49 protein-coding genes and 2 tRNA genes are annotated in these 57671 nt (G+C 45.1%); 47 read left to right on the top strand and 4 right to left on the bottom strand.

Features of this window, described 5'->3' with window-relative positions:
- Nucleotides 1-137 precede the first annotated feature (137 nt).
- The 13 genes from HUU58_11895 (at nucleotide 138) to HUU58_11835 (ending at nucleotide 15303) form a co-directional block, all read left to right on the top strand.
- Nucleotides 138-698, top strand: coding sequence for a hypothetical protein (locus HUU58_11895; GenBank protein NUN46372.1), 561 nt, complete (start codon nucleotides 138-140; stop codon nucleotides 696-698).
- 101 nt (nucleotides 699-799) lie between these two features.
- Nucleotides 800-1438 carry a PorT family protein gene (locus HUU58_11890; GenBank protein NUN46371.1) on the top strand — a complete coding sequence of 213 codons (639 nt, stop codon included), beginning with the start codon at nucleotides 800-802 and terminating at the stop codon, nucleotides 1436-1438.
- Between the two features lie 8 nt (nucleotides 1439-1446).
- A complete protein-coding gene (locus tag HUU58_11885; protein NUN46370.1) occupies nucleotides 1447-3651 on the top strand; it encodes a patatin-like phospholipase family protein in 2205 nt (734 codons plus the stop codon).
- 84 nt (nucleotides 3652-3735) lie between these two features.
- A complete protein-coding gene (locus HUU58_11880; protein NUN46369.1) occupies nucleotides 3736-5106 on the top strand; it encodes an alkaline phosphatase D family protein in 1371 nt (456 codons plus the stop codon).
- Between the two features lie 45 nt (nucleotides 5107-5151).
- Nucleotides 5152-6432, top strand: coding sequence for an efflux RND transporter periplasmic adaptor subunit (locus HUU58_11875; protein NUN46368.1), 1281 nt, complete (start codon nucleotides 5152-5154; stop codon nucleotides 6430-6432).
- A gap of 39 nt (nucleotides 6433-6471) precedes the next feature.
- The gene (locus HUU58_11870) at nucleotides 6472-7689 is read left to right on the top strand and encodes an ABC transporter permease (GenBank protein NUN46367.1); all 1218 of its coding nucleotides are present in this window, start codon (nucleotides 6472-6474) and stop codon (nucleotides 7687-7689) included.
- 79 nt (nucleotides 7690-7768) lie between these two features.
- Complete coding sequence (locus HUU58_11865) at nucleotides 7769-9037, top strand: thioredoxin family protein (GenBank protein NUN46366.1); 1269 nt, start codon at nucleotides 7769-7771, stop codon at nucleotides 9035-9037.
- A gap of 300 nt (nucleotides 9038-9337) precedes the next feature.
- Nucleotides 9338-10813: an aldehyde dehydrogenase family protein gene (locus tag HUU58_11860; protein ID NUN46365.1), complete on the top strand. Its 1476-nt coding sequence runs from the start codon at nucleotides 9338-9340 to the stop codon at nucleotides 10811-10813.
- Nucleotides 10795-11187 (top strand): hypothetical protein, encoded by a 393-nt coding sequence (locus tag HUU58_11855; protein NUN46364.1) that lies wholly within the window; start codon nucleotides 10795-10797, stop codon nucleotides 11185-11187. Before HUU58_11860 ends, HUU58_11855 begins: the two co-directional genes overlap by 19 nt.
- A gap of 42 nt (nucleotides 11188-11229) precedes the next feature.
- The gene (locus tag HUU58_11850; protein NUN46363.1) at nucleotides 11230-12540 is read left to right on the top strand and encodes a peptidylprolyl isomerase; all 1311 of its coding nucleotides are present in this window, start codon (nucleotides 11230-11232) and stop codon (nucleotides 12538-12540) included.
- Between the two features lie 19 nt (nucleotides 12541-12559).
- Nucleotides 12560-13102 carry a hypothetical protein gene (locus tag HUU58_11845; protein NUN46362.1) on the top strand — a complete coding sequence of 181 codons (543 nt, stop codon included), beginning with the start codon at nucleotides 12560-12562 and terminating at the stop codon, nucleotides 13100-13102.
- Between the two features lie 29 nt (nucleotides 13103-13131).
- Nucleotides 13132-14484: a hypothetical protein gene (locus HUU58_11840; GenBank protein ID NUN46361.1), complete on the top strand. Its 1353-nt coding sequence runs from the start codon at nucleotides 13132-13134 to the stop codon at nucleotides 14482-14484.
- 54 nt (nucleotides 14485-14538) lie between these two features.
- Complete coding sequence (locus HUU58_11835) at nucleotides 14539-15303, top strand: RluA family pseudouridine synthase (GenBank protein NUN46360.1); 765 nt, start codon at nucleotides 14539-14541, stop codon at nucleotides 15301-15303.
- Here HUU58_11835 and HUU58_11830 read toward each other — a convergent pair.
- Nucleotides 15271-16053 (bottom strand): lipoate--protein ligase family protein, encoded by a 783-nt coding sequence (locus HUU58_11830; GenBank protein NUN46359.1) that lies wholly within the window; start codon nucleotides 16051-16053, stop codon nucleotides 15271-15273. The genes HUU58_11835 and HUU58_11830 overlap by 33 nt on opposite strands.
- 72 nt (nucleotides 16054-16125) lie before the next feature.
- On the opposite strand from HUU58_11830, the gene pgsA reads away from it, so the two are divergent.
- The 4 genes from pgsA to HUU58_11810 all read left to right on the top strand — a co-directional run bounded on the left by pgsA (nucleotide 16126) and on the right by HUU58_11810 (nucleotide 18889).
- Entirely contained in the window at nucleotides 16126-16752 is a 627-nt protein-coding gene (pgsA, locus tag HUU58_11825; protein NUN46358.1) for a CDP-diacylglycerol--glycerol-3-phosphate 3-phosphatidyltransferase, read from the top strand.
- Nucleotides 16753-16757: 5 nt separating this feature from the next.
- Nucleotides 16758-17216, top strand: coding sequence for a phosphatidylglycerophosphatase A (locus tag HUU58_11820; GenBank protein NUN46357.1), 459 nt, complete (start codon nucleotides 16758-16760; stop codon nucleotides 17214-17216).
- Nucleotides 17217-17241: 25 nt separating this feature from the next.
- Nucleotides 17242-18285: a succinate--CoA ligase subunit alpha gene (gene sucD, locus HUU58_11815; protein ID NUN46356.1), complete on the top strand. Its 1044-nt coding sequence runs from the start codon at nucleotides 17242-17244 to the stop codon at nucleotides 18283-18285.
- Nucleotides 18286-18424: 139 nt separating this feature from the next.
- Complete coding sequence (locus tag HUU58_11810; protein NUN46355.1) at nucleotides 18425-18889, top strand: OsmC family protein; 465 nt, start codon at nucleotides 18425-18427, stop codon at nucleotides 18887-18889.
- A 28-nt stretch (nucleotides 18890-18917) separates the two neighbouring features.
- Here the strand turns inward: HUU58_11810 and aroQ are convergent, their stop codons facing one another.
- Nucleotides 18918-19346, bottom strand: a complete 429-nt coding sequence (gene aroQ, locus HUU58_11805; GenBank protein ID NUN46354.1) for a type II 3-dehydroquinate dehydratase — start codon at nucleotides 19344-19346, stop codon at nucleotides 18918-18920.
- 102 nt (nucleotides 19347-19448) lie between these two features.
- Between aroQ and HUU58_11800 the strand changes: the two genes are divergently transcribed.
- The 8 genes from HUU58_11800 (at nucleotide 19449) to HUU58_11765 (ending at nucleotide 27553) form a co-directional block, all read left to right on the top strand.
- Nucleotides 19449-20006 (top strand): GrpB family protein, encoded by a 558-nt coding sequence (locus tag HUU58_11800; protein NUN46353.1) that lies wholly within the window; start codon nucleotides 19449-19451, stop codon nucleotides 20004-20006.
- Nucleotides 20003-20761 (top strand): type III pantothenate kinase, encoded by a 759-nt coding sequence (locus HUU58_11795; protein NUN46352.1) that lies wholly within the window; start codon nucleotides 20003-20005, stop codon nucleotides 20759-20761. Before HUU58_11800 ends, HUU58_11795 begins: the two co-directional genes overlap by 4 nt.
- Nucleotides 20758-21084, top strand: coding sequence for a tRNA-binding protein (locus tag HUU58_11790; protein ID NUN46351.1), 327 nt, complete (start codon nucleotides 20758-20760; stop codon nucleotides 21082-21084). The genes HUU58_11795 and HUU58_11790 overlap by 4 nt, the downstream gene beginning before the upstream one ends.
- Entirely contained in the window at nucleotides 21081-22889 is a 1809-nt protein-coding gene (locus tag HUU58_11785; protein ID NUN46350.1) for a hypothetical protein, read from the top strand. The genes HUU58_11790 and HUU58_11785 overlap by 4 nt, the downstream gene beginning before the upstream one ends.
- 98 nt (nucleotides 22890-22987) lie before the next feature.
- On the top strand, nucleotides 22988-24787 hold the full coding sequence (locus HUU58_11780; GenBank protein NUN46349.1) for a peptidase: 1800 nt from the start codon (nucleotides 22988-22990) through the stop codon (nucleotides 24785-24787).
- A 22-nt stretch (nucleotides 24788-24809) separates the two neighbouring features.
- On the top strand, nucleotides 24810-26648 hold the full coding sequence (locus HUU58_11775; GenBank protein NUN46348.1) for a peptidase: 1839 nt from the start codon (nucleotides 24810-24812) through the stop codon (nucleotides 26646-26648).
- 205 nt (nucleotides 26649-26853) lie between these two features.
- Nucleotides 26854-27240, top strand: coding sequence for a hypothetical protein (locus tag HUU58_11770; GenBank protein NUN46347.1), 387 nt, complete (start codon nucleotides 26854-26856; stop codon nucleotides 27238-27240).
- The gene (locus HUU58_11765) at nucleotides 27230-27553 is read left to right on the top strand and encodes a hypothetical protein (protein ID NUN46346.1); all 324 of its coding nucleotides are present in this window, start codon (nucleotides 27230-27232) and stop codon (nucleotides 27551-27553) included. The genes HUU58_11770 and HUU58_11765 overlap by 11 nt, the downstream gene beginning before the upstream one ends.
- Nucleotides 27554-27733: 180 nt before the next feature.
- Here the strand turns inward: HUU58_11765 and HUU58_11760 are convergent, their stop codons facing one another.
- Entirely contained in the window at nucleotides 27734-29170 is a 1437-nt protein-coding gene (locus HUU58_11760; GenBank protein NUN46345.1) for a nitronate monooxygenase, read from the bottom strand.
- 432 nt (nucleotides 29171-29602) lie between these two features.
- Here HUU58_11760 and HUU58_11755 point away from each other — a divergent pair, with 432 nt between their 5' ends.
- The 19 genes from HUU58_11755 (at nucleotide 29603) to HUU58_11665 (ending at nucleotide 50413) form a co-directional block, all read left to right on the top strand.
- On the top strand, nucleotides 29603-30541 hold the full coding sequence (locus HUU58_11755) for a methionyl-tRNA formyltransferase (protein ID NUN46344.1): 939 nt from the start codon (nucleotides 29603-29605) through the stop codon (nucleotides 30539-30541).
- Between the two features lie 7 nt (nucleotides 30542-30548).
- Nucleotides 30549-31667, top strand: a complete 1119-nt coding sequence (locus tag HUU58_11750; protein ID NUN46343.1) for a glycosyltransferase — start codon at nucleotides 30549-30551, stop codon at nucleotides 31665-31667.
- The gene (locus HUU58_11745) at nucleotides 31664-33220 is read left to right on the top strand and encodes a hypothetical protein (GenBank protein ID NUN46342.1); all 1557 of its coding nucleotides are present in this window, start codon (nucleotides 31664-31666) and stop codon (nucleotides 33218-33220) included. Before HUU58_11750 ends, HUU58_11745 begins: the two co-directional genes overlap by 4 nt.
- Complete coding sequence (locus HUU58_11740; protein NUN46341.1) at nucleotides 33217-33936, top strand: glycosyltransferase family 2 protein; 720 nt, start codon at nucleotides 33217-33219, stop codon at nucleotides 33934-33936. The genes HUU58_11745 and HUU58_11740 overlap by 4 nt, the downstream gene beginning before the upstream one ends.
- Before the next feature lie 22 nt (nucleotides 33937-33958).
- On the top strand, nucleotides 33959-34354 hold the full coding sequence (locus HUU58_11735) for a DUF2304 domain-containing protein (GenBank protein NUN46340.1): 396 nt from the start codon (nucleotides 33959-33961) through the stop codon (nucleotides 34352-34354).
- Between the two features lie 9 nt (nucleotides 34355-34363).
- Nucleotides 34364-34975, top strand: a complete 612-nt coding sequence (locus HUU58_11730; protein ID NUN46339.1) for a methyltransferase domain-containing protein — start codon at nucleotides 34364-34366, stop codon at nucleotides 34973-34975.
- Nucleotides 34976-35011: 36 nt separating this feature from the next.
- Nucleotides 35012-36532, top strand: coding sequence for a lysine--tRNA ligase (gene lysS / locus HUU58_11725; GenBank protein NUN46338.1), 1521 nt, complete (start codon nucleotides 35012-35014; stop codon nucleotides 36530-36532).
- Between the two features lie 3 nt (nucleotides 36533-36535).
- A complete protein-coding gene (locus HUU58_11720; GenBank protein ID NUN46337.1) occupies nucleotides 36536-37351 on the top strand; it encodes an ABC transporter permease in 816 nt (271 codons plus the stop codon).
- Nucleotides 37352-37362: 11 nt separating this feature from the next.
- Complete coding sequence (locus tag HUU58_11715) at nucleotides 37363-38124, top strand: ABC transporter ATP-binding protein (GenBank protein NUN46336.1); 762 nt, start codon at nucleotides 37363-37365, stop codon at nucleotides 38122-38124.
- A 22-nt stretch (nucleotides 38125-38146) separates the two neighbouring features.
- Entirely contained in the window at nucleotides 38147-39265 is a 1119-nt protein-coding gene (gene apbC / locus HUU58_11710; GenBank protein NUN46335.1) for an iron-sulfur cluster carrier protein ApbC, read from the top strand.
- An 84-nt stretch (nucleotides 39266-39349) separates the two neighbouring features.
- A tRNA-Ser gene (locus HUU58_11705) sits at nucleotides 39350-39432 on the top strand.
- Between the two features lie 37 nt (nucleotides 39433-39469).
- Nucleotides 39470-39560: transfer RNA gene (locus HUU58_11700), tRNA-Ser, on the top strand.
- A 374-nt stretch (nucleotides 39561-39934) separates the two neighbouring features.
- Nucleotides 39935-42505, top strand: a complete 2571-nt coding sequence (locus HUU58_11695) for an ATP-dependent helicase (GenBank protein NUN46334.1) — start codon at nucleotides 39935-39937, stop codon at nucleotides 42503-42505.
- Nucleotides 42502-43344: a PD-(D/E)XK nuclease family protein gene (locus HUU58_11690; GenBank protein NUN46333.1), complete on the top strand. Its 843-nt coding sequence runs from the start codon at nucleotides 42502-42504 to the stop codon at nucleotides 43342-43344. Before HUU58_11695 ends, HUU58_11690 begins: the two co-directional genes overlap by 4 nt.
- A gap of 33 nt (nucleotides 43345-43377) precedes the next feature.
- Nucleotides 43378-45237, top strand: a complete 1860-nt coding sequence (locus HUU58_11685; protein NUN46332.1) for a site-specific DNA-methyltransferase — start codon at nucleotides 43378-43380, stop codon at nucleotides 45235-45237.
- An 11-nt stretch (nucleotides 45238-45248) separates the two neighbouring features.
- Entirely contained in the window at nucleotides 45249-46271 is a 1023-nt protein-coding gene (locus tag HUU58_11680; protein ID NUN46331.1) for a virulence protein RhuM/Fic/DOC family protein, read from the top strand.
- A 5-nt stretch (nucleotides 46272-46276) separates the two neighbouring features.
- Nucleotides 46277-49255 (top strand): DEAD/DEAH box helicase family protein, encoded by a 2979-nt coding sequence (locus HUU58_11675; protein NUN46330.1) that lies wholly within the window; start codon nucleotides 46277-46279, stop codon nucleotides 49253-49255.
- Between the two features lie 167 nt (nucleotides 49256-49422).
- A complete protein-coding gene (locus HUU58_11670) occupies nucleotides 49423-49935 on the top strand; it encodes a rhodanese-like domain-containing protein (protein ID NUN46329.1) in 513 nt (170 codons plus the stop codon).
- A gap of 10 nt (nucleotides 49936-49945) precedes the next feature.
- Nucleotides 49946-50413, top strand: a complete 468-nt coding sequence (locus tag HUU58_11665; GenBank protein ID NUN46328.1) for a DoxX family membrane protein — start codon at nucleotides 49946-49948, stop codon at nucleotides 50411-50413.
- Here the strand turns inward: HUU58_11665 and HUU58_11660 are convergent.
- A complete protein-coding gene (locus HUU58_11660) occupies nucleotides 50387-54574 on the bottom strand; it encodes a S8 family serine peptidase (GenBank protein NUN46327.1) in 4188 nt (1395 codons plus the stop codon). The two genes, HUU58_11665 and HUU58_11660, sit on opposite strands and share 27 nt — an antisense overlap.
- 126 nt (nucleotides 54575-54700) lie before the next feature.
- Here HUU58_11660 and HUU58_11655 point away from each other — a divergent pair, with 126 nt between their 5' ends.
- The 3 genes from HUU58_11655 to HUU58_11645 form a co-directional block, all read left to right on the top strand.
- Nucleotides 54701-55378 (top strand): hypothetical protein, encoded by a 678-nt coding sequence (locus HUU58_11655; protein ID NUN46326.1) that lies wholly within the window; start codon nucleotides 54701-54703, stop codon nucleotides 55376-55378.
- 15 nt (nucleotides 55379-55393) lie between these two features.
- Nucleotides 55394-57115, top strand: coding sequence for a peptidylprolyl isomerase (locus tag HUU58_11650; GenBank protein NUN46325.1), 1722 nt, complete (start codon nucleotides 55394-55396; stop codon nucleotides 57113-57115).
- A gap of 83 nt (nucleotides 57116-57198) precedes the next feature.
- On the top strand, nucleotides 57199-57671 hold a 473-nt coding region (locus HUU58_11645; GenBank protein ID NUN46324.1), incomplete at its 3' end, for a hypothetical protein.

Below are 57671 nucleotides of genomic sequence, written 5' to 3'. Positions count from 1 at the left end.
AAAATATTCTATTCGTTTACCTCTATTAAGTTATTTTATATTTAGGTGTAGTAACGTATATATGTAAATTAAATTTATTTTTGATATGTCCTGTATAGGACAGATTGTAGTCATTCATAATAATTTAGGGAGAAAGTATGAAAAGTCTGATCAAATGGATTGTCATGGCCGTAGTTCTTAATACGGCTGTGGTTATGGCTCAAAGCAATATTAAGGTTGTTGCTGATTTTCCGGGAAAATCCAAGGGTTCTGGTGATTTAAGTGGTTCTGTTGACACTAAGATGGGATTTACCGTCGGCGCTGAATTTATGAAGCCTGTACATAATAATGTCGCGGCCGGAGGGGGTATCCAGTATCAATTACCTCGCGGTGCAAAAGATGCTAATGGTAAATTCAATTTCGTTCCTATTTATGGAGTGGCAACTTTTTTCCCGGAATATGGTAATGGTGCCTACGGAAAAGTTACATTGGGTTACAACCTCCATATGGGTGATAGCGATTACAAAGGTAGTGGAGAATTGTCAGGAGGACTCTGTTATGGCCTTGGCGGAGGCTATATCTTGAATAAGAAGTTCTTCGTTGAAGCCATGTATTCTATTAACAAAGGCGGATATGAAATAAGCGATTTTGATTTATCTGGCGACGTTACTTATTCTCGAATCACTGTAGGTGTCGGTATTGTGCTTGGGGCGAACTAAGAAGTTTGTTTCAAATTCTTTTATTAAACTCCCTGCCGTTCTAGAGGCAGGGAGTTTTTGTTTGTAGATATATATAAGCATGATTACATTCGTGTAGCATAATGATTTCTCCCACTCTGATGTACAAAATCAATACCATATTTCCTCTCGTATGTATGATGACACTGAGTGTACCTTTGAACGCACAGTCATGGTCGACCGGTTTTTTTAGCGGCGTTAATTTTTCCGATGCGCGTCATTCGTATCGCGGTACTACGACTCAGGGTTACGCGAGACCGGTCGTCGGGGTATTCGTAGAACGTAATTTTGTTTCATGGATCGGATATCGGGGTGAATTGCTTTGGATTCGAAAAAAAGCGGATGCGCGAACGGATAGCAGCTACGCGCGATGGTCAGCGACGGTCATCGAAGCGCCCCTGCTGATGGTGTTGCAGTCTAGTTCGGACTATTGGGGCGTATCGCCGATATTTTATTTTGGTGTAAAAGTCGGTTATGCGGTTAAAACGCACTATATCGAAAAAAATGGGAATGCTACGGATTTCGAAGGTCAAACCGGTTATGCCAATCGTTGGAGTGCGGCCGGAGAGTTAGGCGCGGCTATAGATTATGCCATTTCGCCTAAGTTAAGTGTAGATGTGGCTTTTCGCTTTTCTCTGGGTTTGACAGATATGGACCCGAATGAACCTCGTTGGTCATTTCACGATCGCCTGTTTACATTGGGAGTAAAATTTAAGCGGTGATTTTCCGATTGAAAAAATTTTTATGCATTGTTATCGCGGGAGTTTTGATCGCTCCTTCTTTGTTGGGTATGCCTGCGGATACTATAGATACTACTTACCGTCCGCGTATCGGCTTGGTACTCAGCGGCGGAGGCGCGCGCGGTATGGCGCATATCGGTGTTTTAAAAATTTTGGATGAATTGCGTATACCTGTGGACGTGATTGCGGGAACCAGTGCCGGTGCTGTCGTTGGCGGGATGTATGCGTCGGGTATGGATGTCGCAGAGATCGAAAAATTTGCGCGCGACATTGATTGGAAAGATATGCTAAACGACAAACCGTCCCGTGACTTCCGTTCATTTAGAAAAAAAACGCAGGAGAATGAAAACCTCATGGGCTTTGAAGTGGGGTTTCGTTCATGGAACGTCGTATTTCCGCAAGGTGTGATTGCCGGTCAAAAATTGAGTTTTACGCTGAAAGCGATCACGCTACCGGTCAGCGGTATTCAGGATTTCGACGCCTTGCCTGTGCCCTATCGGGCGGTTGCGACGGACATTGCCACCGGTGAACGCGTAGTCCTTCGAGGCGGTAATTTAGCCGAAGCAATGCGCGCCAGCATGTCTATCCCCGGTGTTTTAGCACCGGTGGAGATCAATGGAAGATTATTAGTTGACGGCATGTTTGTCCAGAATCTGCCCGTTGACGTTGCGCAGGCGATGGGCGCGGATGTGATCATAGCGGTGGATATCGGAGCGCCGCTCATGGATCGCTCGCATTTGAATTCAGTACTGGGGATTACGGCGCAGGTGATGAATATGGTAACAACTGAAAATGTGAACCAGCAAGCCGCATTACTTACGAATAAAGACGTATTAATACGACCGGATATCGGTTCAGTTTCCGTCGCCGATTATTTGCAGGCGGATGCCATTATTACCGACGGCGAAAAAGCCGCGCGGCAGTGGATTCCGATGCTGCGTCGTTTTTCGGTGAGCGATGAAATCTACAACGAGTTTAGGAAAAAAATTCACACGCGCCGCAAAACACACGATCGTATTGATTTTATCCGCATCGGTAAAAATATTGGCCAAGATCCCCGGATTTATCATCGCCTTAAAACGCAGCCCGGTTCTTCGCTGAACATGAAAACGCTCAAAGCCGATCTGACACGCATCTATGCGCTCGGTGATTTTGAGAAAGTGGATTTTGATATAGTGACCGAAGATACGAGTCGCGGTCTTTTGATTGACGGGCGATGGAAGTCGTGGGGCCCCAACTATCTGCGATTTGGCCTCACGATGGCCACGGATTTGGAAGGCCATTCCTCCGTTAATGCGTTGGCGGACTATACGATGTCGCGACGAAATCAACTCGGCGCCGAATGGAAACATCTTTTTCGTGTCGGACAAAACCCGACCTATTTTACGGAATGGTATCAACCGTTGGATTTCAAAGGAAATTTTTTTATGGCGCCGTATGGGCGTGCCCAACGGTTTGAATCCGGATTTTATCAGCAGCGCGTCGAGATAGCGCAGTACAACGGATATGCGGCCGAAGCCGGTCATGACTTTGGAATATCTTTTGGGAATGCCGGCGAACTGCGTGCCGGCGCAATTTGGGGTCACATTGATGCCCACAACACTTCAAGCGCAACACGGAAGTCCATAAATGCCGAACGGTCAGGAATTCGTATCCGCACACAATTTGATATGACCGATCATCCGGATTTTCCAAAAAAAGGCAGTATCTGGCAGAGCGAGTATTTTTCTTCACAAAAAAAGTGGGGATCGGATGGCGCTTATCAGACTCTGCGCGGTGCCGGGATGGTCGTGCACACATGGGATCGTAATTCGATAATGGGAGCGTTTGAAGCCGGATCCGATCTCGGGACATCCAGTCCTATATATGAGTTGTCCGAACTCGGCGGTTTTTTGAGGATGAGCGGGTACCGACCGGGACAGATCAAAGGACGTCATTTTGGAATGACACGTTTCATGTATTACCGGCGATTGTCTGCGCCGAACATGTCCTACAGAGAAGGCTTGTATGCCGGATTTTCTGTTGAAACCGGCAACGCTTGGGATAAGCATTCGCAAATCACATCGCGTGATCTTAAATTTTCGGGAGCCGTAGTGGTTGGCATAGATACAGTCGTAGGCCCGCTTTATCTTGCGTATGCGCGTGCACCGCATCAGGAAGGTATCGTATATATTATGATCGGTCGACCATTTTGAAATTTTTAAAAAACACTATGCTTCATTAAGTCATGCGTTTATATTAGAGCCGAATCAAATAATCTTCTGAAAGGTTTCTTCTTTATGTCTTGGTTTTTACGGTTAAGTGCGATGCTCTGGATGGTCGGTGTAGTTAACGGGGTTGCCGGAGGTGAAGATTTATTGCAAGCCGGTCCTATGCTCGGTTATGCGGAAAAACGGGAAGTGATGATTTGGGTACAGACCAAAAAAGCCGCGGAAGTGCGCATTCGATATTGGAGTTTAGAAGCAGTAAAAACGCAGGACCAAAAGAAAATTTCAAAGATTTCGGAACCAATTCGTACCGCGAAAGAATCCGATTTTACAGCCCATATCGTGCTCGAAGCGTTAGAGCCGGGTACGCGTTATGGTTATGAAATCGTGCTTGACGGAAAAACACCGACATTACCGTATGCCAATTCATTTCAAACGCAGGCTTTATTTGAGTGGCGAACCGATGCGCCGGATTTCACGCTGGCGTTTGGTTCATGCCTTTATGTGAATGACCCGCCGTATGATCGTCCGGGTCGGGCTTATGGCAATACATCCGAAATTATGCGCGTGATCGGTAATGTGAAACCTGATCTTATGTTATGGATCGGCGATAATGTTTATTTGCGCGAAGTGGACTGGAATTCGCGCAGCGGAATCCTCTACCGCAATCGCCACACCCGCGCTATCAAAGAACTGCAGCCATTGCTTGGAAACACGCATAACTATGCCATTTGGGATGATCATGATTTTGGCCCGAATAATTCCGATCGCAGTTATGCTCACAAAGAGCATACGCTCGAAGCATTTAAGCTGTATTGGGCCAATCCTAACTACGGATTATCTGAATCGCCGGGCGTTTTTTTTCAATTTGAATGGCAGGATATTGATTTTTGGATGCTGGATGACCGGTATCATCGTGCACCGGATGATATGATGGATGGTCCGGACAAAACCATGCTGGGCAAAACACAACTTCAGTGGCTCAAAGACGGTTTGCTTTTTAGCAATGCGCCTTTCAAGGTGATCGTTTGCGGTAATCAGGTGCTCAATGCGAACACGACGTATGAGAGTTATAATTTTTATAAAAATGAGCGTGCCGATCTTCTGAAATTTATCAAAGACAACGGCATCACAGGCGTCGTATTTTTGAGCGGTGACATTCACCACACCGAACTTCTTAAGTGGGAAGATCCCAATTTTTATACGCTGTACGATTTTACGTCGTCGCCATTGACCAGCGGCATCAGTTCCGGCGATACGGTAGGAACCAATCCGCAATTGGTGGACGGCACCAAAATAACGGATGCGCATACTTTTGGCGTTATACGGTTTTCGGGGAAACGTAAAGACCGTGTAATGACTATGGAAACCTGGGATGAACATAATAAAAAACGCTGGTCGTTTTCTATTCACGAAAACGATTTGCATCCTGCTAAAAAATAATTTTGTATTTTTAATATCTCTTTATCGAGCGGGAAAAAAGTTGAGATGAAAAAGTATATTATAGGATCCATCGTTTTATGTTTGTGTGTCGGCGCGCTCTACCTGTGGAAGGGTAACGGTGGCGACCAAACTAAGCGCAACGCATCGGGAAGTGCGTTGGTTATCCGTCCTGCCGCGTTGGAGCGTGGACGACTGAATGTGGATGTGTCGGCGACCGGCGTTATCAACCCGATCAATGTGGTGGAAGTCAAATCCAAAGCCAGCGGATTGGTGGAAAAAATTCCCATCGAAGCGAGCGATGTCGTGCATTCCGGTCAATTGATTGCTCGGCTTGATCAGACGGATACCCGCAATGCGTTGGAACAAGCTATTGCCGATTCGCAAGTAGCTTCGGCCGTGTTGATACAGCAGGAAAATAACTGGCGCCGCGCTAAAGATTTGTTTGAAAAAAATTTGCTTGCCCAATCCGAATACGATCAGATCAATGTCGAGTATGTGCGCGCCAAAGCCACATTGGTCAAATCCCAATCCAATCTTGTTTTAGCCCGTCAAAAAATGGCGGAAACGACCGTACGTTCACCGATTGACGGCATCGTCTTGTCGCGTACCGTATCGGAAGGTCAGATCGTGGCTTCGGCTGTATCCAATGCGGGTGGAGGAACGACGATTGCCAGGCTCGCGGCGATGGATCGCGTGTATCTTACGGCCGCCGTAGACGAAGTAGATATCGGGAAAATTCGCGTCGGTCAGCGTGGACGTATCGTGGCGGATGCATATCCCGGTGATGTTTTTTTCGGTGAAGTGGTTCGTGTGGCGGCACAATCCACGGTCATTCAAAACGTAACAACCTTTGATGTGATATTGCTCGTACCTAATCGTGGGAACAAACTCAAAGCCGGTATGAATGCGACCGTGACCGTAGATATTGCAGGGAAAGACGATGCGTTGTTGATAGGCAACGACTTGCTGCGTACGTACGCGGAGGTACAGGCGGATAAAAAAATTTTAGAAGAAGCCGGAGTGGTATTACCGGAAAAGCGAGGCGATCGCACGCAGGACTCCAGCGGGCGCGGTATGGGACGTAAGCGTATGCGTGAACAAAATTCCGGCAGTGATTCGACGCGTCTGCGTTTTGTCGTACTTTCCGAAGCCGGAACATTGCGTGCGCATCCGGTGCGCATCGGTTTATCCAATGCGGATGTTTCGGAAGTGTTATCCGGATTGGACGATTCGTCGCGTGTCATGCTGGTCGTCTATTCACAAGCGCTTAAAGAAAGCGAACGATTTAAAGATCGCATGAAAGAGCGTACTTCATTTTCGCGCTGAGTTTGAACGTTTTGTAGTAACAATACCCTATCATACATCATGAATATTCTCGAAAGTCTTCGCAGCGCGCTTTGGGCTTTGACGTCCAATCGGTTGCGTACATTTCTGACGATGCTCGGCATCATTATCGGTGTGGGGGCTGTTATCACAATGGTGGCGATCGGTGAAGGGTCTCGCCGCCGGATTCAGGAAAGACTCCAAGGACTGGGTACCAATCAGCTATTGGTGCGGCCGGGTTCTCAAAATGTCGGTCGTACGGTGCTTGCGGCGGGCAGTTCGCAAACATTGACGGAAGACGATGCGGAGACCATATTGAAAAATTCGGAATATGTGTCGGCTGTTTCTCCGGAATTGTCCCGCAATGCGCAAGTCAAATATGAATCGAAGAATACCAACACAACGATCACCGGCACGCGCATCGAATTTTTGAAAGTGCGAAATTTTGTTTTGGCTGAAGGTCGTTATTTCTCCGCCGAAGAAATCAAAGGAAACGTCAAAGTTGCCGTATTGGGCCAGACCGTGGAAGAAACACTTTTTGGAAATGCTCAATCGGTGGGGAGTATTATCAAAATCAACGGACAAAATTTTACCGTGATCGGTGTGCTTGCCGGTAAAGGACAGACCGGTATGGGGCAGAATCAGGACGATCAGATCATGGTTCCCCTGACGACGGCACAGACGCGGCTTTTCGGATTGGATTTTGTTACGACGATAGCGGTGCAGGTGTATGACGAAAACATGCTGGATGAGACGACGTTTGATATCGAACGCGCTCTGCGCAAAACCCACAAACTGCGCGGTGATGCGGAAAACGACTTCAGCATTCGCAATCAAGCGGATATTTTGGCAACGGCACAAGAGACAAGCGATACGATGGCGATACTTTTAGCTTCGATCGCGGCGATTTCGCTCATCGTCGGTGGTATCGGTATCATGAATATTATGGTTGTATCCGTCACGGAGCGCACCAAAGAAATCGGTATTCGAAAAGCGATCGGCGCCAAACGCAAGGATATTCTCCTGCAATTTCTTATTGAAGCGATGGTGATTTGTTTGTTTGGCGGATTGATCGGTGTCGGTATTGGTATCGGCTCGGCGTATGTTCTGCAGTGGAATGCAGGATGGCGCACGGTTGTTACTCCGGATTCCGTACTTCTGAGTTTCGGACTTTCCGTACTCGTCGGTATTTTTTTCGGGTTTTATCCCGCGCTCAAAGCCTCGCAGGCCAATGTAATTGATGCGCTACGGTACGAGTAAAATGTAAAAAAGTATTTAACTTTTATTATTCAACAACGTACAAAAGGATCGTATTAATAATAAATATCATGGAGAGAATATGAAAAAACTAATCATACTATTGATGCTTGGGGTTGGTTTTAATGTGTATGCCGGCGATAAGATACCGGGATTTGTTTACGGTGATGTCAAGTCGGTGTTGGATGCGGCACGCGAAAAAAAACAAGTGGTGATGATTGATTTTTATACGGCGTGGTGCGGACCATGCAAACTTTTGGAAAAAAATGTTTATCGCAGTGCGGCGTTTTTACCCGTTACCGAAAAAATGGTATGTTATAAAATAGATGCGGAAAAAGGCGAAGGTATTGAACTGGCAAAAAAATACAACATCACCGGTTATCCGTCCGTTGTATTTATGTACGCCGACGGGAAAGAAATCGAACGCAAAGTAGGTTACAATGAAGATATCGAAGGTTATATAGCCGATCTAATGCGCATCGCCGAAGCCAAAGATGTACTCCCGGTGTGGGTAGCCGAATACAATGCGAATAAAAATCTGACACTCGGTGAAAAAATTGTGCGTTATTATTTGTCGGTTGATCCGCGATCGGCTGAACCATTCTATGCCGAACTTATGGCTATGCCGGGGATGTCGGACGAACAAAGTGCGGCATTAAAACAACAACACGCCTATCGTGGTTTGGATTATGGGTTGGAAAGTGCCGCTAAAGAGGCGGACGAAATTATTCGCACAAGTAAGGTTGAAGATGATTACGATCTGATTTCGCTGGCGTTTAACTATGCCTTTTATCTTACGCGCCGCAATCAGAAAGAAAAAGCATGGGAAACAGCAAACGCTCTGTACGCTAAACTGGATGCGGAAAAACGGCAGAGTTATGCGGAAAATTTTATGGAAATTAAATACCGTTCGGGTCAAACGGACAAATCGGAAGACGAAACGCGCCTGCGTGGGATTGATTTGGGCGATGCCAACGGTGTGTCTGAAGCGGTAAAGATTCACATAAAATGGAAAGAAAAAGATCGCGCCGAAAATGTACTAAAAACATGGTTGTCATCGTACGGTACCAACGCCTCTCTGGATGATATGAATAATGTCGGCTGGACGGCGTTTGAAGTCAAAATCATGATGCGCGAATTTGCCGCCGCGATGATCAAAACGTGGGACGAAACTGTACTTGAATATCAGGACGCTTACAAAGCCGATACCATCGCCAATCTTTGTGAAGCCGTCGGCGATAAAGCGAATGCCGTACGTTTTGGGCAACTCGCGGTGAATATGATTCCCGAACGCTCACGCATGCGAAAAGAATTTGAAGGCAATCTAAAACGATATCAGGCTATGCCGTAGAAAAAATAAATAGTATTTATTCAAACCGCGTATCTAAAAAAATACGCGGTTTTTTTTGCGCAAAGAAATGAAGTGAAAACAGACAAAAATTTGATGTTGAAATAAAATGCGTAACGTCCAAACTCAACATATACAAGCGTTGGTAAGATTATAAACAATGTTATTCACAATGATACAAACATACGTTTGTTCTTGTTGATAAACTGTGAAAAAACTTGACTTTCGGTTACGATCAATGTACTTTATCCCGTTGTAATCCAATAGCTTACGAAAACAAACACTGAATTTTTAGGAGTTCGAATGCCTGCTCCCGCCGATGTTAAGATTTTTGACGTCAAAAACACTAAACTTTTCATAAACAATACGTTTGTTGATGCCGCTTCAAATCGAACATTTGAAACGATCAATCCTGCTACGGGTAAAGCGATATGTGCTATTTCCGAAGGCGATAAAAACGATATTGACGTTGCCGTTTCGGCAGCGCGTAAAGCTTTTTCTGACGGGAGCAAGTGGGCACGCATGAGCGGAAGTCGCCGCGGCAAATTGTTGTGGAAAGTCAGTGAATTGATTACCCAAAACGCTGATGAGTTAGCATACCTTGAGACTGTGGATTGTGGTAAACCAATTTCCGAAACTAAAAACATTGAGATACCTGTAACGGCGGATATTTTTGCGTATTACGCGGGTGCTGCCACCAAGATCGAGGGCGAAACAATACCTGTTAACGGTAATTATTTTAACTATACTCTGCGTGAGCCGCTCGGTGTTTTGGGATTGATCATTCCGTGGAATTTTCCGTTGATCACGGCAGCACGCAAGATTGCTGCGGCTTTGGCGGCGGGCAATACGGTCGTAGTGAAGCCGTCGGAATTTACGCCGCTCACGACACTTAAGCTGGCCGAACTTTTTGCGGAAGCGGGTTTTCCCGAAGGTGTGTTTAATGTCGTAACCGGATTTGGAAAAACGGCCGGTGCCGCACTGGTCACACACGCCGATGTGGATGGCATTGCTTTTACCGGGAGCACGACGACAGGGCAGGAAATTATGAAAACTGCGGCGTTGACGATGAAACGTCTTTCACTGGAGTTGGGCGGCAAATCACCGAATATCGTTTTCGCGGATACGGATCTGGATACGACGATCAAGATGGCGGCGGCCGCTATTTTTTACAACAAAGGTGAAGTCTGTACGGCAGGTTCTCGTCTTCTGATCGAAGAAAGTATTCATGATGAATTTATAGAAAAATTAGCTGCACGTGCGGCCAAAATGATGCCGGGTGATCCGTTGAATCCCGAGACCAAACTCGGTCCGCTCACATCAGAACTGCAAATGAATAAAGTGATGAGTTATGTGCAAGCCGGTAAATCCGAAGGTGCGGCGCTTCTTGCCGGAGGAAATCGTATCGGCAACGATGGATATTTTTTCCAGCCCACCGTTTTCGGAAATGTGGATACGTCCATGAAAATTGCTACCGAAGAAATTTTCGGGCCGGTCCTGGCGACGATGAAGTTCAAAGATTTTGATGATGTCGTCGAAAAAGCCAATCGCACGTACTACGGGCTTGCCGCAGGGATATGGACGCGTGATATCAAGAAGGCGCACACGTTAGCCAAAAAAATCAAAGCCGGCACGGTATGGATCAATACATATAACATGTACGATGCGGCGATGCCATACGGCGGATACAAAATGTCCGGTTTTACGCGCGAATGCGGTATGGAAGCGATTTACGAATTTTACACGCAGGTCAAATCCGTATGGGTGGATCTCAATTGAAAAAAGAGTTTTTATATATTTCGGCTCTGATGTGGAGTTGTGTCGTTTCGGGTTGGGCGCAAAAAGAAATACCGAAAGCTGCGCCGAAGCCTTACGTAGCCGCTGTTTTTACCACCGGGAAAAACTGGGATACGACCAAAACGGCCTACGAGCAGCCGCACTTCAAAGAACACGGAGCCAATCTCAAACGCTTGCATGCGGAAGGTAAGATCGCGCTTGGAGCACGGTATGGCGAATTTGGCCTTGTTGTATTTAAAACAGAAAGTATGGAAGAAGTGCGTGCCTGTTTTGATCAAGACTCCATAGTGATCAAAGATATTTTGCGGATGGATATTCAACCTTTTCGTCCGTTTTACAAAGGTTGTATTGACTAAGAAATAAATACATTGGATGTAGATACAGAGATAAGGAATGGCATGATTATCAGTAAGTTTTTCTTTCGTCGATTTTTTTGGGGTGCGGTGGCCGTGTCGGTTATTTTAACCGGATCACTATCGGCGCAGACGGGGCGTCAGTTAATTGACAAAATTGCCGCGGTTGTGGATGATGAAGCGATCATGATGTCGGAAGTGCAACAGTATGCGTACTTCGAAGCGATGAATCTACACATCAATCCGAGTAATACCGAAGAATTTGATAAAATCATGAGACGTGTATTAGAGACCATGATCCAGCAAAAGATCATGCTCGCTCAGGCGCGGTTTGACAGTATCACGATAGATGAAGCCCAAGTCGAACAATCGCTGGAACAGCAGATTCGCGAGCGCGTCCAGCAAGCCGGCGGTGAAGACGAACTCGAACGGGCCATGGGCAAATCTGTGAAAGAACTCAAACGCTTGTACCGACCGAATATTCGTAAACAGATGCTGGCCCAACGCATACAAAGCACTAAGTTTAACGATGTCAAGGTGTCGCGTAGCGAAATAGAAAAATTCTTTGAAGAGTTTCAGGACAGCTTGCCTCAGATCGGAGCATCGGTAAAATTCAGCCAGATCTTACTTGAAGTGAAAGCCGGCGATGAAGCGTTTGCCGAAGCGCGACGCATGGCGCAAATGTATCTTGACTCGATCAAAAAAGGTGCGGACTTCGCAACGATTGCCAAGGCGGTATCCACCGATCCGGGTTCCGGAAAAAAAGGCGGTGATTTGGGCTGGTTCAATCGCAACGACTTTGTAAAAGAATTTGCCGATGCGGCCGTACGTCTCGAGCCGGGTGAAATTTCCGATGTTGTCAAATCGGAATTTGGTTATCACATCATACAGATGATTGAAAAGAGCGGTGAACGCATTCACGTACGCCACATTTTATTGGGCGTGGCCAATGGTCCCGAAGATAAAACCCGTACGCGCGAAAAATTGGGCCGCATTCGTCAGGATATTTTGGAAGGCAAAATATCATTTGAAAAAGCGGCGCTGCAGTATTCGGATGATCCTGCCAAAAAAGGCAATCTCGGTAACATGGGATGGATAGAGATCGCTACGTTGCAGGATAAATCGTTTGTAAAAGCGCTGGATCCTCTAAAAAACGAAGAAATTTCCGAACCGTTTGAAACTCCTTTTGGTTTCTTCATAGTACAGTTACATGACCGTCGTGATACACGCAAGTTGAATCTTAATGAAGACTGGCAAACCATTGAAAATTTCGCCCTGCGTCAAAAACAGGCCAAAGAAATGGACAAATGGCTCGAAAAAATCAAATCCAAGTTCTTTATTGATGTTCGTTTATAGAATGTTTTTGTAAAAGAATATGATGGAATTTATATCGGCACAGTGGTTTTTATGGCGTTCGCGGTTCCTCAAACCGACGGAGGTGATGGATTTTCCACAGCGTTTATCTGAGATCAAACGTGTGTTGGTATATTTTCCGATGGCCATCGATAAATCACGCGCCGAAACCATTTTTGGTCAAATACAAAAAACACTGTCCGGTTGTATATTGGAGTTTTTGCTACATCCGGAAACGCCGCAAGAAGTTTCCGCATTTCTGACCGAACGCCAAGCGACCGTAACGATATTAGCTAAGACCGATTTTGGTTTGTTGCGGACATTAAACAGAGAAGCCGTAGATCGTATTCGCGCAAAAGAATACGATATGATCCTTGATTTTACTTTTACGGCCGACTGGGCGATGGCCTGGGCACTACGTGCCTGTGGCGTATCGGTCCTGGCCGGCGCATTTACCGAACCGCGCAGCGAACGCTTTCACAACCTGCTGATCAAAGCCCACGATGCGCCTACCTTTGACGCGACGCTGTTCGGATGTTTAGCACAGATGAAAACGGTGATTTAGTTTTCAGATAACCTGCCTGGGTTGTATATATGAGTCAGCGCGCAAAACAATGGACGTACCATCTTTCCGTGGCCGTTTTAGCGATCGGCATGGTGGTGGTGTTTAATTTTTTGGTATGCCATCCGGTGGATTTTGTTCGTACCAATACGAAGCCTGCCGAGTGGAAAACTTATGCCAATACAAAATTCGGTTTTTCAGTTGAAATTCCTTCGACCTGGAGTATTCGTGAAGATGCGCAGGGCGTTGAACTATATGATGCGGAAACGCGTCGCTATATTTCAGTAAAAGCGTTGGCCGAGGAGTCGTCCCTTCTCAATATCCCGACCGATGAATATACGATTGAACGTTCGGTCTTGCGTCATACTTACGTGTGTGATACGATACGTGAACCGCACCGGGTGGTGACCAAGTCGGGGTTGACCGGCTATATGATTGCACCACCTTTGCGCAACGATGTTGACCGGAGTCAGATCAATGCGCCGTGGGCAGATCGTTGTGACGCTTCCACGTTATCCTTGACTTATTTTCCCGTGCAATTTGCCGGCGATATCTATGCTTCTTTTGTCGAATTTTTATCAACCGGTCCGTCGGACGCGGTGTATGAACATATGACCCAATCATACCGGCATTTATTTAAAACCCTCCGGCAGGGTGAATTAATGCGAATGCACCTCATTGATACGTCCGAGACGCCTTCGCCGGCTGTGGCGTACGTAGGCGAAACGCGCGGATTTTACGTGGATTTTGATGCGGATGGCACGGACGAATTACTTATCGCCGGTATGCCGCGTAATATGGAAGATACCAAAGAGCGATGCTTTTTCCGCGTTCTAAAAAAACAAGGGGATCAATGGGTTTGGGCTTTTGAACGCAAATACTCCGAAAATTCGTTCCACAGTTCGGACATCAAAATTGTCAATTTGGATAACCGATTTGGTCCGGATGTATTTTTGCGTTTTGTCGAGCATGGGAACCCTTGGGGAAAAAACAGTACGGTGATTATTTTTTGGGATGGGGACAAATTTCGCGGCGCAGACTTTGGCGCATTCGGCGATGCACGGGATCTTAACGGTGACGGTACCGATGAAGTGATTCATACGACGAATTCATACTTCAGCCAAGGTGCGATTGCCTCCTGGTATGATGTATATACCTATGACAAAGGTGAGTTTATCGAGGTCAACAGCCGCTTCCCTGAATTTTATAAAAATACGGTTTTACCCAAATACCGCGATCAATATGAAACGGTGCAGGGCGAATTGGCTCTGACGCGGGTGGAACAATTCAAGGGCCCGGCACGTCAACTTATGTTTAGATTGAGCCGTTATATTGACATGTCAACGGATATTAGCGAAGGTCGCCCTGCGCGTGAACGCTGGTAAGAAACGGATCATTTTTTCTTCTCACCTATTTTAATATTCCGTTAAAGTATGAGTATGTCATTTAGGGATATCGTTGTACTCTTTGAGGACGAACACTTCATTGCAGTACATAAACCGTCCGGGCTTTTGACGATTGCAGATCGGTTTGATACGAAAGCGCCGAATTTAGCGGATTTACTCCGTGATGAAAGGGGTTTCGTATTCAAAGTGCATCGTCTGGATAAACCGACCAGCGGTGTAGTACTTTTCGCTAAACATAAGGAAGCGCACCAATCCGTCAGTTTACAATTTGAAAAACATACCATCCAAAAAAATTATTTGGCATTAGTTTCCGGCCGCGTGCAGGAAAAACAATACAACGTGGATGTGCCGATCGGTGAAGCAGAACGCGGATTGATGAAAATTGATCGTACGCATGGGAAACCTTCAGAAACAGAGTTTAGCGTGATAGAGTCGTTTACACGATGGACATGGCTTGAAGCACGTCCAAAAACAGGGCGTACCCATCAGATACGAATCCACTGTCTTGCGAAAGGTACGCCGATCGTCGGGGATATGCATTACGGTAGTGAGACCGGAATATTTTTATCGCAGTTGAAAAAAAACTATAAGAGAACCGGCGATTCGGATGAAAAAGCCTTGCCGGGGAGATTGGCGCTTCACGCTGCAGCGCTTACTTTTTTGCATCCATGGGAAAACAGGCCAATTACTGTTTCAGCGCCTTTGCCCAAAGACTTGCAAAGTACATTGAATCAGCTTCGAAAATATGCGGCTGTTGCGGCGTCTTCACACCATGAAAGCGGAGCGCTGATGGTGTGATGCGATCGCATCGGCTTGCCACGCGCCCTCTGTCCAATCTACCGAAAAAAATTCGGAAAAAGCTTCCCGGAGCGATTCTTTGAGAGCAGCAATATCCACGGCTATGTACTGATTCAGCTCGGTAGTTTTTTCATTCATAACGCGTTGCAAAATATTTTTAGTAGCCGCGTCGGCATGGATATAATCGGCCAGCTTTCGGTGAAAATCTCCGATTAGGATCGAACCATGCTGGAGCGTAGCCTGCGCATATCGCCGCTGCGCACTGCCAACGACTTTTTTCCCCTCAATCTGAATTTCTGATTTAGCGGAACTGGAGAAACACAACGCGGAAGAGGGATTTCGATAATGCTGCTTGAAATCAGTCTGCTCGGTCGTACAATAGGCTTCATATCCCAATCGGCGCAAAGCAATAGCAATCGCCGTGCTGATATGCGCGTGGGATTCTTCGACCGAACCGCGGATATCGTCACGATAGACAATACTGTAGGTCAATTCTTGTGCATGGAGAATGGCACGCCCACCCGTCGGCCGAAAGACAATTTCAAGTCCGTCGTGATGCGCTTTTTCAGAATTGATTTCGGATATATTCTGATGTTTGCCCAGTGAAATGCAATACGGATGCCATTGGAAAAAACGTAAAGTGGTTGGCCGCAAACCGGAGCCGACTTCTGCCGCTAAATATTCGTCAAAAGCCATGTTGAAACTTCCGGGCTGCTTCCCCGTATCTATCCACTGCCATGTTTTACGCACAGAAATAACTTGATTGTTGAACGCTTTTAGAGTAATATGCCACCAAGATAGCCAACACCGGTTATCCAAACAATGTTTATCTTAGCCATGCGTTTTATACCTAACATATTAACTATCCTTCGCATCCTGCTAACTCCGGTATTTGTTTTTTGTTTGCTGTCCGATGAGTATCAGGTTTACTCCGTTGCTCTTTTTGTTTTTGCATCGGTGACCGATTGGGTAGATGGTTATTTGGCGCGCAAATACAGTTACCATTCCGGATTGGGTAAATTCCTTGATCCTTTGGCTGATAAAATACTGGTATTATCGGCATTTTTTTCATTCGTTTATCTCGGATTTGTAAAGCTATGGATGGTGATGGTGATTGTGATCCGCGATTTTATGATAACCAGCCTCCGTTCGTATGCGATACGTCGCGGTAAACCGATGATGACTAATTTTTTTGCCAAGCTCAAAACGGCTTTTCAGATGTTGATGATCGGATTGATTTTAATTTTTATTGCCATGCAATCGTTGATACATATGACGATCAGTGAGCAACTAAATTATTTCATCTACATCGTCACGCACTACGAAGTGATCTACGTAGGGATGCTGGTGGTGACGACGGTCACCGTGATATCCGGTCTTTTGTATTTGTATGAAAACCGTGAAAGCCTTCGTTCTCTTCATTCACCTTCACAAGTCAAAAACACGTAAATCCGATGCTGAATGCGCATAAGCTCCTGGGTACGGCGTTGGGGGTGGGTTATCTTCCGAAAGCGCCGGGTACTTGGGGAAGTCTTTTGGCACTGGCTATATACTTCATTTTTTTTCCTTCGTCATCTTCCTTATTGATTCACGCTGTTTTTTTTATTATTATCGCCGCAGTTTTCGGGCTTGGCGTGGTCTCCGCGACGCGTCTGGAAAAGGTGTACGGGCACGATCCTTCGTGTGTTGTCATTGATGAAGTCGTTGGACTTTGGATCGCCTTATGGTTTCTTCCGAAAACGTGGATTGTAATGATCGGCGCTTTTGTTCTTTTCCGTTTTTTTGACATTACCAAATGGTTTGGCATTAATCGCCTGCAGGACTTACCGAAGGGATGGGGCGTCATGATGGATGATGTACTTGCCGGTATTTGGGCCAATGTAATTTTGCAAATAGTCGTAAGAATATATTGATCAATACAGCTTTGAGGAGAATGGTATGAGTGTTTTGGTAGATAAAAAGACCCGTCTTGTGGTACAAGGTATTACGGGTAAAGAAGGTACTTTTCATACAAGTCAGATGACAGAGTATGGTCCGTACGTAGTCGCCGGTGTAACACCGGGCAAGGGTGGTCTTGTATATAAAGGAAATGAAAAAGATAAACTGAAGTATGGTGTACCCGTTTTTAACACGGTCAAAGATGCGGTGGAAAAAGCCAAGGCCAATACATCGGTGATCTTTGTTCCTCCGGCTTTTGCTGCCGATGCCATCATCGAAGCAGCCGAAGCAGGTATCAAAGTGATTATTTGTATTACCGAAGGTATCCCTGCCGCGGATATGGTGCGTGCCTACAATTTCATCAAAGATAAAGGTGTGCATCTCGTCGGGCCGAATTGCCCCGGTGTGATTTCGCCCGGTAAATGTAAAGTCGGTATCATGCCGGCATTTATTCACAAACCCGGTCGCGTCGGAGTTATTTCCCGTTCCGGAACACTGACCTATGAAGCGGTGGGACAGCTAACGGCATTGAAAATCGGTCAATCCACCTGTATCGGTATCGGCGGTGATCCTGTGATCGGTACGCGTTTCGTGGATGCATTCAAACTATTTGCCGAAGATAAAGATACGGATGCGATCATTATGATCGGTGAAATCGGCGGTACGGCTGAAGAAGAAGCGGCCGCATGGGTTAAAAAGAATTTTAAAAAACCCGTGGTTGCATTTATCGCGGGCCAGACCGCGCCTCCGGGTCGTCGTATGGGCCATGCCGGTGCGATCATCAGCGGTGGCAAAGGTACAGCGGAAGAAAAAATGAAAGCGCTGAAGTCGGCTGGAATTCACGTCGTCAAAAGCCCTGCCGATCTCGGCGTGACCGTAGCGCAGGTGCTTGGCATTAAAGTAAAAAGTGCGGCTTCGGCAAAACCTGCCGTAAAAGTTGAAGCAAAAAAAACGGACAAGAAAAAGGATAAGAAATCGGATAAGAAGTCTAAAAAATCCGATAAGAAAAAAGACAAAAAGAAAGATAAGAAGAAGAAAAAATAATTATCTTTCATAAAGAATCTATAAAACCCGCCAGATATTTTTGGCGGGTTTTTTTATGATAAAAGTCATTTGATCGATCTCTATATATCTATATAGTTATATATAAATAAAAACTATTCCAATATTATAGAGGTGCATTATGGAAGCAGTAGCCCCCAAACCCAAATATAAAACATTTACCTATCATACCGGTTTGCATCGTATAGCAACGCGTGCAGCGATGCTTTCATCCGAAGATAAGCCGGCTTTTCGTGTTGCCAGCCCGCCGGAGTTTAAAGGTGAAACCGATGTCTGGACGCCGGAAGATTTGTTCGTCGCGGCGGCTGAAATTTGTACCATGACGACGTTTATTTCATTTACGGAAAAAGCCGGATTACACATTGCCGATTATCAAAGCCGGGCCAACGGTATTTTAGAATTTGTCGAAGGCGGTTATCGGTTTACAAAAATCGTAGTGCGTCCCAAAATCGCTGTAGATAACGAAGCGGATTTAGAAAAAGCGCGCACCATTATGCATGATGCACATAAAAAATGCCTGATTGCCAATTCTATGAAAACCGAAGTGATCGTGGAAGCGGAATTTGTAATAACAGAGGCGGCCTGAGATTGTAAAATAATGCGATATCTATCGATTACTTTGTGTGATGCTGTATCAGCGCACGAATGGCCATCTCGTACCCATAGCTACCGAAACCGGTGATCTGACCGATGCATGCCCGGGCTACTACGCTGCGGCTGCGAAATTCTTCGCGTGCATGAATATTGGATAAATGCACCTCCACGACGGGAATTTGAATAGATGTAATAGCATCCTGTAACGCGATAGCATAATGCGAATATGCCCCCGGATTAAAAACCACGCCGTTGTGCGTTTTACGCACAGCGTGTAATAAATCAATTAATTCCCCTTCCATGTTGGATTGTTTGAATTCGAGCGTATGTTCCGGAAAAACGGTTTTGAGATTATCCTCTATATCTGCCAAAGTCTGAGTCCCGTAGATGTGCGGTTCGCGCTCGCCAAGCAGATTAAGATTGGGGCCATTGAGTATTAAAAATTTCATCAGAAATCATTCCTGTTATTGTTTGAAAAAATAATACGCATTGGTTATGTTTATTGCAATACGGGATATTCACTTTCCTATAACCTTATCTGTATTATATCATTGAAAATTCATGTTATCGCGTATGATGCGCAGTGGGCTGTCCTATTTGAATCCGAATCCCGGCGGTTAACGAAACTTTGGCCTGATAAGACCTTGAGTATCGAACATATCGGAAGTACCGCTGTACCGGGTTTAGCGGCTAAACCTGTCGTGGATATTTTGATCGGAACTGACGATATGATCGAACTCCAAGCGATGGTGTCTAAATTGACGGATGCGGATTATCGGTATATACCGGAGTACGAAAAATATATTCCAGAAAGACGTTTTTTTATTAGACCAAAAAATAATGTCGAAGAGAAATCCATAAATTGGAATCCGGATTACGGAGCGCGCGATCATTTATTTCATATTCATGCGGCTGCCAGAACGTCGCCGTTTTGGGGACGTCATATTACGTTTCGTGATGTTTTGCGCCGTGATAAGGCTTTGCGGGATGCGTATGCGGATTTAAAATATAAATTATCTGAAAACGTACCTGAAGATAAAAATACGTACGCACAAGGCAAATTTGAATTTATTCAAGCGGTCGGAAAAAAATTGGGAGTGCAAGTATGAGCACAAGACTGGGAATTGACGTCGGGAATACGCATATCAAAATCGGCGTGCTGGACGGCGAGCGTGTTGTGGACGTATGGCGGTTTCGTACGGATTCGGAACGCTCCGTTGATGAATATTATTTTCAACTTCAGAATGTTTGCCGTGAGGCCAAATTGGATACGATACCGGAGCTGCTAATCGCCAGTGTCGTGCCGTCGGTCACCATAGCGTTTCAGTTATTGGAAGAAACCCGTGGAGTGAAATCATCTTTTATTGATGTTAAGTCACCTTTGAGTTATGGATTTCATCCGGCAATCAATCATCAGGTTGGTGCGGATATTTTGATATTAGCCGAAGCGGCGGTTCGTCTGAAAGGAAAAGATGTCATCATTGTTTCCGCAGGCACGGCGACGACGGTTTTTGCCGTGAGCGATGGTGTTTTTCAAGGCGGTGCTATTTCGCCGGGTATCAAAGGTTCGGTCGAATCATTGATTGCAAAAGCGGCATTACTTAAAACAGTTTATTTGGATGTACCGAATTCGCCGATCGGTCAAAATACTGATGATGCGGTGCGCAGCGGTGTGATCTTTGGTTATGCGGGTATGATAGACGGGCTCGTAACGCGTATGCGTGAGCAATTAGGAAAACCGGATATGCCTGTTTTGGCCAGCGGCGGCATGATCGCCAAATTTGCCAAAGTTTCGCGCACTATTCATGAAATCAAACCCGATTTGGGTATTCAGGGATTAGCCTATCTGAGCGGAAAACTATGATCAGCTACGACGATTTTGACAAGGTGGAAATTCGCACCGGTACGATCATCGAAGTAAATGATTTTCACAAAGCACGGAAGCCCGCTTATCAACTCACAATTGATTTTGGAGTGGCAGGCATCAAACGCTCGAGTGCACAGATCACGGATATGTATGACAAACAAGCCCTCATCGGAAAACAAATCCTCGCTGTTGTCAATTTCCCACCCAAACAAATTGCCAATTTCTTTTCGGAATGTCTTGTGCTCGGCGTGGTAACACCGGAAGGGGTTGTATTGCTTCAAACCGAGCGACCTGTTGCAAACGGTTTGAGGATTTCATGACGCGGCGGGTATTTTTCTTATGGGTTATATTTGCGCACATAGCTGTTTCGGCATTTGCGCAATTACCTGAGTTGACTTACCGCATGGATCTGACGTCATTGGACGACGATTCGTTTTTTGTTCAGCTTGATATAAAAAAATATCCCCATTCATCCGCACTTTTTCAGTTCCCGATGACGGCGCCCGGTACGTATGCGATATTGGATGCAGGCCGTTTTGTAGGAAGTTTCTCCGCGTTGGACACATCAGGGCGCGAACTTACCGTCACACGTACGTCGGTAAATCAATTTCGTATAGACGAAGCACGGCGCCTTGCACGCATTGTGTACAAGGTTAATGACAGCTTCGGTGAACGAATCGGTGAAAACCCCATACATCCGATGGGTGGCACGAATATAGAGCCGGACAATATCGTCATCAACGGGTTCATGACATTCGGGTACTTTTCTGAATTTCAAAATATTCCATATCGTTTACGCGTTACGATGCCTGCTGATTGGAAATTGGGTACGGCGTTAGTTTCTAAAGACGGTTACCTCATAGCACCGACTTACGATGATTTGGTAGATGCGCCGCTTATGGCCGGTCGCCTTACGACGGCTCATTGGACAATGGATAAAACCAAGATATCGGTTTATTGTTATTCTGAAAAAAATCGTGTTAACGCGACCTGGTTACGCTCGCAACTCAAAGATATACTGAATGCATCAAAAAAATTTATTGGCACATTACCGGTAGATCGTTATGTTTTTTTATTCCATTTTCGTGAAGATACCGGGCCGATATACGGCGCGCTGGAGCATAATTATTCGTCGTTTTATGTCATCCCGGAAATGAAACTCGAAGGCCTTCGGCCCATCGTACAAAGCATAGCGGCACATGAGTTTTTTCATATCATCACGCCGCTCAATTTGCACAGTGAAAAAATCGTCCCGTATCGCTTTGATCGTCCGACACCCTCGCGTCATCTCTGGCTTTATGAAGGCGTTACCGAGTGGGCCAGTGATATCATGCAGGTACGCACCGGAGTCATCCCCGACAGCGTATATATGCAGCGCTTACGCGAAAAACTACTGCGCAACGATCGATACAAGCCGGATATCAGTCTCGAAACGATGAGCCTCGGCGCGTATGATGTGTATGAAGATCAATATGCTAATATCTACGAACGCGGTGCGCTTACAGCAGCACTATTGGATATGAAATTATTGGAACTTTCCGATGGTAAACGTGGACTTCGCGATGTGATCATGGCACTTGTAAAAAAATATGGTGCGGGGAAATCTTTTACCGACAGTTCCTTATACGATATCATTGTTGATCACACCTATTCGGAGGTGCGTGAATTCATGGATCGCTACATTCGCGGATCGGAGCGGCTGCCTATAGCGGAATATCTTATCAAGGCAGGTTATCAATACGAATCCAAGTATGAAACAACGCGGATGCGTAATCACCTTGGGCTTTTTGAAGTGATGCAAAAAGACACGATGGTAATCGTTACCTCCGTTGATCCCAACGATTCGGTTTGTACCGGATTGGGTTTGCAAGTTGGCGACATCATCGAAAAAATGGTACTTAATAACATTGATCTGCCTTTGACCGATGTTTCGCTTATTGAATTTTTCTCATTTATAGACGAAGGCGCATCGTTTGCCTGGGTTGTTCGCCGCGGTTCACAAACGTTGACGTTAAATGCTTTGGCCGGTCGTGCCCCTGTTATCGAAAAACATCGTATTCGCCCCGTATCCGATCCCACTCCGGAACAGCTTCGTTTCCGTCGCATTTGGCTCCATATCCCCTGAATCCGGTATTTTTAAAAAAACCAAGAAACATTTCGTAACCATTAACGTATTTCAAACACTTGAAACGATATCATCATTTTTTATAGAGGAGACGTTCGATGCGTTGGATGAAACTATGGGTAATGGCTGTTACCTTTTCCGGGTCGCTTATCGCAGGGGATATCAAACTAAATTACCGTGTAGACATTTCCGAACCTATGCAAGATCGGTTTTATGTGACACTGGCTGTAAAAGGATGGTCAAATGATTCGGCGGTATTTCAATTCGCTTCGACAGCGCCCGGTACATATCAGGTGATGGATGTCGGTCGCTTTGTCAATGGTTTTACGGCCAGCGACAGCAAAGGGAAATCGCTTCCCGTCGTACAACGCGGCATTAATCAATATGTAATCAATGACGCTAAAAATTTGGCTATTATATCGTATCGCGTAGAAGATGTTAATGACACCAATTTAACCGTTCACCCCATTTATCCGATGGCCGGATCCAATATTGAAAAAGACAATGCGCTTATTAACGGCCAGATGGTTTTTGGATACTTTCACGGGTATCAGGCTAATCCGATACAAGTGCAAATTGATTGCCCGAAAGATTGGAAAATTGCAACTGCGCTTACTCCAAAAAACGGCATATATTCGGCTGATTCGTTTGATCACATCGTAGATTCGCCGTTTTTATTAGGGCGATTGACCGAAGTGAAAACCAAGGTTGGCGGTGCTGAAGTAGGTATCTACTGTTATTCGCAAAATAATATCGTTACGGCTGATTCGTTGCTTGAAGCATTGCGAGCGATGCTGGTCGCTGCGGAAAAATTTTTAGGTGAATTGCCTGTAAAGCGGTATGCGTTTTTATATCATTTTCGTCAAGACGTGCCGGCGGTTTATGGTGCATGGGAACATAGCTATTCCTCAGAATACGTCATGCCTGAAAAACCGATGAGTGTTTATGGTGAAACGGTGAAAGATTTTTCCGCGCATGAATTTTTTCATATTGTAACACCGCTCAATATTCACAGTGAAATTATCCAGCAATTCAATTTTGTAAAACCGACGCCTTCCGATCATCTTTGGTTGTACGAGGCAACGACGGAATGGGCTTCCCATCTCATGCAAGTGCGCGGCGGCATGATTACTTCGGATGAATTTACAGAGCGTATTACGAATAAATTAGTTACCAGTGATTATTTTCGTTCGGATCTTAGTTTAGTCGATCTCGCGCACGGATCGTTTGGTGAATTGGCGCCACAGTATGGTAATATTTACGTCCGCGGTGCATTGACGATGATGCTTTTTGATATGCGACTGCTCGAACTCACCAAGGGTAAAATGGGTTTAAATGATTTGGTTAAAAAACTGGCCAAGCAGTACGGACCGAAAAAAGCATTTCCGGAAAAAGAAATTTTTGACATTGTCGTCAAAATGACGCACCCCGACATGAAAGATTTTATTGATCGTTATATCAAAGGATACGAACCATTGCCCGTAGAAAGAATGCTGAATTTGGCGGGTTATGCCTATCATGCAAAGTTTGAAACGAATGAAGAAAAAACGGACATGGGCAAGTTTGATTTTGATTATGGTACGGATAAGATAACATTTAAAGACGTGGATGCATCCAATGCCGTGACGGCCAAACTGGGCTTGCAAAACGGCGATGCTTTCCTTGGCTTCATCAAAGACAGTACGGAATTTCGATTAGGCAAACCGGGTGTCCAAAAAGCTATGAATAGCGTTAAGCCCGGCGAAGAATTTGGCTTGATCGTACAACGTGGCAGTGAAGAGATCAAGCTTACAGCCAAGGCCGGTGTCAAAAAAAATATCAAGCCCCATGTCATACTTCCCGTCGAGAAACCGACGTCGGACCAATTGGCTTTTCGTAAACGTTGGCTAAGTAATTAATCTACAGAATCAGGAGACGAAGGTGAAAATATTAAGCACCATTGCATCGATTATAATAACCGCAGGTTCCGTACTTGCCGGAGATAAACTAGATTTGCGATACGATGTTGATTTGACCAAAATAGAAAAAGATTCTTTTTTTGTTACGTTGCACGTTAAAGGAATTCAAAACGACACGACGGTGTTTCAGTTTGCCTCGACGGCACCTGGCACGTACCAAGTAATGGATATCGGTCGTTTTGTCGGTGGTTTTACGGCGTATGATGAAAAAGGGCGTGTGTTGCCGGTTATACATCGCAGCGTTAATCAGTATGTCATCGCGGGTGCCAAAAAACTACATACGATCCGATATCAAGTCGAGGATTCGTATGATACAATAATCAAAGAAGATCAAGTGGGTCCGATGAGCGGATCTTCGATCGAAACGGATAATGTTTTACTCAACGGTCAGATGGTTTTCGGATATTTTCAGGGCTTTCAGTCAAATCCGATGCAGATCAAATACAATTATCCCCAAGGATGGCTGGTCGGTACAGCGCTTGAAGAAAAAAACGGAACCTATAAAGCTAAAACTTTCGATGAAGTGGTTGACTCTCCGTTTTTGTTTGGTAAGCTGACTAAAGCCGGTATGAAAATCGGCGGAGCTCAGGTGGATGTATTTTGTCATGCCAAAAATGGAACGATGGCGGCTGACAGTCTGCTTTCGCACCTTAAAGATATTTTGATATCAGCAGAGCAATTTCTAGGAGGACTGCCGGTCAAACGTTATGCCTTCTTATATAAGTTTACCTCAGATCCTTTGCCGGCTTGGGGTGCATGGGAACACAGTTATTCCTCGTTTTACATTCTACCGGAGAGCACTTCTTTTCCTTCAGGCGGAGGTATGGGTTCCGGACTTGTGGATATCATCAGAAGTACGGCGGCGCATGAATTTTTTCACATTGTCACGCCGCTTAACATTCATAGTGAAATCATCGAACGATTTAATTTTGAACAACCCACGCCATCACGCCATTTGTGGTTCTATGAAGGGGTTACGGAATGGGCAGCACAGATTATGCAGGTGCGCAGCGGATTAGTTCAACCAAATGAGTTCTGTGAGAGAGTTTCTCAAAAAATGAGTGTCAACGACAATTATGATCCGCGCGTCAGCTTGGTGGATCTATCCTTAGGTTCGTATGGGCACTTAAACGCGCAGTATCAAAATATCTATGCCAAAGGTGCTTTGACGGCCATGTTACTCGATATGCGATTGTTAGAGCTTTCGAAAGGAAAAACAGGGTTGCGCGATGTCGTATTGAAGCTTTCCAAAAAATACGGACCGGATAAAGCTTTTCCGGATTCAGAATTTTTTGATATCATCGTCAAGATGACGTACCCTGAAATCGATGATTTTATTAAACGATATATCCAGGGTAACGAGCCTCTACCGGTGAGAGAATACATTGCAAAAGCAGGATATGATTACGTTAAATCAAAGCCGACCGGTAGATTTCGTTCCGTGCGAGGTACCTTCTCGTTGTCGTTAGACCACGATAAAGTTGTGGTTAGCGGTGTTGACACGACGAACGAAGTCAATCGCCAAACGGGAATTCGCGAAGGGGATGTGATATTGGGGATGTGGTATCAGGATAAGCTTTATGATTTGCGCGATCCTGCGATGCAGCAAATTCGCCAAACCATGCAACCCGGCGAATCCTTTGCGTGGAAAATCGAGCGCGATGCCAAAGAAATGATATTGCAAGGTACAGCCGGTAAAATTGAAATCATGGAAAATCATGTAATAACTCCGGTCAGAGAACCCTCAGCGGAACAACAACAGTTTCATTCGTGGTGGTTGAAATCTTTTAAAGGAAAATAGCGCTTCGACAGATATGTAAGGATTTAATGATTTGTCCTTTCGATTTTTTTTAAACGAGCTACCCCGTCAAACTTGGCGGGGTAGTGTTTATTATAAAATAAAAGATATGAGTTTAAATCTTTTAAAAAGTTCGACTGCATTTCTGTATGTAACTTTCTTTTTAGTGTCGATCGATGTCAAGGCTCATCGAGAAAATCTTTTGCTCTTGAAAGCTAAAGATCATGCGATGCAGTATTACTTATCACTACCCAAAGAGTGGAGTAATACAAAAACATGGCCAGTGTTGGTAGTCTGCGAAGCCGTAGAAAAACAGTTCCAAGAAAATGCACTTCGTTTCATAAAAGCGCGCGGCGAACGACCTTACATCATCGTGGCACCGTTTATCGTAACGAATGGGAATCAGGGTCTGCGTAATCCTGATATATTTCCTTATACATCGGACACCTGGGATCAAATTGATCGCGAAGGAACTTGTGCTTTTGATTTGCAAGGACTTGATGCCGTATTACAGGATGTTACACAATGGTACAACGGCGAAGCGCGCATACATATTACTGGCTTTGAGGCGGCGCTCATTTGGCGTGGGCGATGACATTATTGCATCCGGAAAATTAAATGCCGCGGTCACTGTGACCGGTAATTTAAGAAATCGTTGTCTCGGAGAAACGGTACTTCCGATTGCAGGGGAAAATCGTAATTTACCTCTGATCAACCTCGTCGGCAGTTTGGATTCTTCCTGGTCATCCGGCGGGCGGTTCTACGGTCAGTGGCTTGAAGGTAAAGCCATAGCGCAACGTCAGAGTTCTGCCAATATTGCTGAACATGTAATACCGGGTAAAGGCCATTTGCCGATGCCTGAAGAGGTATTTTTTCAGATCGACTCATTTCAACGAAAGTCAAAGTGACTTATGGCTTTGCACAAATTTGCATTCCCATTAGCGTAGTAAAAAACACAAACCATTCTTAAACCAAAATATCGTTACGATTTTACATAAAAAAACGAGGTTACCAAACCTCGTTTTTTTGCACCGTAATAGAGTCAATCACTATAGAGTCAATCACTATTTTCAAATTTCCCCATTCGATTATCGATTATTTTGTTTCATAAGGTAATTGATAACTTCTTTGGCCGAATAATTTAATTTATCTTTTGAGATGAAGATATTCACACTTTCTAAATCATCGCCGGATGTCACCAGAGGCGGTTCGACATAGCCGTTTTTTCGGATTTGGGGAAATCCGGCAGCGGCCACCAGATTATTGCAAAGACAGGTACGACCTATAGTATCTTCTGCGTGGCCTCCTTTGCGTACATATTCTTCCACTGGCTCGGCGGGACAGCGATAGACGATAGTTCCGTCATCGTTTTTGGATACCGTTCGCAAAAGACTTAAATCGCATATTCGTTCACGGGCAGAATACACCTCAGTATCCGATGCCGTGCCTTTGATTTGCGTGACTTTGAAAGGGAACCCGGTAGGGGAAATAACGGGGTTGGTTATTATTTTTACGTTTTTATCCAAGATTTTTTGTAAGGTTTGTTTTTTGAGTAGGGCATCCATTCCGGATTCATCGCATAAAGAAAATAAAGTACCGACTTGAATTCCTGCGGCTCCGTTATTAACGGCTTCTTTCAGTTTTTCCGGATGTCCGAAACCTCCGGCTAACCAAAAAGGCAGGCCTAATTCTTTTAACTTCGCGATATCAACTTTATCTTTTTCTCCGTATATCGGCTCTCCCCGTTCATTTAGTCGCATGGATCCGCGTGGCGGCGCATTATGACCTCCGGCTGTCGGCGTTTCGACGATAAAACCATCGATCTTGCCTTCACTTCGTTTGATCAAAGCTTGCGCAAGTACGGTGGATGAAACAATCGGAATAAATTTTGGGCGCTTGAGTGTGCTTGTCAATTTTGCGATGTCTGGAAAAATTTTTTGCGGATCAAAATGAAAGCGAACTTCGTCATTTGGGGATGAATTTTGAATGTCTAAGCGGTAACTGACGGGTTCGTGATTTCTAAGTTTGTCCAATATTCCTGCAATTTGAGTAGGGATTCCCGCTCCCATCAATACATAGTCAACGCCTGCCAACATAGCTCCATAGAGCGAAGCGAGGTTAGGCATTTGTACTTTTTCAAGAAGATTGATGCCGACAATGCCAGTATGTTCACGTTTTGCAAGAAAAACTTCTACATAATTGGCCAGCGTAGTTAGCTGTTCCAAAAAAACGGATGGATTCAACGAGTAAACCGGCTGTGATTTATAAGGATCTTCAGTAGATTTTCCACCAGGAATGAAATAGCGTTCGAGAACGGATTGTACGGATTCCTTAGAGGGAAAATGGGATAGCGCTTCGCGTATCATACCCGACACATCACCCTGCATAAGCCGCGAAGTGAAAATACGGCTGATCCCTGTGCCGGACACAACACCTAACTGACCGGTTATAGAAACAGCCCTGGCTAATCGCCAGTCGGAAATGGCAACACCCATTCCACCTTGGATAATTAAAGGTAAACTCATTGATAACTCCGTTATTGATAAGACGATTACATATTATATGAAATGATAATGGTAGCTCATGTTGTCAGACATTCCTATGATCACTGTCAGTACACAAATAATCAGAAACTGCAAACAGTCGCTACACAATCAATATAGGTTATAGATACAAACAAAGGCGAAATCGCTGTAGAAGCCCACAGAGAAGGCTTTTGTCGTCAATTGTGACAATGTTCAAATTGCTTTACGGTAGTATCGTCATCAGATTCGCCTGATAAAAATCACATTATCAGAGTATAATCTGAAGTTTCAAATTTTGATTTGTTCGCACATAATGACTTGATTGGTTGGATTACTGCTTGTCATACGCAATTCTATTCTAACAAAGATAATCTGCATACTCTGTAAAATCTGCTTCATTTTTCCCGTAAAACATGCTACCTTTGCCGCGCTATGAAAAAACTGCGCATTGTATTTATGGGAACGGCGGCATTTGCCGTTCCTTCGCTCCGCCGACTAGCCCAAAGTCATCACGAAGTCGTAGCTGTTGTTACGACGCCGGATCTTCCTCGCGGTCGCGGTCAGCAAGTGAGTTTTACGCCCATCAAAGAATTGGCCGTCGAACTGGGTCTGCCTGTACTACAACCTGACAATCTCAAAGATGAGCAGTTCATTGCGTCTTTACGTTTTTATAATGCGGATGTGTTTTTGGTCGTAGCGTATCGAATATTACCACCCGAAGTTTTTGAATTGCCTTCCTTGGGATGCATCAATTTGCATGCTTCTTTACTGCCCAAATACCGTGGAGCAGCGCCGATCAATTGGGCGATCATACGTGGTGAATCCGAAACCGGAGTCACTACTTTTTTTATTCAGAAAAAAGTGGATACCGGTACGATTATTCTTCAACGAAAAACCATCATCGGTGAAAATGAAACGGTGGGCGAATTGCATGATCGTTTATCAGAAATAGGCGCGGACGTGTTTTTAGAAACCGCTGACCTTATCGCGGAGAATAAGGTGGTGACGCGCGTGCAGGATGATCAATTGGCGACAACGGCACCTAAACTATTCAAAGAAACATGCCGTATTGACTGGACCAGATCGTCTCGGGAAATAAAAAACATGGTGCGGGGACTATCTCCCTATCCGTGCGCATGGACGACCATTGATGGTGAAGCGTACAAAATATTTCGTATTGAAACGGTCAAAAAAGCCGAGCAGTCGGCTCCCGGTACGATCATAGTCTCTAATAAACAAGACGGAATATGGATTCAAACCGGTGATGGAGTGGTCGCGATTTTGGAATTGCAACCCCCGTCCAAAAAACGAATGAATGTAACTGATTTTTTAAACGGACGACAGCTACCGACAGGCATTTGTGCAGAATGATGATGCTATGAAAGTTGTTTGGTTTTCAGAAATAAAATGGACGTATCTCAAAACGCGTAAGCAGCAGATCATTGAAAATTTTCCGCCGGATTGGGAAGTGCTGTTTATCGAAAGTTTTGTGTTAGGTAAAAATAATCAATTTCACCCTATTCGTGAGGGGCGGGTCACTTATGCCACCGTTCCTTTTTTTAAAGCTACACCTTACCCTCTGATTAACAAGTTGCAAGTGCTTTGGCCGTTTCGTACGGTTATCGAATGGATAGCTTCATTGTGGGTGTTATGGTTATGTCGAAAAACAGGATTTGATGCGCCGGAAAGGGTCATTGCAACATCCAATATTTACTATGCCGATATCATTCGACGCATGAAAAAAAAAGCTGTGATTTACGATTGCAATGATTATCCGTTGGGGTTTACACTATTACTCCCAACCGCAAAGGAGTTTTTTAAAAAAACCATTCGACTTTCGAATGTGACTACCACAGTTTCCAAAAAATTAGTAGAGGACATCCTACCTCATAATCCATCGCGTGTGTCGGTTATCGGAAACGGTGTAGATTTTAAATTATTTGATTCGAAGCCTACTATTAAGCCAGTGGAAATGCCCACAGACCGACCTGTAGTATTTTTTAGCGGAGCTGTAGCAGAATGGTTCAATGTTGAATTATTAACACGACTGATCGAATCACTCCCTGAGGCGGCATTTGTCGTATTAGGCCCGATCAAACATGCGGTTACCGGTGAGCAGCTACGGATACTGGCTCAAGTTTACGGGCTGATATTGATCTCAGAAAAAAAACATGCTGAACTACCTTCGTATATGCACAGTGCAAGCGTGTGTATCTTACCATTCCGCAATAACCGTCGTATTTGGGGGGCAAACCCAAATACCCTCTATGAGTTTCTAGCCTGCGGTAAACCAACTGTAACGTTTGGCTTCTCTGAAGAAGTTCGTAATTTAGCTCCACATGTTTATATTGCGGATTCCGACGAAGACTTTGTTCAATATGTTGGCAAAGCTCTACGTAGTAAGGCAGATACAGAAAAGCTTAAATCTTTAGCTGCGAAAAACAGTTGGTCAATCAAAGCAGCGCAAATGACAGACGAAATTAGACGCGTCGTATGAAAGAAACATATATTCATCTTTTTATTTTCTTTCTTTCGGTGAATTTACTCTTCACGGGCGGGAGGATTGCATCCAGCGATGAGACGGCATATTTTCTCGAAGCGCAAAGTGTAGTCGAGAGGGGAACGTTGGCTATACCGACCGGTATCGTCAATAACGGTGCATTCGGCGTGGATGGCCGATTTTATGTCGGAGGTGGTGTCGGTTATACGTTACTGGGTGCACCGATGTATGCCCTCGGCTTATTGGTAACCAAAATACTTTCAATTCCTGAAGCGTATTCGCTTTTTGTTCTCAAGGGCATTTTCACTCTGATCAATCCGATCTTATGTGCTCTGCTCGGCCTTTTGATGATACATTACCTACGTTTCATGGGAGTATCCTGGGGTTTTGCTTTCTTATGGGCATCGGCGTTGTTGTTTACAACTAATGTGTTTGTGTATTCTAAATCTTCGATGCGCGAACCCCTGATAACAGTATGCGTACTGATGGCCATAATGGAAATTTTTACATTTGGTCGAACTTCATTGCGAAAGCATCTGCATTTGGCCGGAATTGCTGCAGGTTGGCTTGTATTGATCAAACCTTCATTTTTGATTTTTGTACCGGTTTTTGGTTCATATCTGGTATGGGTTTTATATGATAACCGTCTTCGTGTTAAGGATTGGTTGCGAGCGGCAAATGTGGTTATACCGGTAAGTATCTTCAGTGCCTGGGTGAGTGTTTTTATCGGAATGGCCGTATGCTACAATTGGTTAATTTTCGGTGGGCCTTTTACATCGGGTTATTCCAAAATACAAAACCCTTTTTCAAATCCTTTTTTAGTCGGGGTATACGGATTACTTTTTAGTTCCGGAAAAAGTTTATTTCTCTACGCACCGCTTACCATACTTATATTCCCGGCGGCACGTTGTTTTTTACAAAGAGAGTTCAAGTTATTTACAGTAATAGCGATAGTGTGCTGCACATTCATAGCGCTCCATGCTAAATTTGTAGCGTGGGCCGGCGACGGGAGTTGGGGGCCGCGATATCTTCTTCCGATAGTTCCTTTGCTTTTTATAGTCATAGGAACTTACGTGTATGAAACTATCAAAAAAAACCGAACTTTGCATTTTATGATACAAATGCTCGCGGTAATCGGTTTGCTGATCCAATTTGGCGGAATGACCATCTATCTGGGAAGTTATTACCGATATTTGGGCGAATATCCGTATACGCGGGAATTTTCTGATCCGGAGTTTTTATATAAATCACATTTTGTTCCCAATTATTCCCCAGTGGTCGGTCACTGGGAACTTATGGGCGAGGCTATCAGTAAACACTGGAACGGGGATATTGGTGTGTTGTCCATTCGCGCCACGGATGAGCGCATCCCGCTCTCGGAAGAGGACCGTTCCAAAGTAACGTATCTCATTGACTATTGGTTCATGTATCTCTATTATGCCGGAGTTTCGAAAACCCTGATTCTTTTGTCTGTGATAGTAATGGTTGGATTTGTCATAGTAACGGGTTGGAATGTTCGGCGACAATTACAAAAAGTGGAAATCCAGTGAATCGTCTTTTGGTGATTATTCCGGCGTACAATGAAGCTTCGAATATAGCAGATGTCGTGCTTCGAGTTCAAAAAGCTACGGATACGTTGTCGAATATTCGTGCGACAGTGCTCGTAGTTAATGACGGATCTACGGACAACACTTCCGATTGTGCTTGTACAACCGGCGCGGTTGTTTTGGATTTGCCATATAATCTAGGTATTGGCGGTGCAGTACAATGCGGTTTTCGATATGCACGCGACAAAAAATTTGATATGGCTATACAGATTGACGGGGACGGTCAGCATGATCCGTCCTTTATTCATAAATTGATAAGCCCTTTGCAAGAAGGTACCGCTGATATGGTGATCGGCTCGCGTTTCTTAAACCGAGAAGGATTTCAGTCCACATGGCTTCGTCGTATCGGGATTCGTATTTTTGAATGGGTTAATTCGGCAATCATCGGCCAACGTATCACGGATAATACATCCGGCTTTCGCGCATATAATAAACAGGCTATCGCGTTGCTTGCCGAGGAATATCCATCCGATTATCCGGAACCGGAAGCTGTCATCGTATTGGGTTTACGCGGGTTTAAAATTTGCGAAACGCCGGTCGTCATGCGTGAACGGCAAGGTGGTACTTCCTCAATAGGTTCGATGTCTTCGGTTTATTATATGGCCAAAGTATTACTGGCTATAGGTGTCAACGTTTTTAAAAAACAAAACCAACGTTAGGTGAGAATCGCGAGGTATAGATATGCCTGAATTAAATACCGGAGTTGAAATTTTTAGAATTCAGATTATCGCCGTGGTGGGTAGTCTTTTTATCATTGGTTTTATAATCGAGCTGATACGTAGAAAAAAGCTACAAGAAAGGTACGCGCTTCTGTGGTTAGTGGCCGGGATAGTTATGATCGTATTATCAATATGGCGCAATGGGTTGGATAAATTGGCTCACCTTTTGGGTGTTGGATACGCTCCGGCGTTATTGTTTTTAGTGGCGCTTGGTTTCGGATTACTTATGATGATTCATTTTTCGGTAGTTATTTCTTCGCTAACCGAACGCAATAAAATACTCGCGCAAGAGGTCGCTTTGTTGAAAGCTGAGTTAAACAAAATTAATGACGAGTTTAAAAAAAGGAGCGTAAATTAATCTGATCTGATGTCGAAGAATTTACAGACTGGTACGGTCAATAACCCTGATTTTTGGGATCATATTTATCAAAACGAGCGCCCGCGTTGGGATATCGGGCATGCAACGCCGGTATTTGCGGAATGGCTTGCGCATCGCAATCAACTTGGCACGGGATCCATTGCGGTACTGGGTTGTGGTACAGGGCATGATGCGGCGCTTTTTTCGCAGCATGGTTTTGACGTGACAGCGGTTGATTTTGCCGAATCGCCGTTGCAATCGCTTCAGAAAAATTATCCCGGCATTCGTACATTGCAAAAAGATATTTTTAAGCTGCATGAATCGCACAACGAAGCGTTTGATTTTGTTTTGGAATATACATGTTTCTGTGCGATTGACCCGATACGACGGGACGAATACGTGCAGATTGTTCATACGATCCTCAAACCGGGCGGGTACCTGATCGGTTTGTTTTTTCCGTTGGACGAAAGACCGGACGGGCCGCCGTTTACCGTGCGGTATGACGATGTGGATCGGCATTTTTCATCGAAGTTTACATCATTGCTGGATGAAATACCGACGCATTCGGTTCCCAAGCGAAGGGAAAAAGAACGATTTGTAATTTATCAAAAAAAGCATTAACCATATCAGAAGTATAGCAATCATACAGAGGGCATTGTGGAAGAAGAATTATTACGCGTACGACGGGAAAAATTAGACAAACTTCGTGAAGTCGGAATCAATCCGTATCCTTACAAATATGAACGGGATGCGATGTCGCAGGAGTTGACAGAAAATTTTGAAGCACTCGGTGTCAAAGATGACACGCAATTAGACAATCCGGATGTGCGTCGGATACGCGTATGCGGTCGTATCATGTCGTTGCGCAGCAAAGGCAAAACGGCGTTTGCACATATTATGGACCCGCAGGGAAAAATTCAGATCTATGTGCGTAAAGATGCCATCGGTGAAGCCGCGTATGAAGCGTTTAGTAAGCTGTATGACATCGGCGATCATATCGGAGTCAAAGGCGTACTTTTTAAGACGCACTCCGGCGAAATCACTATTAAAGCGGAAGAAGTCGTATTGCTTTCCAAGAGCATGCGTCCGCTTCCGGCCGGAAAAGAAAAGATCAACGACGACGGTACGGTACAGCGTTTTTCCGCGATGGACGATGTGGAGTTGAGATATCGTCAACGTTATGCCGATCTGATCCTGAGACCCGAAGTGCGGGATACTTTTGAAAAAAGATCGCGCGTGATTTCAGGTATTCGCGAATTTTTGGATAAGCACGGTTACCTGGAAGTTGAAACGCCGATTTTACAGCCGTTGTATGGCGGTGCATCCGCCAGGCCTTTTGTGACGCACCACAATGCGCTCGACATCAAGCTGTATATGCGTATCGCGTTGGAGCTGTACCTCAAGCGGCTCATCGTCGGAGGTATTGATCGCGTGTACGAAATTTCCAAGATTTTTCGTAATGAAGGTATGGATCGCACGCATAATCCCGAATTTACGATGCTGGAGTTTTATGCTGCGTATCAGGATTTTAATGATCTCATGACTTTTACCGAAGACATGCTTGGTTTTGTCTGCCATCGGGTACATGGTAAAGATAGCATCGAATCCATGGGGCATACGGTATCTTTCAAACCGCCGTACGAGCGGCTCTCTATGTTTGATGCGATCAAAAAATATACACAGATCGATGTGTCGGCTATGGATGAAGCCGCGTTGCGCGAGGTTTGCAAAACGCTGCATATTCCGACCGAAAAATCCATGGATCGCGGAAAATTGATTGACGAAATTTTTAGCGCGAAAGTGCAGGAGCATTTGATCCAACCGGTGTTTATCACCGAACAGCCGATTGAGATTTCTCCGCTGGCCAAAAAACATCGTTCCAAAAATGGCGTGGTTGAGCGGTTTGAATTGTTTATTCTCGGCAGCGAAGTGGCCAATGCTTTCAGCGAGCTCAATGACCCGTTGGATCAGCGTGAGCGCTTCGAAGCGCAGATGGGTTTGCGTGCGCGGGGCGACGAAGAAGCACAGGTTTTGGATGAAGATTTTCTGCGGGCTTTAGAATACGGCATGCCGCCGACAGCGGGTGAGGGTATCGGTATAGATCGCCTTGTCATGATCATGACGGGTCAGGATTCCATACGCGATGTGTTATTTTTTCCGACGATGCGACCGGAATAAACTATGTTTGGATATATTCGAAATATTATTCTCACGATCGGCAGTTATACACTGCTCGACAAGCTTGGAAAAAAGACAATTTCTTTTTTCACGGGTTTGGGCGAATCGGCCATTCTCGTTTTTCAGGCTGCACGCAATTTGCGGTATGTTTTCAAAGATCGCCATTTGATCGTCGAGCAGATGAATCTGGTCGGCGTTAATTCACTGCCGCTGGTATGTGTTACGGCGATTTTTGCAGGTATGACATCTGCCGTCCAAGCCGGTTATCAACTTCAGGGTGTAGCTTCACCCAATCTGTTGCTGGGTTCAGCAACGTCACGTGCGATCACGACGGAGCTTGGACCGGTGCTTACGGGTTTGGTTTTGTCGGGACGATTTGCGGCATCCATCGCTGCAGAAATCGGTACGATGAAGGTGACGGAACAAATAGATGCGCTGGAGATGCTTGCGATCAATCCGATTCGTTATCTGGCATTGCCGCGTATACTGGCGGGACTTCTGATGATGCCGGTTCTGATTATCTTTACGGACATTGTTGCGATTTGCGGTTCGATGTTTATCGGATTTACGACGATGGATGTTTCGCCGCAGGCGTTTTTGTCAAGCGTGCAAAAATTTATGACCATGACCGATTTGTTTTCCGGTCTTATCAAAGCCGTATTTTTTGGTGCCTCCACAGCGATCGTCGGATGTTTTGTCGGTTTTGCGACAGAGGGTGGTGCCGAGGGCGTAGGTATGGCCACGATCAAAGCGTTTGTATTATCCAGCGCGGCGATTCTCGTCAATGATTATTTGGTCGCCTCCGTGTTGCTCTTATAATAAAAAAAAGTATGATCCAAGTTTTTGATTTATACAAATATTTCCGCGATAAAAAAATTCTCAGCGGCGTCAACCTCGAAATCGAGTCCGGTAAAGTTACGACCATTATCGGGCGCAGCGGTTGCGGTAAAAGTGTTTTGCTCAAACACATCGTCGGCTTATTGACACCGGACCGAGGGCGCGTTCTTATCGAAAATGAAGAAATAGGAAAACTGACGCGTGACGAACTTTCCGAAGTGCGAAAAAAAATGGGGCTCGTGTTTCAAAACGGTGCGTTATTTGATTCGATGACCGTCGAAGAAAATATCACTCTCGGTCTGTATGAGCATACCAAAATGAGCAAACAGGAAATGAGCGTCAAAGCTGCCAAATTGCTGGATATGGTCGGCTTGCCGGGTATTGAAAAATACAAACCATCCGAACTCTCGGGTGGTATGCGAAAACGCGTGAGCTTGGCCCGTGCGCTTGCCATGGATCCTAAATACGTACTGTATGATGAACCGACCACCGGTTTGGATCCCATCATGTCGGCGATCATTGATGACTTGATCGTGCGGCTCAATGAAGAACTCAAGATTACTTCTATCGTCGTCACGCATGATATGCGCAGTGTGTACACGATTTCTGATCGCGTGGCGATGCTGCACTACGGTCAGGTGCGATTTAACGGAACTATCGACCAACTGAAATCTACAAACGATCCCGTCGTCCAGCAGTTTATCGAAGGCCGCATCGAAGGTCCGATACAGCCGGTTTTGAAAGACGGTATATAAAACACCAGGAGCTCAGTAAAATATGTTGACGTCAGAGCAAGTATTGGCTGCATTGAAAATAGTACAAGATCCCGATTTGCATAAAGACATCGTATCGCTCGGATTTGTAAAAGACATCGTCATTGACGGCGGTAAAGTGGCGTTCAAGATCGAATTGACCACACCGGCTTGTCCCGTCAAAGATTTGCTCAAACAGCAAAGTCATGATGCCGTGGCTAAGATCAGCGGCGTGACCTCGGTGGAAATCACCATGACGTCGCGGATTCCGGCAAATAAAGGTTCCATGAACCAAAGTAATTTATTGCCCGGTGTTAAAAACGTCATTGCTGTAGCGAGCGGTAAAGGCGGTGTGGGAAAGTCCACCGTCGCGACCAATCTCGCGGTAGCGCTTGGTATGTTGGGTGCGAAAGTCGGATTATTGGACGCCGATATTTACGGGCCGAGTATTCCGCTGATGATGGGGACTTCGGAGAAGCCGGGTTCCACGGATGGTCAGCGTATGGACCCGATCCTGCATCACGGCATTCAGATGATGTCCATCGGATTTCTTATGCCGGAGGAGCAAGCGCTTGTATGGCGCGGTCCTATGGTCGCACAGGCGCTGACCCAGTTGATGCGCGATGTGGCCTGGGGCGAACTGGATTATCTGATCGTGGATATGCCGCCCGGTACAGGAGATGCGCAGCTTACGCTGTCGCAGGTTGTTCATCTTGTCGGCGCCGTCATCGTGACAACGCCGCAGGATGTCGCCCTCTTGGATGCCAAACGCGGCGTGGGGATGTTCCAAAAAGTCAATGTGCCGATTCTCGGTATTATCGAAAATATGAGTTATTATGTGTGCCCCAATTGTAATCACCGTACGGATATTTTTTCGCATGGGGGAGCGCAAAAGGCGGCTGAAAAATATGAAGTACCTTTTTTGGGTGAAGTGCCGCTGGATATCGAGACGCGTATGGCGGGCGATGCCGGTACGCCGATCGTTTTGGCGAAACCGGATTCGGTGAATGCCAAAGCTTTTATGCAGGTTGCGCGCAATCTGGCTTCTATGGTAAGCATTATTCACTACGGTACGGCGGAAGATCGGTCGAAGGCGTTGGGGCAGAAAACTTTTTTTGCTAATACACGCCTCAAAGTGATTTAAGCGAATAAATAGTTGACTGCAATGATGGTTTCACCTATATTGCGTCCCGTTTTTAAGACGGTAGGTAAATGGCCTTTTTGGAATGGAGGATTAGGCTAATTGGTAAGTCAGCAGTCTTGAAAACTGCCGTCCGAAAGGACTTGGGGGTTCGAGTCCCTCATCCTCCGCTGTTCTTTTGGATGTGATCCATATACGAATGCATTGGGAGAGGTGGCCGAGTGGCTTAAGGCAGCGGTTTGCTAAACCGCCATACGGTTGTAAAGCCGTATCGGGAGTTCGAATCTCCCCTTCTCCGCAAAAGCTCAGAGTAATCTGAGCTTTTTTTGTTGAGGGAGTAGATGTGAAACTCCAAAATTTAACTCTTTGTTCTTGCGAATAAACACCTTAAACAAGTCTATCGCTCATTAATATCCATTAAATGCAGTAGAATGATATAGAACTGAATAACAGCGTCATACAATTGAGAATAATCGTCTCGAAGTTGAATTCAAAAAAAAGACAACATGCGAAAAAACAATATTTGAGCGAAGTGCATTTAACGTAAAAGACAGTTCTGGCGGTTGCCGTGTGTGCAGCGCTTATGTTATACACCGTCCAAATCTATTGACATTTGATTCTAAGCGCATTACGTTTTTACACAAATCATAGCGATCAATTTTATTCTAAACGATGTCTCTGTCAATCGAAGAACTCTGGAAAATGAAAGATTTCAAGCCTAACGATAGTCAGCGGGAGGCTATCTTGTATGTTGACGGACCATTGTTTCTGGCGGCCGGTCCGGGGTCAGGCAAGACAAGGGTGCTTTTGTGGCGAACGTTGAATCTGATCGTATTCCATCAAGTCGATCCTCAGGAAATCTTCTTAAGCACCTTTACCGAAAAAGCGGCTTTTCAACTCAAAGAAGGCCTCATCGCTCTACTCGGATTGGTGACAAACAAGACCGGGAAGCCTTACGATATCTCAAAGATGTCTATCGGAACCGTGCATTCCATTTGTCAAAAACTCATTTCAGATAGGCGGCTTTCGAATGACGGACATCGTGCCCATCCGCCTGTCCTTCTCGACGAACTGGATCAGTATTTTCATGTGTATCGTGAGCATTGGCCTGAAATGATTAAACATGCAGGCTTCAAGGAAATTGAGGACGCCAATAGGGCTGTGAATCTCTATCTCAAGAACGGGAATAACGGCTCCCGACACGAGGCGACCACTAATGCGATAAGTTTCTTCAATCGTATGTCGGAGGAACTAGTGCGTCCGGCACATTTGAGGACAAAGGATGAGAGCCTGATCCAAATATCAAAAATGTATGATTATTATCTGAATTCTTTGGGGGCCAACAGAAAAATCAGATCCACTGATTTTTCTCTGCTTCAACAGGCCGCGTATGAGTCTCTTACCAAATCCGAAAATGGTCACAAAATCTTCAGGCACGTGATCATCGATGAATACCAGGACACGAATGCGATCCAGGAAAAAATCTATTTTCATCTTGCCAAGGGAAGTCAGAATATCTGCATCGTAGGTGACGATGATCAGGCGCTTTACCGGTTTCGCGGAGCGACGGTTGAAAATTTTGTCGAGTTTGAAGAGCGCTGCAAAAGTTATATCAAAGCAAAGCCTCGTCGAATAGATCTGGATATTAACTACAGGTCTCGCAAACGAATTGTCGATTTCTATACCAGTTTCATGGATCGCAATGACTGGAAAAAGGACGATGGCAAAGGATTTCACCGTATTGCAGATAAGAAGATCAAAGCTAAAAGTACGGATAAAGAACCCTCGGTCGCCGTGAGTTCCTTTCTGGAACCAGAACTTGTCTATGAAGAAATCGCGGCCTTTACGAAAAAATTGATCACATCGAAGAGGGTTTCCGACCCCAATCAGATCGCATTTCTTTTTCCTTCTCTAAAAACCAAAAAAGCAGCAGGACTAAAAGCGGCATTGGAAAACGTCGGCCTGTCTGTCTATGCGCCCCGTGCGGGGACTTTTGTTGAAGTAGAAGAAGCGGTGGCCATGTTCGGCCTATTCGCAAAAATACTGGGCCGTCCGGAAAGAACCCAAAGGCGGGGAAACCTGGCAAATTTTTTTGTTTTAATCGACGCCTATGAATCGAAGGCAGAAGAACTGATGAAGTCTGACGATGCCTTGAAAGAATACGTCAAAGACAAACAAAAAGAACTTGATCTGATCGGTGCTGACTACGATGCGCTGATGAATTATGCCAAACGAAAAAAGATTGATTTGAAAACCGAGTTCAAGTGGGACCCGATGGTGCGTGATATCCTGAGGATCGGAACATTGTCTGAACGGGCTCGAAAAATCATACAAAGCAAGGCTTTTGAGAATATTATCAAGAAACGTGAAGTAGCAAAACAACCCTTCCCGGTCCAATACATCTTCAACCGCATGACTTCAGTTGACTGGTCCGTTCTCGATCTTTTCTACCAACTTTGCGGTTTCAAGCATTTTAGAAAGATGTTCGATCTGGCAGAGCGGGGCTCCGACGAGGGTCCGATCTGCAATCTTGGCCTGATCTCGCAGTATCTTGCCCGCTTCATGGAAAAATATGCGACGGTCATTACGGCCGGTTATCTTTCAGAGAAGAAGTTCGTAAATAGTTTCTTTACGAGTTATCTCTATGCGCTCTTTCGTCTTGGCGAGTCGGAATACGAAGATGCCGATGATCCCTTTCCAAAAGGGCGCATTCCTTTTCTTACCATCCATCAGGCTAAGGGCCTTGAATTTCCGGTGGTTGTCCTGGGAAGCGTATTCAAAACGGAAAGGAAAGCTTCCCAGGTAGAACACATTGTTCGCGAATGCCTGAAAAAGGAAGGCGAGCCTCTTGACCGAATCAGCGTTTTTGACAACATGCGAACCTTTTATGTCGCTTTGTCCAGGCCTAAGAACCTGCTCATCATCCCAAGATACAAAGGAACAAAAGGAGCATCTCCGGTCTTTAAAGAAATTTTTGCCGAAGACCGCCTCCCGACGCTTAAAGAAATCGACATCAAAGCCCTACCGCAAGCTGTGGATGACCACGAGGACCTCGGAAAAGTTTATTCATACACGGGAGATTATCTTCTGTTCCAGAAGTGTCCAAGACAATATATGGTATTTCGAAAATACGGATTTGTTCCTTCCCGTTCCCAGACGATGTTTTTCGGAAGTCTTGTTCATAAGACGATTGAAGATCTTCATTATTTTCTGATCCAGCAGAGAGAAAGTCAAAAAGTATGACCGATCAAGAGATTGAAGAAAAAATAAAGGAATTTTTCGAAGAGAATCACGAGATGCTGGCGATGGAAGGCGGCCATGCACTGACCGCGGACAGCAAAGAATACGCTCTCAATCAGGTTCTCTACTATTTCAGAAAACTCAAAGATGTGGCCTCCAAAGTCACATCTACGGAAGTCAAGCTGACACTGCCGGACCAGAAAACGCCCAAAGGACGTGAATTTACCATCGAAGGCGTCGTGGATATCGTCAAAGAGGAAGGTGAGACGTGGATGTATGACATCAAGACGCACGATCCCGACTACATCCGCGGCAATATGGATTTCTACGAAAAGCAACTCAATGTCTATGCCCACATCTGGCAGGAACTCCGCGGCAATCCGCTTGACCATACCGCCGTCATCTCGACGGCCTATCCTGTGACGCTCCGCAATGCGCTCAATACCGGCAATCTGAGCGCCATCGAACGCGAATTGGCGGCATGGCAACCTTTAATACCTATTCCGTTCAAACAGCAGAACGTCAAAGAGACCATCACGGACTTCGGACGTGTCGTCGATCAGATCGAGGGAAAGGAATTTGAACCGCCAAAACTGAAAGTGCTAAAAGAGCCAATCCCCGGCACGAAGTCGCTTTTTGCGACACGGGTATGTCGTAACTGTGATGCACGATTCTCCTGTTCTTCGTATCGCGAATATGTGCTGAGCACCGGCGGGCGCAGCGCATCGCATTTCAAGAAATATCTCAATCAGATCGCCGACGATGTGGAACAGGAAGAATTCATCAATGCCAATCTGCAGGCTTCGCCGCCGCCGGAATCCATACCGGAAATAGCAGAATAGAAAATCTTAACCTTTAACGGATAATAAGAAATCATGCCTCACGAAAGACTACGACCCGGATTCGTCTTCGATGAAGAACGAATCAAGCAACTAAAACAAATCGCGCCCGAGGCCTTTGCCGACGGGAAGATCAACTGGGAGACGCTCAAAGAAGCGCTCGGTAACTACACGGAAGAAGACAATCCGGAGGTCGAACACTTCGGCCTCTTCTGGCCCGGCAAGAAAGAAGCCCGTAAACTCGCTTCCATTCCCAGCAAGGGCACACTCATCCCGTGTCCCGGCGAAGGCGTGGACGAAGAAACCACCCGCAATATCTTCATCGAAGGCGAAAACCTCGAAGTCCTCAAGATCCTCCAGAAAAGCTACGCCGGGCGTATCAAGATGATCTACATCGATCCGCCGTATAATACGGGCAACGACTTCGTCTATGAAGACGACTTCAAAGAACCTCTGGAAGAATACCTGCGCCGGACCGGACAAGTAGACGAAGAAGGAAAGCCAATGACGACAAATACGCGCGCCGACGGCCGCTTTCACTCGAAATGGCTCAGTATGATGTATCCCAGATTGAGGCTTGCTCGAAATTTGTTAAGGGATGATGGTTTGATTTTTGTTAGTATTGATGATAATGAGATCACAAATTTACGAACAATATTGAATGAACTTTTTGGTGAAGAACAGTTTCAATCACAAATTGTCTGGAAGAATAAGTATGGACCAGGAGCGCAGACAAAAGGAATAGGACGGCTTCATGAATATATACTTTGCTATTCCAAATCAAATATTGATGAACTGAGCTCAAATCTATCACCAGAAGAAATTGAACAATACAAGAACAAAGATAACAAGTATGAAACCCGTGGTGGCTACGTTACGCAACCATTGGCAACAAAAAGCAAAGATGACAGGCCTAATTTAGTCTATCCGTTAAAATGGAAAGGAAAAGAGATTTGGCCAGATAAACAGTGGATTTGGTCGAAGGAAAGACTTCTAAAGGCCATGGATAATGACGAAATTGTAATCAATGAATCTGACGGGAAATTTAGCGTACGCTTTAAACAATACCTTCGAGATGAAAACGGAAATATGAGAAAAGGGAAGCCTCTGTCGCTTATGGTATCTGGTCCATTTAATCAAGATGGAACTAAAGAAATTCGAGAATTATTTGGATTCGATGCTTTTGATTTTCCCAAACCGTCAGACCTCGTAAAGTTTTTGTTTTCAATTATGGTTAACAATACTGATGACAAAGATGGTATCTATTTGGATTTTTTTGCAGGCTCTGGAACCTCTGCTCACGCTCTAATGAGTCTAAATAATGAGGATAATGGAAAGAGAAGATATATTCTAGTCCAAATGCCCGAGGAAATTGATGATGATGATATAAGGAAAAAGTCACACTGTCAGACTATTTCTGATTTGGCTATTGAAAGAATTAAGAAAAGTAGTCAACAGTTTAAGAAACTAGCAAAGAAGAAAGATAACGATCTGGGCTTTCATTGTTTAAGGCTAGTAGAGTCAAATTTTAGATCATGGTCTGAATTTATTCCTTCTGACATGTTGAGTCTTGAGAAAACGTTTTTAGGTTTTGAAACTCCGTTATTGGATAACTGGGAACCTGAAAATCTTATACTTGAAATTATCTTGATTGAAGGTTTTTCTCTTGATAGTAAAATTGACGTTTTAAAAAGGTACAGAAAGAATAAAATTTATGAAATTTTGTCCGATTTCTGCGACCACAAGTTGCTAGTGTGCTTAGATAACAAAGTGTATAAGGACACCATTGAAGAAATTAAGTTGGATGAGAAAGATGTTTTCATTTGCCTCGACAGCGCCATATCGGACTCGGATAAGGTGAGGTTGTCCGATATGGGTGTTTTGAAGACGATATAAAGTAAGATATTATGAAAGATAAAGTCATCAATCTCAATAAAAGCGGTGAAATCGTTTTCTATCGGGACTCAGACAGTTCCCGTGAGGTCGAAATCACATACCGTGACGAGACTATCTGGCTGACACAAAGTCAGATTGCCGATGTTTTCGGCACAGAAGTTCCGGCAATTAATAAACATATAAGAAACATTATTTCTTCGGGAGAATTGAAGCCTGGAGCAACTATTTCCAAAATGGAAATAGTTCAATCCGAAGGCCGGAGACGAGTGAAACGAGAGGTTGCCTTTTACAGCCTTGACATGATAATTTCTGTAGGCTATCGAGTCAATTCCAGAAAAGCGACTCAGTTTCGAATCTGGGCAAATCGTGTACTCAAGGAGCATATTCTACGCGGGTATACGCTTAATGAGCAAAGGCTTAAGGATCAGGCAAAGAATATGGCCGAGCTCCAGAAGGCGATTGACCTGATACAGCGGTCCGCTAAAGAGACCGATCTGAAACTTCAGGAAGCTCGGGGCCTTTTGGAAGTACTGACCGGCTACACCCGCACATTCACACTTCTCAACCAATTTGACAAACAAACCCTTGCTGCTGACGACGTCCATCGGCAGATTACGTTTGTCTTACGTTATGACGAAGCCCGGTCTGCCATTGACGAATTGAAGAATTCCCTGCTCGCCGCCAAAGACGCATCGGATCTTTTTGGGCGTGAAAAAGACGATAGCTTTAAAGGAATTCTCGGCAGTGTCGTTCAGACCTTTGACGGAAAGTATTTATATCCGAGCATCGAAGAGCAAGCCGCACACCTGCTCTACTTTGTGATCAAGAACCATCCTTTTATCGACGGCAATAAACGCATCGGGTCGTTTTTGTTTGTCTGGTTCCTGAATCGGAATATGCATTTGCTGCGTAAATCCGGTGAACAAAAGATCAATGACAACGCGCTGGTGGCGCTGGCCCTCCTTGTCGCTCAAAGCGACCCATCCCAGAAAGATATCATGATCACACTCATCATCAATCTCATCAACCAGTAAGACGCATGTCCAATCTCATTCGTTTCAAATTTGATCCCAATCAGTCGCATCAGAAGACGGCCGTTGATAGTGTCTTGAAGCTTTTCGACGGGCTTTCCGATCACGCCAATGGTTTTCAGATGGGCGCCGATGTCGTGCCGAATATGCCGGAAGGGCATGCGCTCGACGAATCTTTCGTTTTCGATAATCTTGTCGCTATTCAAAATAGCAATGAAGTTCCTCGGAATATGACGCTTGACGTGGATGAGGGGCTCGTTCTTGATGGTGTCGGCTCTGATTCCTGGCGTTATCCGTCTTTCACCATCGAGATGGAGACGGGCACGGGTAAGACGTACGCCTATCTTCGGACCATTCATGAGCTCCGTAAAAACTTCGGTTTCCGTAAGTTCGTCATCGTCGTTCCCAGCATCGCCATCTACGAAGGCGTCATCAAGTCCTTCCAGATCACGCGGGAGCACTTCAAGACGCTCTACAGCAATGAAACCGTTCACCTCATCGAATACGACGGCCAGCAGATCAGCAAACTGCGAGGCTTTGCGACGTCGTCTTTCACGGAAATCCTGATCATCACGGTCGATTCATTTAATAAATCAAGCAATGTCATCTTCAAGCCGACGGAGAAATTGCCCGGTGAATGGCGTCCGTACCAATACATTCAGGAAACGCGGCCCATCCTGATACTGGACGAAGCCCAGAATTACCTGAGCCAGAAGTCAAAAGAAGCTTTGCGGACTTTGCATCCTCTTTTTGCGCTTCGATACAGCGCGACGCCGGTAGAGAAACCGAACCTGATCTATCGTCTGAGCCCGGTGGATGCCTTTAAGATGAACCTCGTGAAACGGATTCAGGTTTACGGTATTCGTGAAGAGGAGAATCTGAATGAGGGGCAGACGTCGCTGGCATTGCAATCCATACGATACAGTTCCGGCCTGAAGGCTAAATTGCGTTTGATGATCATTGAAAAAGGTCTGAAGCGCGAGAAAGAATTGGAAGTCGAGAAGGACGATGATCTTTTCCGAAAAACGAAAAACGAATCGCATAGAGGGATCGTTGTCGATGAGATCGACAAGAAGAACGGCGTGGTCGTTTTCTCGAACGGCCAGCGCCTCCTGCTGAATGAACCCGGTGAAGTTAATCTTTCCAGAGAGGAGATTTTCCGAATTCAGATCGAAGAGACGATCAAGCAACACATGCAAAGGCAGGCGGAACTTGCCAACAAAAAAATCAAGGTTTTGACGCTGTTTTTTATCGACCGAGTCGCCAATTATACAGAAGAAAATGGTTTGATACGGCTTTTGTTTGATAAAGCGTTCCATCGTTTACGAAAAGGAAATTCCTTTTTCGAAAATCTGAAGCCCGAAGACGTGAGGCAGGCTTATTTTGCGAAGAAGGCGACGAAGAAAGGCGAAGAAATCGTCGTAGATACTTCCATTGAAGAAGAAAAGAAAACGAAAGAAGAAAAAGAACTTGAGAAGGCGGCGTATGAACTGATCATGAAGGACAAAGAACGCCTCTTGTCTTTCGACGAGAAGGTTTGTTTTATCTTTGCCCATTCGGCTCTCAAAGAAGGCTGGGATAATCCGAATGTATTCCAGATATGTACGTTGAATAATACGCAGTCGGAAATGAAGAAGCGGCAGGAAATCGGGCGAGGATTGCGATTGTGCGTCGATCAGACCGGAGAGCGAATTCAGGACGAATCCGTGAATATCCTGACCGTCGTCGCCAATGAGAGTTATGAGAACTACGTCAGCAATTTGCAGATGGAGTATCGCGAAAGCGGGGATGCGGTGCCTCCGTCCCCCTCCAATGCCCGCCACGGTTTGGCCAAACGAAACGACAAGATTTACAGAAGCAAAGAATTTCGTGAATTCTGGGAAAAACTCTCACGCCGAACTTCGTACGATATAAAGGTGAACACGAAAGAACTCATCGAACAATGTGTCACCAAACTGAATTACGCCGACTTTCCAGAACCGCGGATCTCCATCACAAAGGGGAAGTTTGTAATTACACACATTTGTTTAAAGCTTCTGGAAGTGAAAGTCAAATTGGCCAAGATCGAAATTGACATTTCCGATACGAGAGGGCAAAAGACAACGGCGTCACGCTATTTTGATGTGCGCGATGATTTGTCAAAACTGGCCAAAGACGAAAGACTGAGGGGCTTTAAGATTCTGAAGATCATTCAGGAAGGATCGGATTCGTCCGTAGAATTCGACAACGGACAAAAGTTAACCAGAGCTCAGCCTATCGCGTGGGATTCTACCGAAGGTCAACACATTGATGAGAAGACTGTCCGGGAAGCGGAGACGACGTATCCCGTATTCAATCTGATCGATCGTGCCGCCAAGGAAACGACGTTGACGAGACATACGATATTAGAAATCTTCAAACAGATGAAAGAGGCAAAGAAGAAATTGATTTTCAGGAATCCGGAAGGATTCGCCGGAGTATTCATTACCATCATTCGCGATATGCTCGCTGACCATATTGCGGGAAACATTGAATACGCCGTGAATAACGCCCCACAAAACGAAAGCATCGACGAGATATTTCCTCCAACCAAAAAATATGTTCAAAAAGAACTGATGAACGGAACGAAGACTTCGCTTTACGACGTGATACAGTTTGATTCGGACGTGGAACGACGTTTTGTCGAAAACCGCGTGATGCCCGATGACGAGTACGGCAAGATCCTTTGCTATTTCAAGTTCCCGGGCAACTTCAAAATCGGACTTCCTAAGATCATCGGAAACTATAATCCCGATTGGGGTATCATTAGGCTTTCGGAAGACGGAAAGTACAAGTTGCAGTTGGTTCGTGAAACCAAAGGAAACATGGACCCGAACCTTCTTCAATTTAAGAACGAAAAGCGTAAGATCGATTGCGCCAAGAAGCATTTCAAGATCATCGGCGTTGACTACCGGCAGGTCACAGACGAAAAGCCCTTCAAGTGGTGGGAGAGTGAGGAAATATCGTAGAGCTCAAAAATAAGCCGACCAATAACCCGATAATTTGTGAACTCGTGTCGAATGGGACAAGATAGCGGATCAACTAATGCTCTGTCCTAGTATATTTTCTTCATCCCGCAACTTGCCAATGTACAAACGCTCGCGTACATTAGTTCATAACTGCGGGAGGCCAACCTATGCATTTCCGTTCCACTCTTTTTCGTATGATGATCCTCGCGATTTCCAGTTTGTCAGTCGGCATTGCATTTAATCAATGGCACAGCAGTGGTTTCGCATGGGATAAATTGATACGCCGCGACCATTCGAAAACTTATATGCGTATGCCGCGTCAGGATGCATCCAAGTTGCAAAGACTGTCACTGGACGAAGCCTATACGCTTTTTAAAACCAAAGCCGGATTATTTGTGGACGCGCGCCAGGAAGCGATTTTCAAATTGGCTCATATCCAGGACGCCGTGTCGTGCTATTATAGCCGCGCAAAGGAACTGCCCATAGTCAAAGAATGGGAAAAAAACAAAACATTGATAACCTATTGCGGCGGCCCGCGCTGTGATCAGGCCGGCCGTCTCGCCATGCAGTTGATCGAAATGGGTTTTACCAATGTTTTTGTTTTTACCGGCGGTATGGAAGAATGGCGTACTGCCGGTTATCCGATCGAAGAAAAAAAACGCAGCACTAACCCTGAATAAAAAAATAATTATGGCTTGGAAAAGTCATATAAAAACCGCGTTACGTTTAATTCTCGGCATCGTATTTTGTTATGGTGCCTTAGAAAAAATCACATCGCCATACGCCTTTGCCGCCGCGATAGACGGCTATCGTATTTTACCCGCCGTGGTGACACCGATTTCAGCCGTCTGGCTAGCGTGGCTGGAGTTATTCATCGGTATAGCACTCATGGTCGGATATTGGACTCGCGCGGCCGCCGGATGGGCCATCCTACTTTTGAGTATATTTATTTTTGCTATCACCTCAGCGCTCATACGCGATCTGGTTATACCGTGCGGATGCTTTGATGTGAATGATCCGGATGAAGTGATAGGTTGGAAAAAAATAGCCGAAGATGGTGTTTTACTGATAATCGCGGTGTATGTTTTTATATCGCCGTATGCGCGGTGGGCATTATCAAAAGAAGAACGTCTATCGTACGACAGCAAACTTTCCTAACTTTTTCTTTCCCGACACGACCGCTTCATATATATACACGCCGGATGAAATTCTCTTGCCGTTCGTATCCTTTAAATCCCATCGCACTCCGCCGTCATTTCCGCTTTCGGCAATCTGTTTTATAAATCGTCCGTCAACAGAATAAATTCGTACCACGGTTTTATCGGGAATACCTGCGAAGGTGATATAAGGCGGATCTATATCGGCGCGATGGGGATTAGGATACACAAACGGATCACCTAATTTTTCAACGCTGAATAATAATCCGGCACGATAACCAAAAACAGAATCAATCGGATATCCTTCGCTGTCCTTGACGCCGTGTGCGTCTATCGTAAAAGCTAAACCGATCGGGCCTAAATATTTTTTACCTTCAACGTCCAGAAATACTTCCGTATTGGATGACAAAGGAACAATACTCGCCGAGACAATTGAAAAATCATAATTCATACGATACGCCGAGGTGAGTGTCGCTGTAGCGATGTCCACGGATTTATTAAAAACCAAACGAATGCGGTTGCGGCCTTCGTATGTCGCCCGCACGACGTACAAAGGTGTGCGTGGTGTAACTCCGTCATACAAAAACGTACGGGAGGCGGTGTCCGATGGCGTGCCATCGGTATCGTGCTGCGAATAAAAAAACAATCGGTGCGAACCGGATACAACTTGCGTAAAGTGAAGCATCACGGCTTGTCCGCCTTCGACAGGTATCGCGCTCGCCGGATAATATCGGTCATCCAACAGGTAACGAAAATTCTGACTCAGGCTTTCGTTGTTGATCGGTTCAGAAAATCGGGCTCGAATAAAATTGGCATTATACATTTCGACCGACACAACCGATGGTTTCGGATTGGGGCGCACAAAAAAAAGACCGGATACACCGGATGAAGCGTTGCCGTAGCGCGCTTGCACTCTGTAGTAGTACGGTTTGTTTTTTTGAACGGCTGAATCGGCCCATGCTTCGGCGTTAGCCGCGATCGTAGCGATAAGTGCTAGCGTATCTGCATGCGTGCCTCGAAAAATGAGCAGCGAATCTAAACCCGGGCGCATTTGCCATTGTATTTGAATGCGATCGGTATCGGATGGAAATATGGCCAACGCGGAGGGCAATTCGTAGGCGGTCAGATCTTGTAGAACAAATCGGCGTGTAGCCGTGCCATCACCGATGTACAGTTCGGAAAATCCGTCATGATTTGCATCCGCCGCAGCGATAGTATTGCTTAGTACATGATCGCTATGCCAATACCACACATACTGCTGACTTGATGCATCGTAAGTCAGGATATAGGCATACGGATACAAAGACAATAATAAATCCGGGCGTTGATCGTTATTGATATCCTGCGACGAAGCGCCGGATGGAAATTGTGCTAACGGCGCATACCCATAAAAATATTGTTCCCATGCGATGGTGTAAGAGTTATTTCCGGTAGTTTTGTATATGCGCCATAACCAATAACTGTTGACGGCTTCGCTTTCGGAAGAAGGATCTTCCGAGTGAACGCCGACGGCGAATTCCGGAAATCCGTCCCCGTCGAAATCACCGCTCTCCAAGAACGCATTGGCATCCACACCGTACAACGAATCGCTCCAAATCAACGCCGCCGAGTTTCCGTTTAATTCGTAGATGAAAATATTTCCGTCGTAATCACCGAGGAGAATTTCTTGATGGCCGTCATGATCAAAATCGCCGACGGCCGAACCGGGAACACCGACCAGATTACCACCGTCGGTCGGATTGGTGAGCGTTTGCCAGGTTGTCCAAGATGAAGCCGTATTTTTTCGTATTTGATAAGTGCTTCCTTTTTTTCCGATCAATTCAGGTAAACCGTCGCCGTCCATGTCGGCAAACCGCGATCCCCAGAAATCGTTGGAATCTTTATACGTTCGTGAAATCGGTAAGCCGGTTGCGTTCACGCTTTCGTACACGACGGTGGATGATCCCATACCGGCGAGTAATCGCATTTTACCGCCGGACGCGCTGTCATCTATGTCGCGGGGTACGCCGTTGGAAATATAATCATGAACTAAAGAAACAGGATGGCCGCTCGTTCCTGAAAATTCATACGTGCGTAACCACGCAAATTCTCCGGCGTTATTATACGTATTCACCGTCAATTCCGGTTTTCCGTCGTTATCCATATCGGTAGAACGGGGATACAAATAGGCGGCGGGCATTTTGAAAGAAGTGTCTATTTGAAATGCCGAAACCGGCAATTCCGTTTGCGTGAGATTGAGCGGATAATAACCTCCGTTATTATCATAATACGCGGTATCTCCGGCCGCGTTGATCACTTCGATAGCGGCTTCATACGGGCCTCTGAAGTCGGATGTGCTGATGAAAATACTGTGATTTTGTGAAAGCGTTTTGATGGGCAAAGGAAATCCCGATTCCGATGAACCGGCGATGCGTAATCGTACATAACTTTCGCACAAATCATCCGTTTGGAACTGAATATGATACCCTGCATATTTGCCATACAACATAGGGCGCACTACGAAGTCCGAGATCGCCGGCGCGGTATGATCAATAAAAAAACGATTCACCGTTTCGTTTAACGAGCCGTCTTTGTTAGTCACTTCGAGTCGCAGCGAATAGGTTCCGGGTGAATAATCACTTATATCCAAATCGGTGAGCACATCATTGACAAACGCATGATTTTCCGACGACGCGACTTCCGTCCACGAAGAAGGGTTAGTGCCGCTACCGATCAACAGCCGGACGGACGCCATAAAACGACCGGCCGCAGTAATGCGGATAGAGATGTTATTTCCGTGAACGCCCTGATTTTGCGCGGGGTAATGAATAGCGACACCTGTACCGCCGATAGACAGCAGCGCGCGTTGGGCATGGATACGACCATGCCCATAGTACGGTTCCCAACCGATTTCTCCGATATCTTCGGCGCTTTGCTGTAACGTCGCACGTACATCATTGCGGGAAAGTGTGCTATCCAGCGACAGCATCAGCGCGGCCAAACCCGATACCAAGGGGGCCGAAGCCGAAGTGCCTGAAAAAAAACGATACCCGCTGTCCGTTGCTGTCGTTAGAATATCTACGCCCGGTGCGGCCACGTCAATACGCGTACCGTAATTTGAGAAACCGGCAAAAAAATCGTCTTTGGCGGTAGCGCTGACACCGATGACATCATCAAATGATGACGGATAATGCAGTGCAGAGCTGGACGAATTGCCGGCGGAAGCGACGATCACGACATCGCGATCGCACGCGTAGCGTATCGCATCACGCAATAAAGGTCCGTATTCCCGGTCGCCAAAACTGCAGTTGATAATTCGGGCGCCGTTATCCGCTGCGTAAACGATAGCCCGCGCCACATCGTCTTCTTCGAGAAAACCTGATTTCCCGCCGGCGCGCAGATTCATGACACGGCATCCGAACGCCATACCGATCACGCCGGTTTTATTATTGCCGGTAGCGGCGGCTATGCCCGCTACGGAAGTGCCGTGCCCGTTTTCGTCGGAAGGATCATTGTCTTCATCCGTGGCATCGCCGTCGCCTGCGAGCGCAGGGGCGTCAACAAAATCCCACCCTTGCCAGTCGTCGGCATATCCATTGTTATCATCGTCTATACCGTTGGATTTTTTGTCGTTTCCCCATGCGTCGGTTCCCATCTCACCGGCATTACGATAGATCTGAGCGGTAAGGTCGGGATGATCGTATTCGATGCCGGAATCTATAATCCCAATAATGATACCGGGGCGGCCTTGCGTAAGAGCCCAGGCTTTTTTAGCAGCGGTGCGTTGTATCCAATAAAGGCTGTCGGCGAGCGGGTCATTGATACGTACATTGTCCAATCGAAAAAGATGATTGATCGTAACGTATTCAATATCAGACTGTGCGGACAAGTTGGCGATCCAAGAGTTTATTTCATCGGAGGTAAGGTTCGGTGCAAGTTGTATTATGTAGGTGTCATCAAAAAAAGTATGATTATTGTTGGAAGCGGAGCCGATATGGATCGGTTCTTTAGTGCCGGTTTGGATACGCTGTATCCATGCTTTGCGGTCTTCGATTGTTTTGGATAATTGACTTTTCGGTCGAAATTTTACAATAAGTGATGAAGGATGCGATGCGTTTTGGGCACGAGCTGAAAAAGCGACAACGGTGTGAAAAAATAATATAGCAATCAATATATAGCGCATGAAATATTATACTAAAAGACACGGGACGGTGCAACGTAATTGCGCTTGATAGTTCTATTTCACAACGATATATTCCTCGGCTTTAAAAAATCGAATTGCCATAGTTAAACTAATAGAGGATATATTGTGCATTTTGAATACTCAGATCTTGTAACCATCGGGCTGCTGGTCTTACTGGAAGGTTTGCTCAGCGCCGATAATGCGATCGTTTTAGCGGTTCAGGTGTTGCCGTTACCGCCGGATGAACAAAAGAAAGCGTTGCGGTATGGTATTATCGGAGCGTTTGTATTTCGTATCATCGCCGTATTATTGGCATCCTATCTGATCAATATGCCGGTGGTGAAGATCATCGGAGGAATTTATTTGTGCTGGCTCGCCTTGGACCACTTTCGTAAGCACGGTGAAGATCAAACGCAACGCACACCTAAGGCCAAACAATTTTTTGGTTTGTCGGCATTCTGGAGCACGGTGATTGCCGTTGAGTTGACGGATATTGTTTTTTCCGTGGATTCGATTTTAGCTGCGGTAGCCTTGTCTAACAAGCAGTGGGTTGTCGTTACGGGCGGTATCATCGGAATTATCACGATGCGGATGGTTGCGGGTGTTTTTTTGCAAGTGATAAAAAAATATCCGCGCTTGGTTGACGGTGCCTATATCATCGTATTTCTGATCGGGGCCAAATTATTTGCCGAGTACTTTAATATGCATGTTTCAAAGATTGTTCTCTTTGGAACCATTTTCCTGATCATGATTATCAGTATTTTATGGTCCAACATGGATAAAAAGAAACAGATTAATCATTAAACCTAAGCTCAAATTATGATGGCCACAAAAAAAATTTTCATTCCCGTTTTGATTTTACCGTTTGTGTTGATATGCCTCGTATCAGGCTGCACTTCACCGGTCAATAATAATGTCCATGTCATCGCAAAAATAGGAACCGTTGACAGTATAACGGCAAAAGAATTTGAGATGGAATTGGATTTTTTAAACGAAAACGGAGATTTTATCGCTGATTACCAAAGTATTCATTCAGCTCTGAATACTATGATCACGAAACGACTGATGGCTATTTACACGCAAGAGTTAGGGCAAGATAGTGTTGCCAAGTATGATGAAATCAAGAAACAATTGCATGCCGAATTTGAAGAACGTTGCTTCAATGACTTTCTATATAAGAACTATATCAATGTGTCATACGCGAACAGATTCTATAAATACCAAAATCGTCCTGTCTTTTTGCAATTCATAAACATTTATTATTCCGACAATCAGCGCGATGCAGAGAACACGAGCAATCGCACACAAAACCAAGCACGGCTGCTAATAGACTCTTTGTATTATATTACTAGTCCTCAGAATTTCGGAGAAATAGCGAATACGTATTCGGAATACAAAACAAGGAAAACAAGGCAAGCTTCAAAACCTGAAAGAATTCCACATAATCTGTTGCCAATAACCCTAGAGAAGGCCTTGTTCGCGGGGGCTTCGGATGAAATTTCGCGACCGGTTGAAATTCCTAACGGATACACTATTATGAGGATAGTTAATTTACCAGACTCCAATAAGGTCACATTGACTCCAAAAAAGCTATCGGCGGTGAGGAAACAGGCGTCTGAAAAGCTGCAAATAAAAGACGTGTTCTTTTTGAATCAAATAAAAGAGGATTTTGCAGATACATTGTTTAGCAGATTGAATGTGGTCTTTCGTGATTCGTCCGTAGCGTCAATTTTAAACCAAATTAGGTCCAATAAAAGCACAAAAGATTTAGAAGATATTGTCCTTACAAGTATTGGTAGCAGGCCGATTCTTAAGGGCGACTATCTAAAGCCGTTGATCAAGGAGATGGAGCTTTCGCGACCGGAAAATATGAATGGCCTTCTATTGAGTATTAAAAATGAAACAGTACGACTATTGTTAGTGGACTCACTTAACCAAGTTGCAATGAAAGATCCTCAACGTTATGAGTTTCTTCTAAAGAGAATAAAGCTGGACCGCTTAGAAATGAATACGGAAGCTCATATCTATAGCCTTATACAAATTGACGAACAGAAACTTCAACAATTTTATTCCGATCATCGGCTTGACTTTGTTAAATCCGGTTCATTGCAATATTCTGAATTAAGAACGCTTTCATATAAATCGGCTCTTCAGTGTATTGATGAATTAAACAATGGCGTTCGATTTGAAGCGGTATCTGAAAAGATAAACAGCAAAGTTACGATTCCTTCTGAAAGGGTTCATTTTTCTAATGACGGCCAAATACAAGGCAGGCCGCTAACGGTTCTTCACAGAAAACTATTAAAATTAGATGTAAATGAGAATACGCCTATTGTTCCCAATGAGGACGGTAGTTATTCGATTGGCGTGGTAAAAGAAATTAAACCCGATCAATTGCCCATATCCTTTGAACAAGCAAGAGATGATACTAAGTCAAAACTTTGGGTGGCTGAACGAAATAAAATAATGAACGGCTTAATTAGCGATTTAAAACGCCGTTATCCTGTAACTATAAATTGGAATGGTGCATATCAACCGTGAGGATATTGCTTTTCACAAAAATGAGATGTCATCTCATACGACATAAAATACTGATTGGGTTCGGGTTTATATTGATGACCGGTATGTCGTCATGTTCGGGCGAGAAGGATTACCTTGCGCGCGTCAATCAGGCGAAATTGAAAGAGCATGATATGGTCGCCTTGCATTCGTCAGTACAGTTATCGCCGGCGCTACGTGAAAAGTTAATTCAGGACTGGGTGGATCAGGAAGCGCTTTATCATGCGGCGTTGAAAGCGGGTATCGACAAAGATCAAGCTTTCGTAACGCAAATGGAAAAGTTGCGGCGTGAAATCCTTGTTCAAAAATTTATAGATAACGATTTAGAACAAAGTGTAACCATTTCGACGTCGGAAATAGAGCGTTATTACAGTGAGCATCCCGGAGAATTCATCTATCCGGATGATCACATTCGGGTGCAGTATTTCTGGACAAAAAATCGAAATAAAATCCGCGATATCAGTGTAAAGTTTGCCACGATGTCGCGCCTTCGTAAACGCGATTTTATGGAAATTATTGCGCCGACGGCCGATGACAG

The organism is bacterium (assembly GCA_013360215.1).
Taxonomy (GTDB): Bacteria; CLD3; CLD3; order SB21; family SB21; genus JABWCP01.
The sequence above is the reverse complement of the archived record's forward strand: the minus strand, read 5'-3'. Positions and strand labels throughout refer to the sequence as shown.

Excerpts from the sequence above, each read along its gene's own strand:
- HUU58_11895 (NUN46372.1), top strand. The coding sequence starts at position 138 with ATGAAAAGTCTGATCAAATGGATTGTCATGGCCGTAGTTCTTAATACG.
- HUU58_11890 (NUN46371.1), top strand. The coding sequence starts at position 800 with ATGATTTCTCCCACTCTGATGTACAAAATCAATACCATATTTCCTCTC.
- HUU58_11880 (NUN46369.1), top strand. The coding sequence starts at position 3,736 with ATGTCTTGGTTTTTACGGTTAAGTGCGATGCTCTGGATGGTCGGTGTA.
- HUU58_11875 (NUN46368.1), top strand. The coding sequence starts at position 5,152 with ATGAAAAAGTATATTATAGGATCCATCGTTTTATGTTTGTGTGTCGGC.
- HUU58_11870 (NUN46367.1), top strand. The coding sequence starts at position 6,472 with ATGAATATTCTCGAAAGTCTTCGCAGCGCGCTTTGGGCTTTGACGTCC.
- HUU58_11865 (NUN46366.1), top strand. The coding sequence starts at position 7,769 with ATGAAAAAACTAATCATACTATTGATGCTTGGGGTTGGTTTTAATGTG.
- HUU58_11860 (NUN46365.1), top strand. The coding sequence starts at position 9,338 with ATGCCTGCTCCCGCCGATGTTAAGATTTTTGACGTCAAAAACACTAAA.
- HUU58_11855 (NUN46364.1), top strand. The coding sequence starts at position 10,795 with ATGGGTGGATCTCAATTGAAAAAAGAGTTTTTATATATTTCGGCTCTG.
- HUU58_11850 (NUN46363.1), top strand. The coding sequence starts at position 11,230 with ATGATTATCAGTAAGTTTTTCTTTCGTCGATTTTTTTGGGGTGCGGTG.
- HUU58_11845 (NUN46362.1), top strand. The coding sequence starts at position 12,560 with ATGATGGAATTTATATCGGCACAGTGGTTTTTATGGCGTTCGCGGTTC.
- HUU58_11840 (NUN46361.1), top strand. The coding sequence starts at position 13,132 with ATGAGTCAGCGCGCAAAACAATGGACGTACCATCTTTCCGTGGCCGTT.
- HUU58_11835 (NUN46360.1), top strand. The coding sequence starts at position 14,539 with ATGTCATTTAGGGATATCGTTGTACTCTTTGAGGACGAACACTTCATT.
- pgsA (NUN46358.1), top strand. The coding sequence starts at position 16,126 with ATGTTTATCTTAGCCATGCGTTTTATACCTAACATATTAACTATCCTT.
- HUU58_11820 (NUN46357.1), top strand. The coding sequence starts at position 16,758 with ATGCTGAATGCGCATAAGCTCCTGGGTACGGCGTTGGGGGTGGGTTAT.
- sucD (NUN46356.1), top strand. The coding sequence starts at position 17,242 with ATGAGTGTTTTGGTAGATAAAAAGACCCGTCTTGTGGTACAAGGTATT.
- HUU58_11810 (NUN46355.1), top strand. The coding sequence starts at position 18,425 with ATGGAAGCAGTAGCCCCCAAACCCAAATATAAAACATTTACCTATCAT.
- aroQ (NUN46354.1), bottom strand. The coding sequence starts at position 19,346 with ATGAAATTTTTAATACTCAATGGCCCCAATCTTAATCTGCTTGGCGAG.
- HUU58_11795 (NUN46352.1), top strand. The coding sequence starts at position 20,003 with ATGAGCACAAGACTGGGAATTGACGTCGGGAATACGCATATCAAAATC.
- HUU58_11790 (NUN46351.1), top strand. The coding sequence starts at position 20,758 with ATGATCAGCTACGACGATTTTGACAAGGTGGAAATTCGCACCGGTACG.
- HUU58_11785 (NUN46350.1), top strand. The coding sequence starts at position 21,081 with ATGACGCGGCGGGTATTTTTCTTATGGGTTATATTTGCGCACATAGCT.
- HUU58_11780 (NUN46349.1), top strand. The coding sequence starts at position 22,988 with ATGCGTTGGATGAAACTATGGGTAATGGCTGTTACCTTTTCCGGGTCG.
- HUU58_11760 (NUN46345.1), bottom strand. The coding sequence starts at position 29,170 with ATGAGTTTACCTTTAATTATCCAAGGTGGAATGGGTGTTGCCATTTCC.
- HUU58_11755 (NUN46344.1), top strand. The coding sequence starts at position 29,603 with ATGAAAAAACTGCGCATTGTATTTATGGGAACGGCGGCATTTGCCGTT.
- HUU58_11750 (NUN46343.1), top strand. The coding sequence starts at position 30,549 with ATGAAAGTTGTTTGGTTTTCAGAAATAAAATGGACGTATCTCAAAACG.
- HUU58_11745 (NUN46342.1), top strand. The coding sequence starts at position 31,664 with ATGAAAGAAACATATATTCATCTTTTTATTTTCTTTCTTTCGGTGAAT.
- HUU58_11735 (NUN46340.1), top strand. The coding sequence starts at position 33,959 with ATGCCTGAATTAAATACCGGAGTTGAAATTTTTAGAATTCAGATTATC.
- HUU58_11730 (NUN46339.1), top strand. The coding sequence starts at position 34,364 with ATGTCGAAGAATTTACAGACTGGTACGGTCAATAACCCTGATTTTTGG.
- HUU58_11720 (NUN46337.1), top strand. The coding sequence starts at position 36,536 with ATGTTTGGATATATTCGAAATATTATTCTCACGATCGGCAGTTATACA.
- HUU58_11715 (NUN46336.1), top strand. The coding sequence starts at position 37,363 with ATGATCCAAGTTTTTGATTTATACAAATATTTCCGCGATAAAAAAATT.
- apbC (NUN46335.1), top strand. The coding sequence starts at position 38,147 with ATGTTGACGTCAGAGCAAGTATTGGCTGCATTGAAAATAGTACAAGAT.
- HUU58_11695 (NUN46334.1), top strand. The coding sequence starts at position 39,935 with ATGTCTCTGTCAATCGAAGAACTCTGGAAAATGAAAGATTTCAAGCCT.
- HUU58_11690 (NUN46333.1), top strand. The coding sequence starts at position 42,502 with ATGACCGATCAAGAGATTGAAGAAAAAATAAAGGAATTTTTCGAAGAG.
- HUU58_11685 (NUN46332.1), top strand. The coding sequence starts at position 43,378 with ATGCCTCACGAAAGACTACGACCCGGATTCGTCTTCGATGAAGAACGA.
- HUU58_11680 (NUN46331.1), top strand. The coding sequence starts at position 45,249 with ATGAAAGATAAAGTCATCAATCTCAATAAAAGCGGTGAAATCGTTTTC.
- HUU58_11675 (NUN46330.1), top strand. The coding sequence starts at position 46,277 with ATGTCCAATCTCATTCGTTTCAAATTTGATCCCAATCAGTCGCATCAG.
- HUU58_11670 (NUN46329.1), top strand. The coding sequence starts at position 49,423 with ATGCATTTCCGTTCCACTCTTTTTCGTATGATGATCCTCGCGATTTCC.
- HUU58_11665 (NUN46328.1), top strand. The coding sequence starts at position 49,946 with ATGGCTTGGAAAAGTCATATAAAAACCGCGTTACGTTTAATTCTCGGC.
- HUU58_11660 (NUN46327.1), bottom strand. The coding sequence starts at position 54,574 with ATGCGCTATATATTGATTGCTATATTATTTTTTCACACCGTTGTCGCT.
- HUU58_11650 (NUN46325.1), top strand. The coding sequence starts at position 55,394 with ATGATGGCCACAAAAAAAATTTTCATTCCCGTTTTGATTTTACCGTTT.